The sequence below is a fragment of the Kitasatospora sp. NPDC041988 genome (genome assembly GCF_055588525.1).
The window spans coordinates 56,465-114,135 of sequence record NZ_JBVJCO010000005.1 but is presented as its reverse complement, the minus strand read 5'-3'; the positions used below and the strand labels follow the sequence as shown (position 1 = coordinate 114,135).

The window sequence follows — 57,671 nt, the reverse complement described above, 5'->3', positions numbered from 1 at the left end:
GTGGTCGGCGGGCGGCAGGCCCGGCGGACGCCACACGGGAGCATTCGCCGAGGTCAGCGGGCACATGGGCGGCCGCCGTGGCGAACCCTTCGATTCCACGGCGGAGCCCCGCGCTACGACGGTGCGTCGTAACCGAGGGGTCTTGGCGACGGCCGATGCGGTCTGGCAACAATGGCTCAGTCGTCAGCCGCCCCCGGCACCTGTCCCGTCGGGAAGCGGCTAGCTGCCGAGTCACGCCCCGCGACCGTTTCGGCCCCTGTCCGGCCATCGGTCGAGGCGGGGCGTGACACCGGCCCAACCTGATTGAGGTCCTGTTCTTCATGCCCGCTTTCAAGCTCCGTATGCGCACTTCCGCTGCTCTTCTTGCCGGCGCCGCCGGTCTGACCGCCCTGGGTGCCGGTCTGATGCCCGCCACCGCCTCGGCCGCGACCGCCTCCCCGCAGGCCATCGCCGCCCAGATCGTGCCGGCCAACCAGCTCTCCTCGTTCAGCCAGATCATCGCCCACGAGTCGAGCTGGAACGTGACCGCGACCAACCCGAGCTCGGGCGCGTACGGCCTGGCGCAGGCGCTGCCGGGCTCCAAGATGGCCTCGGCCGGCGCGGACTGGAAGACCAACCCGAAGACCCAGATCAAGTGGGCGCTGGACTACATGAACACCCGCTACGGCAGCCCGAACGCCGCCTGGTCGTTCTGGCAGAACCACCACTGGTACTAAGCCGCTCCACTCCGGCACACCCGCCGGACCACCGAGCCGCCGAACCACCGAGTCTCCGAGCCGCCGACCAGCTGAACCGCTGAGTCGCTGAGGCTCCGACGCCCGTCGTCAGACCACTGTCCCCCCTCACCCCGGGGATCGGACAGGGAGAACCGGGGTGACCGAGAGGGCCCGTGCACGCGTGATCCGCGTGCACGGGCCCTCTCGCCCGTTCCCGGGCCGGACACCCCTGCCTGCCGGTCACCGCGCCGGCGCCGGCGAACCGTTCGCCCGGCCCGTCCGCCCTCTCCCGCGGCGGCCGACCGCGGGAGCCGGCGACCCGTCAGCCGTTCGTCAGCTCTCGTCCAGGCCGAGCAGCGCGCGCGTGCGGCGGTACTTGGCCGCCAGCCGCTCGGCCGTCGCGGGGTCCAGGCTCGCCAGCCGGGCCGGGTTCGCGTTGTGCGCGAGGTCGGCCTGTTTGACCAACAGGGCGCCGGGGGTGGCCAGGATGCGGGCGGCGTACTCCTCCAGCGGCTCGCCCGGGCGCTTGGTGAGGGCGTCGACGATCGCCTTGGTGGTGTCGGGGAGCGCGGCCGCGGCCAGCCAGTCACGGGTCAGCACGTCGTCCTCGATCGCGTCGTGCAGCCAGCCCGCCGCGATCTGTTCGACGCTGCCGCCGCGGTCCGCCACACCGTGGGCGACCGCGGCGAGATGCTCGGCATAGGGGTGGCCGTTCTTGTCGACCTGCCCCTCGTGCGCGCGCCGTGCGATCGTCTCCACCTCGGCCAGGCTCAGATAGTCCACCACGTCATCGTAGGCCTGCGGGCATCTGGTTGACTGCGGCGGTGCCGGGCGACCCCCGGCCGCGCCCACGCACCGCCCACGGGCAGCCGACACGCCTGTCGCCACCGCGCCGGGTCGCCGGGCAGCCATGTCGCCAAGTCGCCATCCCGACACGGCGACCCGAGCCCTCCGAGGAACCATGCCCAGCCTGCATCCGCTGCTCTCCGGCTTCGCCCCGATCTGGGCCCTCACCGGGGTCGGCTACCTGGTCGGCCGCAGCGGCCTGCTCGGGCCGCACGCGGACACGGTGCTGAACCGGTTCGTCTTCCATGTGGCCATGCCTGCCGCGCTCTTCCTGATGATCGCGCGCGAGCCGCTGGACCGGTTCGCCAACCCGTCGATGCTCGCCTTCGCCGCCGGGACGGCGGTCGCGACCGGGCTCGGCCTGCTGGCCGCGCACCGGCTGTTCGGCCGGGAACTCCCCGAGCGGGCGATCGGCGGCATGGCGGCCGGCTACGTCAACTCGGCCAACCTCGGCATCCCGGTCGCCATGCAGGTGCTCGGCGACGCGTCCTTCGTCGCGCCGGTGGTGCTGTTCCAGATCCTGCTGGTCACGCCCGCCGTGCTGACCGTGCTGGACAACGGGCGCGCGGGCCGTCGCGCGCTGCGTACCCTCCCGCTGCGCAACCCCATCCTGCTGGCGGTCGCCGCCGGCGCCCTGGTCTCCGCCGTGACCTCCGCGACGGGGTGGCACCTGCCGGACGAACTGAACCGTTCCTGCACGCTGCTCGGCGGCGCCGGCGTGCCGACCGCGCTGGTGGCGCTCGGCATGTCGCTGCACCACCGCCCGGCGGCCTCCGGCACGGCCCGGTACGCGGAGGTCGGGGTGGCCGTCGCGGTCAAGACGCTGATACAGCCGCTGGCCGCGTTCGCCGTCGGCGCGTTCCTCCTCCACCTGCCGCCTCACCAACTGCTCACCGTGGTGCTGTTCTCCGCCCTTCCGACGGCACAGAACGTCTTCACCTACGCCCGCGAGTACGGGAAGGGCACCGCGCTGGCCCGGGACTCGGTGCTCTGGTCCACCCTGGTCTCGATGGCGACGCTCTCGGCCGTCAGCTGGGCACTCGGGCCGGCCTGAGGTTCACGGCCTCCCCCGTCGCGGCGCCCGGTCACTCCTCCCCGCGGGCCGCGGTGACCACCTCCGTCATGGCCAGCAGGAAGCGCCGGGCCGTCGCCAGCTCCGCCTCGTCGAACCGGCCCATCGCCGCCACCAGATCGGCGATCAGGCCGCCGAAGAACGCCTGCCCCAGCTCCATCGCCCGCTCCTCCACCCGCAGTCGGACCTTGCGGCGGTCCCCCGGGTCGCGCTCGCGGCGGATCAGGCCGAGCCGCTCCAGGCGGTCGATCAGGCCGGTGGTACCGGCCGAGTTGAGCCGCATCGCCTCGCCGAGCCGCCCGGGGGTCACCACCGCGCCGGCCCGGGCGGCGTCCAGCAGGTGGATCAGCGCCCGCAGGTCGGTCGGGTGCAGGCCGTTGCGTCCGGCGAACTCGGCTCCGAACAGGTCGAGTTCGACGGTCAGCCCGCGCAGCAGATGGACCAGCTGCATCGGTTCCTCGGTTCTGTCCACCCTGTCGTCCTTCCCCGGGCACGTCCGTGCGACTATTCTCTCGCTCAGCGAGATTATTGCTCAGCGAGTAAGTTCGCCGTCTACCGGAGGGCATGATGTCAGCACGCTCCACCACGAAGTCCGACGCCACCGGCACCGCCACTGCCCCCGGGGCCGGACTCGACGCCTTCTTCGCCGCCTACGACGCCGCCCTGGCCCGTTGGCCCGTCCCCGTCGAGGCCCTCACCGTCCGCACCCCGCACGGCATGACCCGGGTCAACGCCTGCGGCCCCCGCGACGGCCGCCCGCTGGTGCTGCTCCACGGCGGCGGCGCCACCTCCACCGGCTGGCTCGCCAACGTCGGACCGCTCGCCGCCGCCGGCCACCGTGTCCTCGCCGTCGACCTCATCGGCGACCCCGGCCGCAGCACCCTCGACGGCCCGCCACTCGACGGCGTGCCCGGCCTGCTGGGCTGGCTGGACGCCGTCCTCGACGGGCTCGACGTTCCCGAGGCCGACCTCTGCGGCCACTCGTACGGCGGCTGGATCGCGCTGGAGTACGCGCTGCACGCCCCGGCGCGCATCCGCCGGCTCGCGCTGCTCGACCCCACCCAGTGCTTCACCGGCTTCCGCCCCGGCTACCTGCTCCGCGCCCTCCCCCTCTTCCTGCCGCCCCGCACCGCAGGCAAGGCCCGCCGCTACCTCGACTGGGAGACCCGCGGCACCGGCCTCGACCCCGCGTGGCGCGAGGTGTACGCCCTCGGCCACGCCGACTACCCCGCCGCCCGCCCGATCACCGGCCCCCGCCCGACCCCCGCCCGCCTGCGCACCCTCGGCGCCCCGGCCCTGGTCCTGCTCGCCGAGCACAGCCGCCCGCACGACGCCCGCCGCGCCGCCGCCCTCGCCCGGCGGGCCCTCCCCGAAGCCACGGTGACCGTCCTCCCCGGCACCTCCCACCACAACCTCCCGACCGCCCGGCCGGCCGAACTCAACCACCACCTCACCGAGTTCCTCGCCCCACACCCCGAACACACCTGACGGACGCCGCCCCGGTCCGGGCGGACTCCACCCGCCGGTGACGGTGCGACAGGCGGCCGGCGGCTCCTATGATCGGGAGGTCCCACGCGCACCGCGATCGTTCCGGACAGGCGAGGTCGAGATGACGACAGCAGCACTGGCGATGTTGCGGGCGGCCGGCGCCGAGGGGGTGGAACACCCCGGTGGCACACTGCTCGCGCACCTCCAGCGGGTCGCCGCCCTTCTCGGCTCCTGGGGCGCCCGCCCGGCGCTGGTCTCGGCCGGCCTCTGCCACGCGTTCTACGGCACCGACGGCTTCCCGGTCGCGCTGCTGGATCTCGGGCGACGCGCGGAGCTGGCCGAGGCGATCGGCACCGAGGCCGAGGCGCTCGTCCACTTCTACGCCTCCTGCGACCGCGCCTCCTCCTACCGCGGACTGGCCGATGAGACAGGCCCGTTCGTCGACCGCTTCACCGGCGCACAGCTCTGCCCCGGCCTGCAGGCGCGCCGGGACTTCGCCGAACTCACCGCGGCCAACGAGCTGGACCTCGCCGCCATCAGCCCGGAGGTCCGCGCCCTGCACGGCGCGGGCCTGCTCGACCTGTTCACCCGGTGGCGGCCACTGCTGTCCGAACCGGCCCGGGCGCACTGCCGCAGCGTCCTGGACCCGAGCGGCCACTGACCGGTGCCGACGAGGGCGATCGTCAGTAGATCAGGTAGCCGGGCCGGTGCCCCTCGTCCTCGATCTCACCGGTGGCCTGCGCCCGCAGCTTGCGGGACAGCTCCTCCAGCGCGCGGGAGGCCGCCACCTCCTCGCCGATCCGGGCGAGCGGGCGGTCCTCCGCGCTCTTGACCGCCTCTCCGTGGGCGCTGAGGCCCGGCGCCCTCGCGCCGGTCAGCCTCGCGTTGCACCCCGTGTGCACACCGTCTTCCTCGAAGCTCAGCTCCACGTCCCATTGGTTGTGCATGCCACACCTCCTGGCGCCGACCCCCGACGTGCCTGTTCAGACCGGCACGGATGCGGACACCGTGGCGGCTGCTCACACCAGCGTGCGCCCGCCGCGCCCACGGCGGCAAGCGCGGCGGGCGCGGCGGGCACGGCGGAGACGGCGGTCCGGCCCGGCTGCGGTGTCCCGGGGGTCGGTGCCCCTCCCCGGCGGTAGGCTGGCGACAGCGCGCCACAACCGCGGTCGAACCACGGACCGCCGGTCCGGCGCCGGCAGCGACGTTCGGGTGGTCCCTCCGTGGCGGTCTTCCTTCTCGCACTCAGCGCCGCCTGCTGCTTGGGCCTCGGCTTCGTCCTCCAGCAGCACGCGGCACAGCGGGCGCCGCGCTCCGACCTGCTGCACTGGCGACTGCTGCTCGACCTGATCCGGATGCCCGAGTGGCTGCTCGGCACCGGTTTCATGGTCAGCGGTCTGATCCTCTCCGCGCTCGCCCTCAACAAGGGCGAGGTCTCGCTGGTCGAACCACTGCTCGCCACCAACCTGCTGTTCGCGATGGCGCTCTCCCGGGTGCTCACCCGCCAGAGCCTCGGCCGCTCCGGCTGGGCCGGGGTGCTGCTGCTCGGCCTCGGCGTGACCGCCTTCATCGTGGCCGGCCGCCCCACCGGAGGCGGTCCACCGGCCGGGGAGCTGCGACATTGGCTGGTCATCGGCACCGTCACCGGGCTGACCCTGCTGCTGGTCTCCCTCGCCCGGCGGCTGCCGCTGTTCGAGGAGGCCACCCTGCTCGCCCTGGCCGCCGGCCTGCTCTACGGCCTCCAGGACGCGCTCACCCGGACCACCACCCAGCGCCTCGACCACGACGGACTCGACGCCGTCCTGCGCAGCTGGCAGCCGTACGCGGTGGTGGCGGCCGGCGTGATCGGACTGCTGCTGGTCCAGAGCGCGTTCGAGGCCGCGCCGTTGCGGATGTCGCTGCCCGCGCTGACCGCCGCCCAGCCGATCTCCGGGATCGTGTGCGCGGTCGGCTTCCTCGGCGACCGCCTGCGGGTGACCCCCGGCGCACTGGCCTGGGAGGCGGCCGGACTGGTGGCCATCGTCATCGGCGTGATCGTGATCGGCCGCCACCCCGCCATGCCCGGAACCACCCGCGACCTCCTGGAGACCGTCGGCGAACTTCCCGAGGACGTGGAGGGGGAGGCGGTGGAGGACGAGGCGGGAGCGACGAGCGGGCCCGCGGGCCGGCCGGCGGCCGGTGGCCGCGGCGACCCCGACCCGCCGCGCCCCGACTCCGGCGGACGCTCCGGGGCAGACGCCGACGGATCCGACGGCCTCGACGGATCCCGGTAACGGGCCGGACGGCCGCGGACATCCGGCAGCGGAGAGGCGGCGACATGTGCTGGAGCGCGCAGGCGGACCTGGTCGCGGGCGGTGTGGTCTCCGGCATCGGCGTGCTCTGCCTGGTCCGGACCCAGCGCGCCGGACGGCCGGAACGGCTGCTGCTCGCCGCGCTCCCCCTCGTCCTGGGCGTGCACCAGGTGGTCGAGGCCGCCGTCTGGTACGGCATCGACGGGGACGTCCCCGCCGGACCGGCCGGGTGGGCGCGTACGGCCTGGGCGGCGATCGCGCTGCCGCTGCTGCCCGTGCTCGTCCCGGCGGGCGTCTGGTGCGCGGCCCGGGAACCGGCCCGGCGACGCGTGGTGCTGCCCTTCGTCCTCCTCGGCCTGCTCGTCGCCGTCCCGCTCGCCGTGGCCGTCGCCTTCCACCCGGTGGCGGCCACCCAGCGCGGCCACACCCTCAGCTACGCCATCGGTCTCCCCCACCCGGCAGTCCTGCTGACCGGCTACCTGCTCGCCACCGTCGGTTCGCTCCTCCTCAGCGGCGACCACCTGCTCCGCCGCCTCGGCCTCCTCACCGGTGTGGGTGCCGTCGTCTGCGCGCTGCTGTGGCGGCTGGCCTTCGTCTCCACCTGGTGCGCGCTCGCGGCCCTGGCGAGTCTGCTCCTCCTCCACTGGACCGGCCGCCCTCCGCGCACCTGACCGGCATAGCGCCACCGGCCGCGAACGTCGCCGGAGGGCGCCGCGGGGTCGCCGCAGGGGGCCGGCAATCCTCCGGCAGGCGGGTGGCACAGGTCAGCGCGGGTCGCGGTGGAGTCGGGTCAGGCCCGGTTCGGGAAGCGGGCGGCGATCTCCTCCATGATCGTCTCCCGGCCCTCGTACGGGAACTCCTCGCGGGGCCAGTGGACCACCATGTCGGTGAAGCCGATCCCGGCGTACAGCTCGGCCGCGTGGAAGAAGGAATCGGCCGACTCCAGAGTGCCGTCGACCATCCCTCCGGTGAGCAGCACCCGGTCGATGGTCGCCGGGTCCCGGCCTGCCGCCTCACAGGCCCGGTCCAGCGCCTCCATCTGCCGACGGAACAGCGGGACCAGGTCCTGGTACGGCCGGCGCTCGAAGTTGCCCGCCTCGCCGGCGGTCACCCAGAGGTCGCCGTGCTCGGCGGCCAGCCGCATGCCGCGCGGGCCGGTCGCCGCGACGGCGAACGGCAGCCGGGGGCGCTGCACGCAGCCCGGGTGCAGGTGCACCTCGTGCGCGGTGAAGTAGGCGCCCTGGTACGAGGTCTCGGGGGAGCGGAGCAGGCGGTCGGTGAGCTCCACGAACTCGGCGAACCGCTCCCCGCGCTCTCGGGCGCTCGGCGACTTCCCGCCGGTCGCCTCGTCGTCGTAGACACCGGCGCCCGCGCCGAGGCCGCAGATGATCCGGCCCTGGGAGATGTCGTCCAGCGCCATGAGTTCCTTGGCGAAGGTGACCGGGTGGCGGAAGGTCGGGCTGGCCACCATGGTGCCCAGCCGGATCCGCGACGTGGCCGAGGCGGCGGCGGCCAGCGTCGGCACCGCCCCGAACCAGGGCTTCTCCCGCAGCCAGCGCCACATCAGGTGGTCGTAGGTCCACGCGTGGTCGAAGCCGAGTTCCTCGGCCCGTACCCATCGCCGCTGGGAGTCGGCCCAGCGCCGGTCGGGCAGAATCAGCGCACCGTATCGCATCACGTCACCCCTGTCAGACCGACTGCGGCTGCAGGTCGAGGTCGCTCGGGTCCAGCCCCGCAGCGTGCTCGGCCACCCGCACCATGGTTCCGAGGAGGTCACGTTCGACCTCCAGCACGTCCGCGTCCCTCAGCTCCAGCGGCCGTTGCTCGTCCTCGCCCCCGGAGTTCAGGCCGTGGGCGACCAGGTCCAGGGCGACCGCCTCCAGTCGGCGCAGCAGCTGCGGGACGACCTGGTCCTCGGAGCCGGGCGCGCGGGCGGTCATGAAGTAGTTGTCGTAGAGGATCCCGAGCAGGTTCGAGCCCCGGTTGCCGGCCGAGACGGCCTCCTGGAGCAGCGATCCGCCGGCCGGGACGAGCTTGGCGGCGACGCCCGAGTGGACCAGGTGACTGACGGCGACCGCACGGCGCAGCTCGGCCACCACGGACTCACCACCCAGCCAGGACAGCTGCCGGCCGCGGAACACCTGGCGCACTGCGGTGAAGTCGGAGGCCCACGTGCCGCTGAAGCCGGGGTGCGCCAGGAACATCGAGGGCCGGATCAGCGCCTCGTAGACCTCGCGCGAGCAGGATCCGGTGTAGAGCAGCATCGCGCAGTAGCCGCGGACGTACGCGGACATCGCCGCGATGGCATTCGCCTGCCGGACCCCGTCGGTGAGGGTCGCGGTACGCATCTCCTGCGCCAGCAGCCGCCAGATGACGAAGGAGACCTGGTGGCCGGTGATCCAGCGGAACCAGTGGACCCTCGGATCCGGTACGCCCGTGGCGGCGTCCGCGGCGGGCGGCGGGCCTGCGGGCAGGGGGGAGTCGCCGTGCGCGAGCAGGGCCGGGCAGAGCGCGCGCAGGTCGGGGCCCGACGCGGCGTCCAGCCGAAGTCGCCCGATCTCCTCGTCGGCGGCCGCGGGCGGCGGCAGGATGAGCGGCTCCAGGCCGTAGGGGCGGCCGGCGAACGTCCAGCCCTCGGGCGCGGACAGCTCGGCGGACAGTGCCTCAAAGCTGATGTTCATGAACCATCCGGCACGTAGGTGAACTCGAATTCGAGGCCGTTGACGTCATAGGTGTAGAAGCTCTGGATGCCGTCCGCGTCGATCACGATCTCGGTGGGCTGATCCGGCCGGGCGAAGCGGTAGCGCCCGGAGTCGTGGAGCTCCACCCAGTGGTCCCGCCACCACCGGAGCCGCTCCGGCGAGTCGGCCGCCAGGCAGGTGTGCTGGAACTGCACGGTGTTGCCGCCGGGCAGCCGGTCGTCCTGACCGGTCTGCTCGAACAGGTGGAACCGGACGTCGCCGACCAGCACCTCGGTCAGGCGGGTGATCCCGGGAAGCCGGCTGAGCGTCAGCTCCGAGAAGGTGTCCAGCGTCCAGGCCTCCCGGGCACCGAAGTAGTCGCGGTACCACGCCAGACAGTTGTCCAGGTCCGCAGTCTGTATGCCGATGTGGTGGTGGTGGACTGTCATTGATGATTCCTGTCAGCTTGCCCGATTCGTGGCGCAGTGTGCGTACCGGTGGCCAGGGCCCGTCAGAGTCCCTGGCCACCGCCTCGGCCCGTTCCGCGAGTGGAAGGTGCCCCTCTTCGCGTAGCCGCTACTTCTCGATGCGCTCGAGGTTGGTGTGGTGGTACAGGTCCGCCACCTTCTTGACGATCCGCTCGTCGCCGCTCAGCCGGGCGATCTCCGTCATGGTGCTCCAGACGAACTTCGGGCCGCCGTCCTTGCGGTAGTGCTTCCTGATGACGAGCCCGAGCACCTCCATGATGTTCTCCTCGTCGATGACCTTCGAGAGCCCGTGGATGCCGTCGCGCTCCTCGGCGGTCAGCACCGGACGGTCGCAGAGGCTGTCCTCCGGGATGCCGCCGGACAGCTCGTGGTCGAACTTGAACAGCTTCTCCACGTCGTCCACGTTGGCCACGTCGATCAGCAGGTGGACGCGGCGGGTCTCGCCGACGACACCGGCGCTGTGTGGCTTGGTGACGTCGATGAACCAGACCTCGCCCGCCTTCATCCGGTAGACCGCGTCGGACTCGTTGAACATCGCGTCCTCGGCGGTGGAGAGCACGATGTGCACGCGGTGCGCGATCCGCGCCTTCGACACGTCGTCGGACAGCTCGACGTAGTCGCGGTGCGGGACCAGCACGCTGTTGCTGAGCGCCACCAGACGGGCGAAGGTGATGTGCTCGGTCGCGAAGTGCTTCCGGATCAGCTCCTGGACATACGGCAGGCGCTCGCCGTCGGCGGTGAACTCGGCCGGCACCGACGGGTCGAACTGCGAGAGGACGGTGCCCTCGCCGCCGCCGGGCGTCATCAGCATGGCGCTCTTCCACGGGCGGCCGCAGACGAACTCGTCGTACGGTTCGCCGAAGTTGATGCCGAAGCTCGCCTCCAGGTCGTCCGACAGCTTCGTCTGGTCGAGGTCGATCTTGCCGATCAACTGCGTACGCATGGCTCACTCCTTGACTCGCTCATTGGACCCCAGAGGAATGCGATCACCGCGTGAAAGGCTGTGCAGCGCCGGCGGGGGGATTCGCCCAGGAGATCGTGCGAGGAATTGCAGTCCGGATATGCGCAACTCGTCCTCGGGGATACCCATGCTAGGCGGATCCGGTCGAACGGACGGGCGGCAATGGAGGCAGGCCGGAGGCAGCCTTCGCACCCACCGGGGCGGCGGCGGAATGCGTCGGGCCCGGCCCGTCGGGTACGACGGGCCGGGCCCTGTGGCGTCTTCGTGGCCGCGCGGTGACCGATGGTCAGCCGGCATCCGCGCGGAGAACGCGTCCGCGCGACGCCACCGGCGGCCGGGTCACCGGGCGGGCTAGCCGACGTGGAAGTCGGGGATCCGGGTGCCGATGCCGGCCTTCTCCGCGACGGCCTGGACGTGGGCCGCCACGGCGATGTCGAGAATGCCGAGTCCGAACTGCGAGTACACCACCGCGCCGTCCGCGCTCCGGCGGGCCGGCTGCCGGCCGCGCAGCACGTCGCCGAGCGTGGTGCGGATGAAGTCCCTTCGGCCGTACCGCTGTTCCAGCAGGTGCAGCGAGGTGTTGACCCGAAGGACGTGGTCGGGGTCGTCCACCACGTTGTCGTGCCGCTCGATCTCGTCGGGGGCGATGTCGCGCACCGACATGTGCAGGACGGTCGCACCGCGGGGGCACCCGGCCAGGCTGTCGATGTGCGGCGCGGGCGTGTTGGTGGCGATCGACACCAACGGAGCGGCACTCAGCACCGCGTCGGCCGAGCCGGCCACCTCGACCGCGGTGTCGGGCGCGAACTCCCGTACGCGGGCGGCGAAGGCGTGTGCCCGCTCCGCCACGATGTCGAACACCAGAAGGCGCCACCCCTCGCCGTACACGGCGCGGAGGTAGCGCACGATCGAGAGGTTGATCGGCCCGCAGCCGATGGCACCGACGGTGGTCGGCCGTTCCTCGCCGTGCAGCGTGGACGCCGCGAGGGCCGCGCTGGCGCCGGTGCGCGCGAGGTTGATCTCCGAGGCCTCCATGAGGGCGGTGACGCGGCCGTCGGCAAGGGAGTTGAGGGCGATGACGGAGGAGGCGCGGTCCTTGCCGGCCTCGGCGTTGCCGGGGAAGGACGAGCTCCACTTCATCCCGGCCCGCTCCTCGTCGGTGCGCAGGTAGGCGGGCATCCCGACGATCCGGTCCCGGGGCCGCGTGGCGACCGTGAGGAAGCTGGAGAGCGGTACGGCCGTCGCACCGTCCGCGTGCGCCTCGTAGGCCGACCGCACCGCGGCCAGCACCTCCGCCTGCCGGTCGGCCAGGCAGGAGCCGACCTGCCCGCGGGTCAGGACCAATACCCCGTCATTCATTTCCGCTCTCCCCATCCGGTTCTCCAGGTGAATGCCATCATCGAACGCCGGCGTGTGCCAGTACTACACATTCGGGGCCCAACTCGGCGGATCTGCCGCATTTCTGCCCGGGAAATTGCCGCTGTGACGGGCGCGATATCTCCTCCCCCGGCGCGGGTCCGGGTTGCTAGGATCCCTCATCCATGGCTGCTTTTCTCAAGGGTGACTACGCCAGGCTCTGGCTGGCATCCGGAATGTCCTCACTGGGAGACGGCGTCACGGTCGCCGCCGGACCGCTGCTGATGGCGACCATCAGCACGAATCCCGCGGTGGTCGCCGGTGCCGTGTTCGCCCAACAGCTGCCGTGGCTGCTCTTCTCGCTCTTCAGCGGCGTGTTCGTCGACCGCGTGGACCGGCGGCTCGTCGTCGGCGCGGTCAGCGTGCTGCGCGCCGTGGTGATGACCGTGCTCGCGGTACTGGTGTGGCGCGGGTGGGCGAGCATTCCCGCCGTCTACGCGGCGGTCTTCCTGCTGGGCGCGGGCGCCACGCTGGCGGACAACGCCGGTCAGGCGCTGCTGCCCGGTGTGGTCTCCTCGGAGGAGCTGCCGAAGGCCAACGCATGGCTGTCCGGCATCCGCATGGTCGGCAACCAGTTCGGCGGCCCGCCGCTCGGCGGCTGGATGTTCGTCTTCGCGGCGGCCCTTCCGTTCGGGACGGACGCCGCCTGCTTCGTGCTCGCCGCCGTGCTCGTCCTCTCGCTCCGCCCCCGCCCCCGTGACGCCGCGGAGCCGGATGGGAACGCCACGCCCGTGGCGCGCCGCACGGTGTGGCAGGAGATCGCCGAGGGCCTCCGCTGGCTGTGGCGGCACAAGGCCATGCGCATGCTCGCCGTGACGATGGGCCTGATGAACCTCACCTACGGCGGCATCTTCGCGGTGTACGTGCTGTGGGCGCGCGAGCGGCTCGGGTTGACCGGGGCCGGCTACGGCCTGCTGCTCGCGGTGTCCGCCGTGGGCGGGGTGATCGGCACCGTGTCCGTCTCGCGCCTGGAGGCCAGGTTCGGATCGGCCGCACTGCTCCGGGCGGGGCTGCTCATCGAGACCCTCTCCCACCTCGTCCTCGCCGTGACCAGGGCACCGTGGATCGCGGCGGTCACGCTCGTGTTCTTCGGCGCCCACGCCACGATCTGGGGCGTCGTCGGGGTGACGCTGCGCCAGCGGGTCACCCCGAGCGAGATGCTCGGCCGGATCAACAGCGTCTACATGCTGTTCAGCATGGGCGGTGCCGCGATCGGCTCGCTGCTCGGCGGCGTCATCGCCCGGTCGTTCGGCATCACCGCGCCGTTCTGGGTCGGCTTCGTGGCGATGACCCTGATGACGGCGCTGGTCTGGCGGCTGATCACGCCGGCCAAGCTCACCGCCGGGCGCGAGCCCGTCGCCACCCCCGCCTGACCCGGGCGGCGCCGTCCTTCACCCCGGCCGGCCGCCCCGGTGCGACGGCCGCCCTCGTCCCTCCGCAGAGCGGAACCTCCCAGAGTCAGGACACTGAACCGACATGACCACTGAGCACACCCCCACCACCGTGGAAGAGACTCTGCGCGAGCTGTTCGCCCAGGTGCTCGAACTCGACGTGCGGCAGATCGCCCTCGACGACGACTTCTTCAGCCTCGGCGGCCACTCGCAGCTCGCCATCCGCCTGGCTTCCCTGGCGCGCAAGCGGCTCGGTGTGAAGGTCGCCGTCGCGGACGTCTTCTCCGCCCCGACCGTCGCCGGCCTCGCGCTCTGCGCCGCCCAGGCCGCCCCGGTCACCCCGCTGACCCGCCGTACCGGCGAGGGCACCGCCGCTTGAGACCGCACCGCATGGGAAAGGCCCGGGCCATCGGCCCGGGCCTTTCCCATGGACGGCCGGCGCAAGCCGCCGGCGGCCGCTCAGACGGTGAGTGGCAGCCGCGCTCCGGCCTCCTGCCACAGGGCGCGCGGCGAGCCGGTCAGCGCCGGCAGCGAGCAGGCGGTGCGGAACAGCCGGACGATCCCGGGCTCGCTGGTTCCGGCCGCCCCGAAGGCCTGGACGACGGTGTGGGCGCTGTCCAGCGCCGCCGACACGCAGGCCGCCGCCGCGGACGGGGCCAGGTGGCCGGCGGGCACGCCCTCGTCCTCGCCGTGCGCCGCCCGCCACAGCCCGATCCGGGCGATGGTCAGGTCGACGGCGCAGCGCGCGATGCGATGGGCGGTGCCCTGGTGCTCCAGCAGGCGGCGGCCCGCGACCACGCGTTCGCCGGCCCGCTCCTGGGCGGCCTCCAGGCAGCGCCGGGCCACCCCGCACGCGTACGCGGCGAGGGCGAGCAGGTCGCGGTCGCGCGCCGCGTCCGCCGCGGAGGCGTCGAGGACCGGCTGCGGCAGGCCGGCGAGGGCCTCCGGCCGGGGGTCGGCCAGCCGCCACCGGCCGTCGGGGGTCCGCTCCACCAGGGCGTCGGCGGCGGCCGGCGCGGTGCGGTGCTCGCCGACCCAGGCCCGGTAGGCCTCGGCGGCGGCCGACGCGTGGCCGCCCTCCGCGTACACGTCGAGGTAGCTGCGCACCGAGCGCACCAGGGTGTGCGGGCGGCAGCCCGCGCCCAGCTCCTCCAGCACGAGGAGCCATTCGAGTTGCCCGAACAGCGGCCGGGCACCGGGTGCGGGGGCGAGCAGTTCGGAGAGGCCGACCGCGTCGAGGACGTCCCAGCCCGAGGCGTCGGGCGCGGCCGCCGCCTCGTGCTTGCCGACGGCGTCGGTCAGTCGGTGCTGGGTCTCATCCAGCTGGAGGTTCATCGGACCGTCCTGCCGATCATGAATTCGCCTGCGATCAGGTCGAGCTGGAGTTCCTGCGCGCCGCCGGAGATGGTCAGCTCCGGAGCCTCGGCCACCGCGGCGCGCAGCAGGGTTCGGTGGGGGGCGGTCTCGTCCGGGCCCGGCACGGAGAGCAGTTCCTCGGCGGCCCAGCGGGTGACGGCCTGGGCGGCCAGGCCGCTTGCGAGTTTCGCGTACGCGGTGACGGTCTCGTCCGTCTCCAGTCCCTCGGCGGTTCCGGCCGCGTGGTAGGCGAGCGCCCGGGCGTTCTCGACGAGGAACTCGCGGCGCGCGAAGTCCGCTGCCAGCACCCGCCGTTCGGCCTCCGGCCGGGTGGTCAGCTCGGTGCGGGCGGCGGCCAGCCAGGACTGCGCGCGGGTGAGGTAGTCGAATCCACCCCGCTCGAAGCCGATCACGGTGGGCAGCAGGGCCCAGCCCTTGTGCAGCTCGCCGACGAGCGCGTCGGCGTCGACCCGGACGTCCTGCAGCGAGATCGTGTAGTACGGCTCGCCGGAGGCGCGCGGAACCGGCTCGATCCGCACCCCCGGGTCGCTCAGGTCGACCAGGAAGAGGGAGATCCCGTCGTACCGGCTGTCGCCCCGCCGGGTGCGCACCGAGCACAGCGCGATCTGCGACCACTCGGTGAGCAGACTCCACGTCTTCTCGCCGGTGATCCGCCAGCCGTCGCCGTCGGGCACGGCGCCGGTGGTGACGCGGGTCAGGTCGCTGCCGGCTCCCCGCTCGGAGAGCAGCAGGCTGGCGAGCAGCCGGCCGGAGGTGATCGGGGGCAGCCAGCGGCGGCGCTGCTCCTCGGTGCCGAAGGTCAGCAGCGGACAGCCCACCCCCTGGACGGTGATCAGGTGGGCGACGTCCGGCAGGCCGCGCAGGCCGATGCGTTCCGACACCGCCGAGTGGGCGGCCAGGCTCAGGCCCCGGCCGCCGTACTCGACGGGGTAGTGCACGGCCAGCAGCCGTGCGGCGCCGAGCGCCTCGAAGGACTCCCGGACGCCGGCGTCCGGCCGGAGGCCGTCGAGCACCTCGTCGACCTCGTTGACCAGGGCCGCCTGGACCGGATCGAAGTCACGACGCACCGGCGGCACTCCCCTCGGTGGTGCGGGCGGCGCTCAGGGCCGCGGCGAGGGGCACGGCCGGTGCCGCGGCGGCGGCCGTGGCGGCGGCGCGCAGCTGCCCGACCTCGGCGGCGAAGTCGCCCAGCGCCGGGTTGGCGAAGAGCAGCGAGACCCTCAGCTTGAGCCCGGTCCTGCGGGCCAGCTGGCCCACCAGGTGCATCGCCAGGATGCTGTCGCCGCCGGCCGAGAAGAAGTCCTCGTCGGCACGGACGTCGGTCCGCTCCAGCAGTTCCCGCGCGAACGCGAGCACGAGCGCGGACAGGTCGCCGCCCGTGGCGCCGGCCTGTGTGCCGTCCGACCGGACGGCGTTCTGTTCGTCGGCATGGCCGTTCATGGGTGCCGGGACCTCCGCTTCCTCTGTTCGTTGCCTCGTGGCGGGCGCCGGTGCGGCCGCCCGGGTTGGTCGGGTCGCTCTGCGGGTCACGCGGGCAGCGCGGAGCCCACGCCGATGGCGTCCGCCTGCAGCCCCTGCCGGTCGACCTTGCCGCTCACCGCGACCGGCAGGCTGTCGACCCGGCGCCAGACGGTGGGCACCATGTACGCGGGCAGCCGGCCGGCGGCGAACGCGGACAGCGCCCCGGCAGCAGGCTCCGAGCCGGGGGCGGGCACGGTCACCGCGACCAGCCGGACGCCGGTGACGCCCGTGTGCGGGACCACGGCCACGTCCAGGACGTCGGGGTGCTCCAGCAGCCGCGCCTCGACCTCGCTCAGCTCGACCCGGAAGCCCCGGACCTTCACCTGGTGGTCCGAGCGGCCGTGGTAGACGATCTCGCCGGCCTCGTCGAGGTGCCCGAGGTCCCCGGTGCGGTACATCCGCTCGCCGGGGAAGCGCGGGTCGGGGTGCGCGACGAAGCGCTCCGCCGTCTGTCGCGCCCTGGCCAGGTAGCCGCGTGCGAGGTGTGGGCCGGAGAGCCAGATCTCGCCGACCTCGCCGGGCGCGGCGGGCGTCAGCGCATCGGTCAGCACCTCCGCGCGGATGCCCGGGACGCCGGTGCCGATCGGTACGTGCGGCCCGGCGTCGGTGTCGGTGCAGCGGTGGGTGGTGGCCCAGACGGTGGACTCGGTCGGGCCGTACTCGTTGTGCAGCTCCGCCCCCGGGACCTCGGCCAGGTGCTCCCGGGCCAGCGGGTACGGCAGGGCCTCGCCGCCGAGGATGACGCAGCGCAGCCCTGCCGCGGCCTCCGGGTGGAAGCGCAGCAGCGCCGCGTACTGCGAGGGGAGTCCGTCCAGATGGCTGACCTCGTGGGTCTCCAGCAGGTCCGCGAGGAGCTGGGGGTCGCGGATCTCCTCCTCTCCCGGGAGCAGCACCCGGCCGCCGGCGGCGAGCGTGTGGTAGAGGCCCGCGACGGCGGCGTCGATGGTGAGCGGCGCGAGTACCGCGTAGACGGACGGCTCGGGGTAGATGCCGAACCGGGCCAGGGTCGAGCCCACCACCGACCGGTGGGAGATCACCACGCCCTTGGGGAGGCCGGTCGAGCCTGAGGTGAAGACCGCGTACGCCGCCTGGTCGGGGTGGACGACGGGCAGCTCTGCCTCGTCGCCGTCGTCCGCCGGGCCGTCCACGGGCCGGAACTCCGCGCCGGCCGCCGCGGCGACGACGGCATCCACGCCGGTCACCAGCCGCAGCCGTGCCTCGGAGGCGATCAGGCGGATCCGGTCCTCCGGCAGGTCGGTGGCGATCGGGATGTAGCCGGCGCCGGAGAAGAGCGTGCCCACCACGGCGACCACGGCCGCGATCGACCGGTCGACGGCCACTCCGACGAAGCCGTCGGGCTCGGCGCCCGCCCGCACGAGCGAACGGGCGAGCCGGCGGGCGCGGGCGACGAGCTCCCCGTACGTGATCGACTCGCCGGCGGCGATGACCGCGACCGCGTCGGGGACGCGCGCGGCGCGCGCTTCGATCAGGGCGTGCAGGGTGCCGGTTCCGGTGACTTGCTCCATCAACTCAACTGTTCCCTTGTGCGGCTACGGCGGTCGGCGCGTACCGGTGGATGGCGGCTGTGAGCCGGGCCCGGACCTCCGGGGAGTCGAGCAGCCCGGCGGGCACGTCGACGCGGTGCAGTTCGACGGCGGCCGGGTCGGCGACCAAGAGGTCCAGCCGCGGATCCCGGCGGGCCGTCACCCCGACGACCGGCGCACTCGGTGCCACCGGCCGGGCGACCCTGCTCGCCTGCAGGAAGCGCAGCCACGCGCGGTAGCGGTCGAGCAGGTCGTCGACCATCTCGTACGCCTCCTCGTCGCCGCCGTGCACCTCGGCCATGGCGTCCCGCGCGGCCCACAGCGCCTTCTCCCACTCGGCCACGTCCGGCCCGGTGGCAGGGTCCGCCGAAGCGTCCGGGTCGATTCCGGTCGCCGCGCACAGCCCGCGGAAGTCCTGGAACATGTCCTCGACGGTCACCGGATAGGGGTCCACCAGCATCGCCGGCGTACCGGTGAGTGCCGAGACGTGCAGCGCGAGGGCGGCCGTACCGCAGTAGGCGAGCACCAGGGCGGGCCGGGCCGGAAGCCGGGCGGCGACGAGGGCGGCCTGCTCGGAGAGGGTCAGCGGCCGCTCGACGTGGTGCACCAGCGGGTCGACGCGGATCAGCCCGGCCACTCCCTCGCGGGCGAGGAAACCGAAGTCGGCCGTGTCGCCGTTCCCGCGGAACTCCAGCGCGAGGACCGTCTGCGCGGCGGTCACGACGGGCTACCGCCCGGGGCGGTCGCCCGTGCGGTGCCCTCCACGGCGGCGACCAGGGACGCCGGGCGCATGTCGGTCCAGTGCCGGTCGATGTAGTCGAGGCAGTTCTGCCGGCTGTCCCCGCCGTGCACGCTCTCCCAGCCCCCCGGGACGTCCAGGGCAGCGGGCCACAGCGAGTGCTGCCTCTCCCCGTTCACCAGGACGAGGAACTCGCCGTCCACATCATCGAATAGAGCGCTCACTGACCCACCTCGGGTTTGCCGTTCTGCCGAAAATCGCCGCGTACGACGAATCACGACCGTAGGAGATCCGGAAGCCCGGGATCGGCAGCGCCGGAGGCGGCCGGGCGGCAGATTCCCCCGGTGGTCCCGCGGGCCGGCTCAGGTGCCTGGGTTCTGCCGGTCGGGGTGCCGGTGCGGGTGCGGCCCGGCGTCTAGCGTTCGGATGTTGACCATTACGGCGTGTGGTGGCGGCCTTCGATGTCCCTGGAGGAGATTTCGTGATCCCTGTGTCGTTCGGCCAGCACCGGCTGTGGCTGCTCGACCGGTTCGAGCGGACCGGCTGGACGTACAACATCGTCGTCCAGGCCGCGATCTCGGGCCCGCTCGACGTCGCCGCGCTGGACGCGGCCGTCGCGGACGTGCTGGCCCGGCACGAGGTGCTGCGCACGAGCTTCCCGGACGTGGACGGCACGCCCGTCCAGCAGATCGCCGCGGCCCCGGCCGGCGGCGTCCTGCACGTCGTCGACGCGGCGGGGGGCGACCTGCCGGCCCTGCTCGAATCCGGCGGCCGGCACGTGTTCGACCTCACCCGCCAGGCACCCGTACTCCCCCGGCTGCTGCGCACCGCGCCCGACGAGTTCGTCCTCCAACTGGTCTTCCACCACATCGTGGTGGACGGCTGGTCGGTCCGGCCGCTGATGCGCGACCTCGCCCACGCCTACTCCGCCCGGCTCACCGGCACCCCGCCCACCGCCCCGCCACTGCCGGTACAGTTCGCGGACTTCGCCGCCTGGCAGCGCGAGGTCCTCGGCGCCGTCGACGACCCCACCTCCCTGCTTGCCGAGCAGCTCGACTTCTGGCGCGCCGCCCTCGCGGGGATGCCGGATGAGATCGCCCTGCCCACCGACCGCCACCGCCCGGCCCGGGCCACCCACCGGGGCGGGGCCGCCGCGCTCTCCACGGGCGGTGAACTCCACGCCCGACTGCGGCGGATCGCCCAGGAGAGCGGCGCAAGCCTCTTCATGGTCCTGCACGCCGCCCTCGCCGCCCTCCTGCACCGCCTCGGCGCCGGCGACGACATCCCGATCGGCACCGGTACCGCCGGCCGCTCCGACGAGGCCCTCACCGACCTCGTCGGTTTCTTCGTCAACACCGTCGCACTGCGCACCGATCTCTCCGGCGATCCCACCTGGCTCCAACTCATCGACCGCGTCCGGGACTTCGACCTGAATGCCTTCGACCACCAGGACGCGCCGTTCGAAGCCGTCGTCCATGCCGCCGCGCCACAGCGCCACCCCGGCCGGCACCCGCTGTTCCAGACCATGCTGGAACTCCAGAACCACGACACCGCCCTGCCCGACTTCCCCGGTCTGAACGTCCGCATGCAGACCGCCGAATCCGTCGAGCGCCACTCCGCCAAGTTCGACCTCTACCTCGACCTGGCGGAGACCTTCGACCCCGACGGCACCCCCACCGGAGTCCGCGGCCACCTCAACTACGCCACCGACCTCTTCGACGACGACTCCGCCGCACTTCTCGCCCGACGCTTCACCCTCATCCTCGACGCCCTCGCCACCACGCCCGACGCGCCCGTCTCCCACGCCGACATCCTCGTGCCGGGCGAAGCCGACCTCCTCGGCCACACCCCCGCCACACCGCCCGAGGCCCCCACCGTCGACACCGGCGAGCTCGCCGCCCTGCTCGCCACCGACCCTGCCCTCACCCGGCTCCACCTCACCGGGGACCTACCCGCCCCCGAAACCCTCGCCGCCCTCCACCGGCACCACCCCCACCTGCGCCCCACCGTCGCGACCCACCTCGCCGTCCTCGACCGCACCGGCCGCCCCGCCCCCCTCGGCGTCACCGGCACCCTCCCCACCGGCCACCGCGCCCGCCGCCGGCCCGACGGCCACCTCGAACTCCCGCCGCCCGTCACCGTCACCGACCGGGCCACCCCCGGCGGCGACACCACCGCAGGCACCGCAGGCACCGCCGAGGCCGGCAGGCCCCGAACCCCCGCCCAGGAGATCCTCTGCGGCATCTTCGCCGACCTCCTCGGCCGCGAAACCGTCAACATCCACGACGACTTCTTCGACCTCGGCGGTCAGTCCCTCCTCGCCGTCCGCGTCGCCAGCCGCGTCCGCACCGTCTTCGACACCGAACTCGACCTCGCCACCGTCTTCCGGGCCTCCACCGTCGCCAAGCTCGACGCCCACATCCGGCACTCCGCCGCCCGCACCCGCGTCACCCCCCGACGGGTCGACCCCCGCCCCTCCCCGCTACCGCTCTCCCCGGCCCAACTCCGCCTCTGGATGACCGACCAGATCCTCGGGTCCAGCGCCTCCTACAACGTCCCCATCGCGCTACGCCTCCACGGCGACCTCGACACCACCGCGCTCCACCACGCGCTCAACGACCTGATCACCCGCCACGAGGCCCTCCGCACCGAGTTCCGCGAGACCGACGGCGAACCCCACCAGCACGTCCTCTCACCCGCCGAGGCGCACCTCCACCTCCACCGGGCCGACTACACCACCGAGGCCGACCTCGCCGGCCTCGTCGCCGCGCACTTCTCCCACGTCTTCGATCTCGCCCGGGGGCCGCTGGTCCGCGCCCACCTCTTCACGCGCACCCCCGGCGAGCACGTACTCCTGCTCGTCATCCACCACACCGTCTGCGACGGCTGGTCGACCAGTCCCCTGCTCACCGACCTCGCGACCGCCTACACGGCGCGGCTGCGCAACGCCGGGCCGCAGTGGCCCGAACTCGCCCTGCAGTACCCGGACTACACCCTCTGGCAGCACGAGCTGCTCGGCGACGAGGCGGACGAGCAGTCCGAGACGTACCGTCAGCTGGCCTTCTGGCGGGAGACGCTGGCCGGCCTGCCCGCGGAGGCGACGCTCGCGCCGGACCGTCCGAGGTCCGCGACGGCCGGCCTGTCGAGCGACACCGTCGCGGTCTCGGTCGATCCGGATCTGCACGCCGCGCTGCTGGGGCTCTCCCGGGAGAGCGGCACGACCCTGTTCATGGCACTGCACGCGAGCTTCGCGGTGCTGCTCGCACGGCTCGGCGTCGGCAACGACATCCCGATCGGCACCTCGGTGGCCGGACGGACCCATGCGGAGTTCGACGAGCTGGTCGGCTTCCTCATCAACACGGTGGTCCTGCGGGCCGACCTCTCGGTGGACCTGACCTTCCGTGAGTTCCTCGCGCGGGTGGCAGCCGCGGACCTGGCCGCGCTAGCCCACCAGGACGTGCCGTTCGACAAGGTGGTGCAGGCGGTCAACCCGCCCCGTGCCACCGCCCGCAACCCCCTGTTCCAGGTGGGCTTCACCATGGAGCACCACGCCTCGCTCGCCTTCGAACCGGAGGGGCTGGCCGTCGAGGCCTTCCCGATGCGCGGTGTCTCCGCCAAGCTCGATCTCGATCTCACCCTGACGGAGACCCTCGACGAGGACGGCTCGCCGGCCGGCGTCCTCGGCACCGTGGAGTACCCGACGGCGCTCTACGACCGGGCGACCGTCACGCGGGCGGTCGGCGAGTTCGGCCGCCTGCTGGAGGCGGTTGCCGCGACCCCCGACATCCGGCTCTCCGCGCTCGGCGTGACCTGCAAGGAGGCGTGAGCCCCGCACACGACGGCGGCCGGATCCCGAACACCCGGGATCCGGCCGCCGCGGCGTCTGCGCGCCGCCGTCAGCTCAGGTTGGGCCGCAGCCAGCGCTCGGCCTCGGCCAGCTCGCAGCCGCGCCGGACCGCGTAGTCCTCCAGCTGGTCGCGGCCGATCCGGCCGACGCTGAAGTAGCGCGAGCCCGGGTGCGCGAAGATCAGGCCGCTGACGCTGGCGGCCGGAGTCATCGCGAACGACTCGGTCAGGCCGATCCCCTGGGAGCCGGCGTCGAGCAGATCGAACAGCTCGCGCTTCTCGGAGTGGTCCGGGCTGGCCGGGTAGCCGAGCGCGGGGCGGATGCCCCGGAACCGCTCGGCGTGCAGGTCCTCGATCAGCGGGTCGGCGTCCGGCTCGAACCACTCCCGGCGCGCCTGCAGGTGGACGTACTCGGCGAACGCCTCGGCCAGCCGGTCGGCGAGCGCCTTGACCATGATCGCCCGGTAGTCGTCACGCTCGGCCTCGTACCGGGCGGCCAGCACCTCGGCGCCGTGGATGGCGACCGCGAAGCCGCCGAGGTGGTCACCGGACGGGGCCACGTAGTCGGACAGACAGCGGTTGGCCCGGCCGGCGGGCTTGGCGGTCTGCTGGCGCAGCATCGGGAGCCGGACGCCGTCGACCACGATGTCGTCGCCCTCGGAGTGGGCGGGCCAGAAGCCGTAGACGCCGCGCGCCTGGAACGACCCCTCGGCGATGATCTTGTCGAGCATCGCGGTGGCGTCGTCGTACAGCTCACGCGCGACCGGCTGGTCGAGGATCGCCGGGAACTTGCCCTTGAGCTCCCAGGCGAGGAACAGGAACTGCCAGTCGATCAGCTTGCGGAGCTCGCCGATCTCCGGCGTCACGGTGCGCACGCCGGTGAACGCGGGCGTCGGCAGGTCGGTGAAGTCCACCTGCTCGCTGTTGGCGCGGGCCTGCGCGAGGGTGAGCTGGGCGACGCGGTGCCGGGTCTCGTGCTGCTCGCGCAGGCGCTCCTGCTCGGCGCGGTTGGCGGTGTCCAGCTCGGCCGCCCGCTCGGGATCGAGCAGGTCGGAGACCACGCCGACGACCCGGGAGGCGTCGAGGACGTGCACGGACGTGCCCTCGTACGCCGGCGCGATCCGCACCGCCGTGTGCTGCCTGGAGGTGGTCGCGCCGCCGATCAGCAGCGGGAGCTCGATGCCCCGCCGGCTCATCTCCTCGGCGACCGAGACCATCTCGTCCAGCGAAGGCGTGATCAGGCCGGACAGGCCGATCGCGTCGGCCCCCTCGGCGATCGCGGTGTCCAGGATCTTCGCGGCGGGCACCATCACGCCGAGGTCGATGACCTCGTAGTTGTTGCAGCCGAGCACGACGCCGACGATGTTCTTGCCGATGTCGTGGACGTCGCCCTTGACGGTCGCGAGCACCACCTTGCCCTGGCCGCGCCCGGAGGTCTTCTCGTCCTCCATGTAGGGCTCCAGGTAGGCGACCGAGCGCTTCATCACGCGGGCGCTCTTCACCACCTGCGGCAGGAACATCTTCCCCGAGCCGAACAGGTCTCCGACGATCTTCATGCCGTCCATCAGCGGCCCCTCGATCACCTCGATCGGGCGGCCGAGGACCTGCCGGGCCTCCTCGGTGTCCTTCTCGACGAAGTCGACGACGCCGTGGACCAGTGCGTACGAGAGGCGTTCCTGGACGGTGCCCTCGCGCCAGGTGAGGTCGACGGTCCGCTTGGTGCCGCTGCCGGTCACGGTGGAGGCGAAGGTGACCAGCCGGTCGGTCGCGTCGGGGTGGCGGTCGAACAGCACGTCCTCGACGAGTTCCAGCAGCTCGGCGGGGATGTCCTGGTAGACCGCGAGCTGTCCGGCGTTGACGATGCCCATGTCCAGGCCGGCGCGCACCGCGTGGAACAGGAAGGCCGAGTGCATGGCCTCGCGCACCACGTCGTTGCCGCGGAAGGAGAAGGACAGGTTCGAGATTCCGCCGCTGGTGCGCGCACCCGGGCAACGCCGCTTGATCAGCGGCAGGGCGTCGATGAACGCCTTGGCGTAGCCGTTGTGCTCGGCGATGCCGGTGGCGACGGCGAGGACGTTCGGATCGAAGATGATGTCCTCGGGCGCGAAGCCCGCCTTGTCGACCAGCAGGTCGTACGCCCGGGCGCAGATGTCCACCTTGCGCTCGGTGGTGTCGGCCTGGCCCTGCTCGTCGAAGGCCATCACGACGACGCCGAGCCCGAAGTCGCGGATCCGTCGGGCCTGGGCGAGGAAGGGTTCCTCGCCCTCCTTGAGGCTGATCGAGTTGACCACCCCCTTGCCCTGCACACAGGCCAGACCCGCCTCGATCACGCTCCACCTGGAGCTGTCGATCATGATCGGGATCCGGGCCACCTCCGGCTCGGTCGCCACCAGATTGAGGAAGGTGGTCATCGCCTGCTCGCTGTCGAGCAGGTCGGCGTCCATGTTGACGTCGAGGAGGTTGGCGCCACCGCGGACCTGTTCGAGAGCGACGTCGACCGCGGCCTGGAAGTTGTCCGCCTCGATCAGCCGCCGGAACTTCGCCGAGCCGGTGACGTTGGTGCGCTCACCGATCATGACGAAGCCGGTGTCCGGGCCGATCTCGAACGGCTCCAGCCCGCTGAACCGGGTCGCGGCGGGCGGCACGGCGACGACACGCGGCGCCACGCCGGCCACGGCGGCCGCGATCCGCTCGATGTGTTCGGGCGAGGTGCCGCAGCAGCCGCCGACGATGTTGACCAGACCCGCCTGCGCGAACTCGCCGATCAGCTGACCGGTCTCCTCCGGTGTCTGGTCGTAGCCACCGAAGGCGTTGGGCAGGCCGGCGTTCGGGTGGGAGGCCACGTGGGCGCCGGACAGCCGGGCCAGCTCGGCGACGTACGGGCGCACCTCGGCGGCGCCGAGCGCGCAGTTCACGCCGACGATCAGCGGCTCGGCCCGCTCGACCGACCGCCAGAACGCCTCCACCGTCTGCCCCGACAGGGTGCGGCCGCTGAGGTCGACGATGGTGACCGAGAGCCACAGCGGCAGCTCGGGCGCGACCTCGCGGGCGGCGGCGATCGCCGCCTTGGCGTTGAGCGTGTCGAAGATCGTCTCGATCTGCAGCAGGTCGACCCCGCCCTCGGCCAGCGCCGCCATCTGCTCCGCGTACGCCGCCTTGACCTGCTCGAAGGTGACCGCCCGGTACGCCGGGTCGTCGACCTTCGGGGAGAGCGAGAGCGTGACGTTCAGCGGGCCGACCGAACCCGCCACGAACTTGCCCCCGGCCTCGTCGGCCGCCTGCCGGGCGAGCCGCGCCCCGCTCAGGTTCATCTCCCGGACCAGGTGCTCCAGGCCGTAGTCGGCCTGGCCGAGGCTGGTCGCGGTGAAGGTGTTGGTGGTGATGATGTCCGCGCCGGCCGCGAGGTAGCGCCGGTGCACGTCCAGGACCAGATCGGGCCGGGTCAGGTTGAGCAGGTCCGGGTCACCCGTCACGTCGTACGGGTGCGCCCCGTCGATCACCTCGCCCCGGTAGTCGGCCGGACCCAGCTGGAAGCCCTGCAGCAGGGTGCCCCAGGCGCCGTCGAGAACCAGGATCCGTTCACTCATCAGCCGCCTCAGCGCCGCGGTCGCGTCGCGCCGGGTACGAGAATCACTCATTTCGACAACCTCCGTACGAAATCACCGGAGGCGCCCTTGGTCGAGTGATTTCAAGTCGAGCGTGGCGGGAGGATTTCCCGTTGCAGCGCCTCTCGACTCCGGCCCCAACTATATCGGATCCACTCGGCGGAACGGAATGAAATGCTTCCCGCCGACTCACACCTGACGCTCCATCAGCCCAGGCCGGCGGGGGCGCCCGGCTACCGTGAACGGGCCCTCAGGGCGGGCCGCGCCGCCCGCCCGCCGTCGAGCAGCGCCGCTATTCCCTCCGGCGTGGGGCTGGCGAACAGGGACTTCAGCGACACCTCGACGCCGAACTCGTCCCTGATCCGATTGGCCAGCCGGGTGGCGAGCAGGGAATGGCCGCCCAGCACGAAGAAGTCGTCCTCGCCGGAAACCGGGCCGCATTCCAGCAGCTCCGAGAATATCTCCCCGAGGACGGCTGTCCGCATTTCGGGACGGGGCAGGCCGGGGCGCCTTTGGGCCGGCCTGCCCGGCGCGCCGTCCGATGCGGCCGGCGCGGGACCGGCCGCAGCCCGGGCGGCCTGCCCTCGATCGGCCGTCCCCCGATCGGTCTGCCCCCGATCGGCCGGGTGCCGATCGGCCGGCTCGGTGGCTCCCGGGGCGAGGTGCTCGGCGAGACCCGCCGGGGTCGGCCGTTCGAACAGCACCCGCAGCGGCGGCTCGGCCCCCAGCTCGGCCCGGATCAGGGCGGTCAGTTCGCGGGCTCGCAGCGAGGTCCCGCCCAGGTCGAAGTAACTGTCGTCGATACCGACCGCGGGCACCGCCAGCACCCGGGCGAAGATCTCGCAGAGCGTCCGCTCCACCGCGGTGCGGGGCGCCCGGCCGGTGGCCGCGCGGCCGGGCTTCGGCAGGGCCGCGCGGTCCAGCTTCCGGTTGGGGTTGAGCGGCATCCGGTCGAGCTGGACGAAGGCCCACGGCACCATGTAGTCGGGCAGCGCCCCGGCCACGTGCGCGCGCAGCGCGCCCTGATCCACCGTGCCGGACTCCGACACGACGTACGCGACCAGACGCTTGGCGCCCGGGCGGTCCTCGACCGCCAGTACGGCCGCCTGCGCGACGGCCGGATGGCTTCGCAGCACGGCCTCGATCTCGCCGAGTTCGATCCGGAAACCCCGGATCTTCACCTGGTGGTCGACCCGCCCGAGGAACACCAGGTGGCCGTCCCCGGTCCAGCGCACCAGGTCGCCGGTGCGGTACATCCGGCTGCCCGGCCCGTCGAACGGGTTGGCGACGAAGCGCGCGGCGGTCGCGGACGGGCGGTTCAGGTATCCGCGGGACAACTGCTCGCCCGCTAGGTACAGCTCGCCGACCACGCCGGCGGGCACCGGCTGCAGCCGGCCGTCCAGCACGTATCCCCGCATGTTGCCGATCGGCCGGCCGAGCAGCGCCTCCGCCGGCCAGTCCGCGCCCCTGGCCGGGAACGAGTGGGCGATCGCCAGATGCGTCTCGGTCGGACCGTAGTAGTTGTCGAGCCGGCGCCGCTCGGGCTCGAAGAAGGCCTTGAGCCGGGGCGAGAGGGTCAACGCCTCGCCGCCCTGGGCGATCATGCGCAGTTCGGGCAGTTCGACGCCGGTCCGCTCGGCGGACTCGCACAGCGCGTCCAGCACCAGGTTCGGCAGATTCATGTCGTGGACGTCGTGGTCGGCGAGCCACCGCGCGAAGAGGTCGACATCGCGCCGGACCTCCTCCGGCGGCACCACCAGGGCGCCGCCGCTGGTGGTGGCGAACAGCACCTCGAAGGCGGAGGTGTCGAAGCTGAGCGAGGAGAACTGGGCCATCCGCCCGGGCGTGAGCGTGGTCTCGTACCAGGTCAGCAGGCTCACCAGGGAGGCGCCCGGCATGACCACCGCCTTCGGCCGGCCGGTGGAGCCGGACGTGTAGATGACGTAGACGGGGTGCTCGGGCCGCAGCGGCGCCAGCCGGTCGGCGTCGGTGATGTCGCCTGCCGGGAGGTCGCTGGCGTCGACCGGTTCGGTGAGTGTGAGAACCGGGGCGGCGTCGCCCTGCATGAACGCGATGCGGTCGGCGGGGTAGCTCGGATCGATCGGCAGGTAGGCGCCGCCCGCCTTGAGCGTCGCCCACAGGGCCACGATCACGTCGACCGAGCGCTCCATCATCAGCGCCACCACCGACTCGGGCCCGACGCCGTGGCCGATCAGGTACCTGGCGAGCTGATTGGCCCGGGCGTTGAGCTGGGCGTAGGTGAGCACCGTGTCGCCCATCTGCACGGCCGGCAGGTCGGGAGTCCGCGCGGCCTGGGCCTCCAGCAGGTCCGGCAGGGTCTTGCGCGGCACCTCGAACGGCGGGCTGTTGCGGTTCCATTCCACCAGCAGCCGGTGACGCTCGGCGGGGTCGAGGACGTCGATCCCGCCGAGCTTTCGGGCGGGGTCGGCGGCCACGGCGGTGAGCACGCGCAGCAGCCGTTCGCCGATGGTCCGGGCGGTCGCCCGGTCGAAGAGGTCCGCCCGGTAGGCGAGGGTCAGCTCGATGCCGCCGGGTGCGCCGTCCTCGGCGAAGCGCTCGGCGAAGTCGAAGCCGAGGTCGTGGCGGGCGGCGTGCGGGCCCGTCCCGTGGGGCTGCGCCTCGACGCCGGCCAGAGACGCGGGGGCCCGGTCGGTCCGCGTGGTGACCAGCACCTGGAAGAGCGGGTGTCGGGAGAGGGAGCGGGCCGGGTTGACCGCGCCCACCAGCAGTTCGAAGGGGATGTCCAGGTCGGCGTGGGCGTCCAGGTTCGTCTCGCGCACCCGGCCGAGCAGCTCGGCGAAGGTCGGGTCCCCGGAGACGTCGGTCCGCAGCACCAGCAGGTTGGCGAAGGGCCCGACCACGTCGTGCAGGTCGGCGTCTCCGCGGCCCGGGGCGCGCGTGCCGAGGGGGATGTCCTCACCCGCGCCGAGCCGGTTCAGCAGGGCGGCGACGGCGGCCTGGACCACCATGAACAGACTGCCCCGGGCGGCGCGGGCCACGTCGGCCAGGCGCTGGTGCGTCTGCGCGTCGAGCCGGAGTCCGACCTCCTCTCCGCGGTGCGTTGCGACAGCCGGGCGCGGCCGGTCGTACGGCAGGGCCAGCTCGTCGGGCATGCCTGCCAGCAGCTCCGCGCGGGCCTTCAGCCGCGCCGCCACGGCCTGGTCGGCGCCGCCGGCCGCGGCCGCGAACTCACTCTGGCGGTGCACGAAGTCCCTGAATCGGGCGGGCAGTTCGGCCCAGTCCGGCGAGCCGGCCCGGGAGCGGGCGGTGTAGGCCGTGTCGAGGTCGCGGACGAGCAGTCCGAGCGAGGTCTCGTCGACGGCGATCCGGTGGGTCAACAGGAGCAACAGGTGGTCGTCCGGGCCGAGTTCGAGCAGCCAGACCCGCAGCGGGATCTCCGCGGCGAGGTCGAAGCCGTACGCCGTCAGGCCGGCCAGCCGGGCTTCGAGCTCCTCCTCGGCGACCCGCTCGACCTGGAACGCCACACCGGCGTCGACCACCCGCTGCCCGGTGACACCGTCGGGCTCCGGGTGGACCGTGCGCAACGCCTCGTGCCGCGCGACCACGTCGTCCACCGCGGCGTGCAGTGCTTCCCGGTCGAGCGGACCGCGCAGGCGCAGCGCCAGCGGCAGGTTGAAGCCCGCACCGGGCCCCTCCAACCGCTCCAGGAAGCGCAGGCCCTGCTGGGCGAAGGCCAGCGGAAGGCGGGCGCCGTCCGGCGCGGCTCCCCGCGGGGTCGCGGTGGGCGACGGCACCGCCAGGGCGGACAGCGCGGCGACGTCCGGGGCGTCGAAGAGGTCTCGGACGCTCAGCATCACCCCGAGCTCGGCCCGGGCCCGGCCGGCCAGCCGAACGGCCTTCGGCAAGTCACCGCCGAGGCCGGGGAAGGAGTCCTCCCCACGCACCCGGGCCACACCCAGAACCTCCGCCAAAAGCTCGCGGAGCGCTCGCTGAGCAATGTCGCTCACGCCGACCCCCACCTCGTGTAGATAAGCCCGTTCACCGCCGGCGAGCTGCGAGAACACGCCCGCTGACGGCCAGAATAGATCGCCTTGGAACGCTGCCATCGGCACCATCGGCGGCAGAGCGGAGGCAATATCCGCTCCGCCGCCGCGGCCCGGTCCACCCGAGATTCGGCGCGGGTCCTAGGGCACGGTGCACGTGAGCTGCCGCTGTACGGCGACGACGACCCTGGCCGGGAGGGCGTGCCGCACCAGATTGAGCACGGAGAAGCGGGGCGGTTCACCGGCCGCCCCGGCGATCCGGCGCACCAGGCCGAGCGTGCGCAGCAGGTGGATGGCGCGGAGCGCTCCGGCGGCGGGGCCCCCGAGCAGGCCGACGGCCTGTTCCACCGTCCACGGGTCGGCGTCGGCCAGACGCCGCAGCGCCTCGGTGTCGTCCAGCGGCAGCGCGGCCACCGTGTGACCGAGCCAGGCGGTCAGCGAGTCATCGGCGTTGACCAGGGCGGTGGTGAGCATCTCCGGCAGGCCGGCCGCCGGGTCCAGGAGCTGCGCGGGCTCGTAGAGCAGCAGCCAGGAGGCCGCGGCCTCCAGAACGGCGGGCACGCCGTCCAGGTGCCAGCAGATGCGTGCGATCGCGGCGGTCACCTCCGCGTCCGCGTCGGTCTCCAGGTAGAGCTGCGCACAGCGCGATCGCATGAACTCCACCGCCGGGTACGCGGCGAGGTCGGCGTCGCGGGGCTCGCCGCGGGCCCATTCCGGCACGGCGAGCGGGAAGACCGGGAAGACCGGGTCGCCGGCGGTCGGCGAGGTCTCGCAGGTCTCGTACAGCACCCGCAGTCCGGGGCACCGGCGCAGCATCAGCCGCAGCGTCAGTTCGTCGTCCTGGTCGAGGTCCCGGCCGTCGACGGTGAGCAGGATGTCGTTCTTGGCCAGGACGGCGGCCAGGTCGTCGAGGGCGGGCTCGCACCCGAGCAGCTCGGCGATCCGGCCGAGCAGGGTGTCCGCGGGATCGCGCGGATCCTCGCCGACCGGTCCGGGTCCGTCCGGTTCGATACAGATGGCCGGCATCCGGCCGCTCTGGTGCAGCACGCTGGCGACCTCGTGGATCAGGCGGGTCTTGCCGACGCCCGGCATGCCCACGACCTTGATCAGCCGGTGTCCGGAGGACTCCAGCATGGCGGTCAGCGTGGCCGTCTCCCGCCCGCGGCCGATGATCGGGCCCAGGGGGGCGGGCGGTGCGATCAGCTCGTCGATGAGCGGCTCGCCGACGAGGGGGCCGGCCGCCGCCTCGAGTTCGGCCCGGCGGGCCTTGCTCAGCCGCAGGGCGTCGGCAAGCAGCCGGATGGTCTGGATCCTCGGGGTCCTGGTGCGTTCGAGCTCGAGGTCGCGGATGGCCCGAACGCTGATCGTGGAGATTTCGGCAAGCTGCCGCTGGGTCATTCCCACACGCTTTCGCGCGTTTCTCAGCAGGACACTGAACTGTGCATTCGGCACATGGCTGGCAGTGATTTTGAACACGCTCCAGAGATTGCCGTCCGATTCGCTGGGATCGGCCGGACGGATGGGTCCAGATCGTCACCGCACTCCCCGGGGCGGCCCATGCCACTGGCCGGCCCCGACGGAATGCGCCGATCTCACCGATTTCATGGAAATCACAGGGACTTCTGCATCGGCCATTCGGCTCGCAGCCGCCGTCCGCCAGAAATGACACTCAGCGGGAGTTCGGTCATCGCAACGGCCTGCTGCGGAGATATTTGAATCGACCCCGAGCTCTCGGGGAACCTTTGACTACCGGAGGTGGCTCATGCGCGGCGCATGGCCACCGAAAGACAGAACGCCGCACCCAGAACGATTTTTCCGGTCTTCTGCCTGACAGACCAAATGTCGGTTTCGCCCGGCATGACACTTCCCCCGTTCCGGCAACCTGACGGCGCTCACCGCAGTTCGTGCGGCATCAGATGACAACACATGACGGGTACACAAGGAAAGCTCCTGGCTCGATCGGAGCCGTCCCGGGCAGCCCACCAAACACGCTTGATCGCCCCCAGAAGTGCACATCCCCGGCATATCTCCGGCCGCACGATACGCCCGCTTTATGCCGTCTCGTCGGGCCCCGGCGGACCGGGTTGTGCGTGCTACGTGCCGCCCCACGGCCGGGATCCTCACGTTCCGCTCCACCCGGAAGGACTTCTTCCGGCCAGCCGGGAGACATCTCCACGCCTTCCGGGAGGCCGTCTCGCCGTTGCGTCCACATGATGGACAACCATTTGCGGTCATCGGCCGCCGCGTGATTGTCTGAAGCGGGCAGGAGGACACGCCCGATTTCTTCGGCATGCCATCGCGCATTTCTCGATCGTGCACGTAGAACGGCGGTGCTGATCATTTCAGCACCGCCGTTCGGGGATTGCGTGGCCATCGGGCCGGCCCGGATCAGGCGCTCTCGCCGGCACCCCCGGCGACGGCGGTGAACGTGTGGACGTCGCCGAAGGAGCAGTACGGGTCGGGCGTGCGGCCCGCCAGGACATCGGCCGAGATCCTCCGGATCCCCGCGTCACCGGGGAAGGCCGGCGAAGGCCAGGCCAGGACGACCTCGTTGAGGCCGTCGCACACGACCTCGCCGGACAGCGAGATCCCATGGCGCTCCCACCCGGCGCCGCCGGTCATGGTGCCGACGGGCCGGCCGTTCACCTCGACCGACACCGTCCCCTCGGCGCCGCCCGGGTGCGGTATCCGCCAGGTGGCGTCCAGTTCGACCGGCTCGCCGGCCTCACCCACGAAGAAGAACACCGATCGTGCCGAAAAGGCCTTGTAGTAGTTCCGCGCATACGCCGGAGTACCGGGCGTCGACCACTGGAGCTCCAGCGCCTGGCGGCCGGCCGAGTTGTACGACGGGTCGAGCAGGTCGGCCTTCCGGAGTCTCACCGAATGCTCTTCGACCCATACCTTCTCGACCTGTCGGCGAACGTCCTGCCCATCCTTGTCCAGTACGTTTACGATCGATCCCGTGACGAGCGGATCGAGATACTGGCGGACATTCACGAACAGGTAGCGCTGAATCTGCGGAGAACCGGCCTTCAGCAGGCTCTCGGCGGACTGGCACATCATCATCGGGGTGCGCCGGGCCTGCAGTTCCAGATAGGCCGACATGAGCGGGGCGAGACCGGCGGAAAGGCCGATCGCGCGCTCGATCGAGTACTCGACCAGCTCCCCGTCCTGCCACCAGTGCGCATTGTGGACGGCGGCCAGGAAGAGCGTCTCCGCCTCGGACCCGGCCGCCGGCCCGGGGGCCTCGGCGAGCAGCTCCCGCCAGCTCACCGTGGACTCCTTGAACGCGCCCAGCAGCGCGGCGGCCGCGGCCGCCATGGTCACCCGGATGCCCTCCGCGTTGAGGTGGCAGTAGTCGATGAAGAGCCGCCGGTCCGGAATGCCGCCGTCGAGGTGCTCGCGGAACAGCTTCGGCGAGTCGACCAGCAGGTCGCCGTGGCGCTCGGCGCCCTCGCGCAGGGCCGCGAGGACCGGCGCGGTGCTCCTCGGCGCGTAGACGACGGTGGTGTCCCAGATCTGGGCGTCCCGGGCGGCCTCCAGCGCGGCCCGGGCCGTCTCCTGGTCGCCGGCGGCCCGGGCGCAGTCCGCCAGGACGTAGTGGCCGGCCGCGTTGGTGCCCTGATCGAGGTCGACCATCCGGCGGGCCGCCTCGGCCGCCTCCTCGAAGCGACCCTCGGCCAGCGCCGCCCGGGCCGTCTCGTACAGGGCCGCCCACCGCTGGTTGCCGTCGCCCGGCAGGTGAGCGGCGTTCGCCACCGGGTCACGCCAGTCGGCCAGGTTGAACTCCGGGGCTATCCACAGCACCGGCACACCGCGCTCCGCGTAGAACGCGGAGACCTCGTCGACGATCTCCTCGGAGGTGCGCCGGACGAACTCCTCCGCGTGCTCCCGGTACCCGGCCGGGCCCCGCTCGCGCACCGCCGCCGCCAGCGCTCCGCGCTCCAGCGGCTCGGTCGGCAGCTCGTAGCGCCAGTTGTTGCCGCCGAAGAGCACCACCGCGTCGGGCTCCAGCACGGCGGCGGCCAGGGCGAGGTCCTTGATCTCCCGCCCCAGCGAGGTGCGGGCCAGGTCGACGACCTCGACCTCGCCGGGCCCCAGACGGGACTCCAGCAGCGCCGTCAGCACCCCGGCGGGGTTGTAGGCCGGGTCGTACAGGAAGCCACGGGCCACCGACTCGCCGAGGAGCAGCACCCGCCGGCCGCGCGCCTTGGCCGGGATCTCACCCGCGTTGGCCCACATGGGCCATTCCAGTCGCCGCTCCTGGTCGCGGACGAACGGCCCTTCGTCGCCGGTGCGCTGCCATATCCCGACCCGCCGCCCGTCCGGTGGCACGGCCACCGCGTCCGGCGCCGGTGCGGGGGAGTCGGGAGATTCGGTGGACAGCAGCCGCAGCAGGTGCGCGAGCTGCGCGCCGTCGTCGGTCGAGAGCTGCCGCGCCAGTTGATCGGCGAAGAACTTCAGGGAATCCGAAGGTCGGTCCATGGGCCCGTTCCTGTTCAGAGGAGCGTGTAGACGAGGTGGTCGACCGCTTCGCCGGCCAGAGGCGCGGGTATCGCGGTCTCCAGCTCCCACAGCAGCGGAATCGACGAACGATCCAGAACGAAGTCCTCGATCACCAGAAGGTCGATCTGGCTCCTCACGAAACACCTGATCGCGTCGAGCGGAGTGCACACGATCGGTTCACCGCGCACATTGAAGGAGGTGTTGAGCAGAATCGGGCACCCGGTCTGCCGGTGGAATTCGCCCAGCAGCTTCGCGAACCTCGGATTGCTCTCGTCGTTGACGGTCTGGATCCGCGCCGAGCCGTCCACGTGCGTGATGGAGGGCAGGTCGATCGGGGAGGTCACCTGGTGGGTCTCCAGCATGAACGGAGAGGGGTGGTCCAGGTCGAAGTGGTTCTGCGCCTCGGACTCCAGCACGGCCGGCGCGAACGGGCGGAACGCCTCCCGCAGCTTCACCAGTTCGTTGATCCGGTCACGCGTCCCGGCGCCCCGGGGATCGGCCAGGATCGAACGCGCGCCGAGCGAGCGCGGGCCGAACTCCATCCTCCCCTGGAGCCAGCCGACCACCTTGCCCCGGGCCAGCTTCCGGGCCACGTGGGTGATCAACTGGTCCTCCTTGCCCCGGAAGTCCCGGTAGCGCGCGGAGGTGTTCCTCAGCAGCCGGTGCACCTCGTCGCCGGAGCTCGCGGGCCCCAGGTAGACGTGCTCCTGGCGTTTGTGTTCCGGCCGCTCACCGGTCAGCCGTACGTGCGCCACCGCGGCGGCCCCGATCGAGCCGCCCGCGTCGCCGGCGGCCGGCTGCACGAACAGCCGCTTGAACGGGCCCTCCTTCAGGCAGCGGCTGTTCGCCACCACGTTCAGCGCCACACCGCCGGCCATGCAGAGGTTCTCGCTCGGCACCTTCTCGTGCAGGTACCGCACCTTCTCCAGCAGGATGTCCTCCAGCACCACCTGGACGCTGCGTGCCACGTCCAGGTGGAAGGGCTGGAGTTCGGACTCGGGCACCCGGGCCGGCCGCCCGAGCAGCTCGGCCAGCGCCGGCGAGTACATGGACTCCTCCGAGAGGAAGGAGAAGTACTTCATGTTGAGCCGGTACTGCCCGCCCTCGCCCGGTTCGACCAGGTCGCGGATCCGGTCGGCGTAGCGGGGCTCCCCGTAGGGGGCCAGGCCCATGACCTTGTACTCGCCCTCGTTGACCTCGAAGCCCAGGTAGCCGGTGACGGCGCTGTAGAAGAAGCCCAGCGAGTCCGGGAAGTCCACCTGCTCGAAGCGCTCCACGAGGTGCCCGTTGCCCGAGCCGTAGGTGGTCGTCGGCCAGTCGCCGACGCCGTCCACGGTGAGGATGGCCGCCTCGTCGAAGCCGGAGAAGTAGTAGCTGCTCGCCGCGTGCGAGAGGTGGTGGTCGACGATCTCGACCGGTCCCTCGTACCCGGTCACCGTGCGGAGCACGTCGATCGGCGGGGTCCTGGTCATCCGGTCCTGGATGTCGCGGCGGCGCTTGGCCGGCACGCCGGGCATCAGGCCCATCCAGATCTGGCGGCCCAGCTTGCGCACCGGGTCCTCGTAGTAACCGATGGCGTCGACGTCGGCGAGGCTCAGCCCGGCCTCGTCGAGGCAGTAGCGGAGCGCGTTCCGGGGGAACGACTTGTCGTTCTTGACCCGGGTGAACCGCTCCTCCTGGACCGCGGCGACCAGCTTGCCGTTGCGGATCAGGCAGGCAGCCGAGTCGTGGTATCCGGCCGAGACGCCCAGGATGTTGACGTCCGAGGCGGGCTTGCGCCGGTGGGTGACACTGGTGGACATTCGGTTTCCTCCTGCCTTCACCACTGCGCCAGGTGGTCATCGATCAACTGACCGATCTCACGCAGGGGCTCGCGGTCGGTGATCTCCAGGTGCCCGCAGTCGAGGTCGTACTGCAGGATTTTGCCGTCGACCAGCGCTCCCCACGTCTGCGCGCCCGAACGGTCGCTGGTGCGGGTGGCGTTGAAGAACAGCACGTCGCCGGAGAACCGCTCCTCGGCGTGGTAGTGCAGGAACGCCTCGCAGTTGCCGACGGTGGTGGCCGCGACGTTGGAGGCCTGCTTCCACTCCAGCATGCCGAGCACCGGGTCGTGCGCGCGGAGCAGGTCGACCAGCTCCTCGTGGCTCGCCGGGTCGGCCAGGTCGTCGGCGCGGTGGCCCAGCAGGACCTCCATCACCCAGCGGCTGTCCGCCTCGGCCGGCCGGAACTCCTCCGGCAGCGGACGGGCGTCCAGCAGGGCGAGGGTCGCGACCTCCTCCCCCGCCGCCTCCAGCCGGACGGCGACCAGGTGGGCCAGCACTCCGCCGAACGAGCAGCCCATCAGGTGGTAGGGCCCGTGCGGCTGGAGTTCGCGGATCGCCGCGACGTGGGCGTCGGCCATCTCGGCCATGGAGGCCGGCTTCACCCCGTCCCCGAGCTGGGTGGACTGCAGTCCGATCACCGGGCGGTCGTCGTCGATGTGCGGCAGGATCGGCGTGTAGGTCCAGCTCAGACCGGAAGCCACCGGCAGGATGAACAGCGGTTCGCCTACGCCCTCGCGCATGGTGAGGACCGGCTCCATGGGGTTGCCCCGGGTGCGGTTGGTCAGCTGCTGGACCAGCTGGGCCACGGTCGGCCAGCGGTACAGGTCGCGGATGGTCAGCGGGACGCCGCCGATGTCGGCGATGTCCTTGACCCGGTCGAGGAACATCACGGCGAGCAGCGAGTGGCCGCCGAGGTTGAAGAAGTTGTCGCCGACGCCGACGTCCGGGACGCCGAGGATCTCGGCCATCAGTGCGCACAGCGCCTTCTCGACCGGCGTGCCGGCGGCCTGCACTCCGCCGCCGGTGGCGGTCCAGGCCGGCAGCGCGCGGCGGTCCAGCTTGCCGTTCGGGGTGAGCGGCAGCTCACTGACCATGATCACACTGGGGACCATGTAGTCGGGCAGCTGCTCGCGCAGGTTCTCGTGCAGCTCGCCGGCCGTCACACCGTCGTCCGCCGGCACCGCGTAGGCCACCAGGCGCTTGTCGCCGGGTACGTCCTCGCGCACGATGACGGCGCCCTGGCGGACCCGGGGGTTGCGGGTGAACACCGCCTGGACCTCGCCCAGTTCGATGCGGAAGCCGCGGACCTTCACCTGGTCGTCGGCCCGGCCGATGTAGTCCAGCCCGCCGTCCGGGCTCCAGCGGACCAGGTCGCCGCTGCGGTACATCCGCTCGCCCGCGCCCTCGAACGGGCAGGCCACGAAGCGCTCCGCCGTCAGGCCCGGACGGTTCAGGTAGCCGCGCGCCAACTGTGGCCCTGCCACGTACAGTTCGCCGACCACACCGACCGGCACCGGGCTCAGCCGATCGTCCAGCACGAACATCCGCAGGCCCGCCAACGGCAGGCCCACCAGGCTCCGGCCGACCGAGCCGGCCACCGTGGACGCGTCCAGTGCCAGGTAGGTGGCGTGGATGGTGGTCTCGGTGATGCCGTACATGTTGACCAGCGTCACCCGGTCGTCCGGATGCCGGTCGTACCAGGGAGAGAGCTGGGCGAAGTCGAGCGCCTCCCCCGCGAAGATCACGGCGCGCAACGCCAGTTCGGGGGTGCTCCTGGCGTCCTCCGGGATCAGCGGGTAGAAGGCCGAGGGGGTCTGGCACAGCACGGTGACCCGCTCCCTCGCCACCAGGGCCAGGAAGTCCTTCGGCAGGCGCGACACCTCGTACGGGACGCTGACCAGGGTGCCGCCGTGCGCGAAGGCGCCCCACATCTCCCACACCGACACGTCGAAGGCGTAGGAGTGGAACCAGGTCCACACGTCGTCGCCGCCGAAGGCGAACTGCTCGCGGGTGGCTTCCAGGATCGCGACCACACTGCCGTGCGCGATGGTGACGCCCTTGGGGCGACCTGTGGAGCCGGAGGTGTAGATCACGTATGCCGGGTGCCCGGCGAGCAGCGGCGTGGTGCGCTCGGCGTCGGTCAGGTCGGCCGCGTCCCTGGCGGCGAGGTCCGCTTCGACGGCGCCGCCGCCGAGCAGGACCGGGGCGTCGTCGAACCGCGGCGGCAGGGACGCCGAGGCCGTCCCGGACGTGACCACCAGGGCGGGCCGTGCCTCCTCGAAGAGGGTCGCGATGCGCTCGGCCGGGTACGCCGGGTCCACCGGCAGGTAGGCCGCGCCGGTCTTGAGGACCGCCAGCAGCGCGACGGCCAGATCGGCGGAGCGGTCGAGCAGCACCGCGACCCGCTCCTCGGGGCCGGCGCCCCGGGTGCGCAACAGCCTGGCCAGCCGGTTGGCCCGGGCGTTCAGCTCCCGGTAGGTGACCCGGGTCTCGCCGTCCACCACGGCGATCGCGTCGGGCCGGCCGGCGGCCTGCGCCTCGAACAGCGCGACCAGGGTGGTGGTGGGCTCGGCCCCGACAGTGCCGCTCCACTCCGTGAGGAGCTGCTCGCGCTCGCCGGCGTCCAGCAGCCCGATCTCCCGGATCGGCGTGTCGGGGTCGGCCGCCACCGCCTCCAGGACCCGGGCCAGGCGCTCGGCGGCGGCACGGACCGTCGCCTCCTCGTAGAGGTCGGTACTGCCCTCGACCGTGACGGCGAGCTCGTCCGGGAGGCCGTGTTCGGTCCGCTGCCGGCCGAAGCCGATGGAGAGGTCGAACTTGGCCGTCCCGATGTGGACTTGCTCGGCGCTGACGGTGAGTCCGGGCAGTTCGAGCGGCCGGGTGTCGGCGTCCTCCAGGGTCAGCAGCACCTGGAAGAGCGGGTTGCGGCTGCTGGAGCGCTCCGGGTTGAGCTCCTCGACGACCCAGTCGAGCGGGACGTCCTGGTTGGCCCAGGCGGCGATGTCGGTCTCGCGGACCCGCTGGAGCAGGGCGCGGAAGGACGGGTTGCCCGCGGTGCTGGTGCGCAGCACGACGGTGTTGACGAAGAAGCCGACCAAGTCCTCCAGCGCCTCGTCGGAGCGGCCCTCGACCGGCACGCCGATCGGAACGTCCTCGCCGGCCCCGGTCCGCGACAGCAGGACGGCGGTCGCCGCCTGGACCACCATGAACAACGTCGTCCCGGTCTCCCGGGCGATCTCCAGCAGCCGGGAGTGGACCTGCCGGGAGCAGCTGACGGTGTGCGCCACCCCCTGGTACGAGGCGGTGACGGGCCGCGGGCGGTCCGGCCGGATCAGCGCCTCCTCCGGCAGACCGGCCAGGGCCTCCCGCCAGTGGGCCAGCTGTCTGGCGGCCTCGCTCGCCGGGTCCGAGGGGGTGCCGAGGAAGTCGCGCTGCCACGCGGCGTAGTCGCTGTACTGCACCGGCAGCGGCTCCCAGTCCGGGGCCCGGCCCTCGGTCCGTGCCCGGTAGGCCGCGGCCAGGTCGCGGAAGAGCGGCCCTTCCGAGGCGCCGTCGGTGGCGATGTGGTGGACCACCAGCAGCAGCACGTGCGTCCGCTCGCCCAGGGCCAGGAGGTGCGCCCGGAACGGCAGGTCCTTGGCGAGGTCGAACGGCACCCGGCCGAGCCGGACGAGGGTTTCGGCGGCGCCCGCCTCGACGGCCTCGGTCACCGGGAGCTCCACCCCGCCGTCCTCGACGTCGCGGACCCGTTGGTAGAGGGTGCCGTCGACGACCTCGAAGACCGTTCGCAGGGTCTCGTGGCGGGCGACCACGTCGCTCAGCGCGAGCCGGAGGGCCTCCCGGTCCAGTTCCCCCACCAGCCGCACCGCGCTCGGCACGTTGTAGGTCGGGGACAAGCCTTCCTGCCGGCTCAGAAACCACAGGCCTTGCTGCCTGACGGAGGGCGAGAACAAAGTTGAGCTCCAATTCCTCACGCCGGGCGACTGGCGTATCCGCCTCCTATTGCCCGGTTCCATTCGAGACGTCAGATTGACAACGCTAGGGCCCTCGACCGGTGGATTGCGGCACCTTCGGGGGCAGAAAGCAGGTGCCTGCGAACAGGTGACGGCCAGGACCGCAAGAGGCCGGGGAAATCCCGTTTCCCGGCCTTCCCCGGCACGAAATGGCCCGTCAGATCAGCACGGGGCCACGACCGTTGCGGTGGGCGGCGCTGCGCCTGCTGTCGAGGTGCACGTACACCCGGTGCAGCCAGCGGTCGCGGCCGTCGTAGCGCGGGGTGAAGTCGGTACGGCCGTGCACCACCAGGCGGTTGTCGATGAAGACCAGCTCGCCGGGTGCCAGGGTCAGTGAGGAGGAGACCTTGGTCAGCACCGTGCCCAGCCGCTCCATGGCCTCGGCGGCCTCGTCGTCCAGCGCGGTGGTGGCGTTGAAGTCGACCCGGATGTCCGGGTCCCGCACGTTGCCGCCGAGCACCGGGTGCGGTGCCGTGGCGTCGCCCGAGCCGAAGGACGGCGGTGCCTCGGTGACGAAGCGGGGGCTGTTGAGGACGGCGAGGTCCGCCTCGTCGAGCAGCGGCAACGCCTGGCGGATCGAGGAGACCAGGGTGCCGGCACGGCCGTCCCGGTCGGCCCGCAGGCACAGCAGGCCGACCAGGTCGGGGCGGTAGGGGTGGAAGGCGTTCTCGTTGTGCAGTTCCAGCGAGACCGAGCCGGCGTTGCTCTGCGACCCGGCGAGCGAGCGGACCGGGACCACGTCCTGGACCAGGGCGCCGTGCTTCTCGTCACGGTAGGCGATCACCTCGCCGAGCTGCTGGGCCAGCAGCATCGCCGCCGCGGAGGGGACCGCCGGGATCCGCTGGACCGAGTCCTTCACCGTCGGGGTGTCGGGCAGCGCGCTCTCGTCCACCGGCAGCCCGGCGATCGAGAGGATGCCGGCCGCCCCGGCGTCCTGTCGCAGGCCGCGCAGCGCCTCGATCAGCCGGACCGGCAGCCGGCAGCTGAGCCGGCGGGCCTCGACCAGCCAGTCGGGGTCGTCGAGCAGGCCCGGCGGGGTCCGGACGAGCTCCTCGGCCAGGCGGCGCAGGACGGCCCGTTCCTCGGCGGTGAGTGCCAGGCGAATCGCGTCCACGGACACGGGTTCGGGTGCAATGGCGGTCACACTGGTGCCTCTCGTCTGGAGGTGCGGGAGCGTCACGGCTCAAGTCGGCTTCGCAGCTGCCGGACGTCGACCTTGCCGTTGGCGGTCAACGGGAAGCGGTCGACCGTCACGAAGCTGGTGGGGATCATGTACTCGGGCAGGCGTCCGCCGAGGTGCTCGCGCAGGCTCGCGGCCTCGGGCTCGGCCCCCGTCTCGGGCAGCACGAAGGCCGCCAGGCTCTGGGTGCGGGCGTCCGGGTCGGCGGCGATCACCACGACCTCGGCGACGCCGGGGTGGTGGCGCAGCTGCTCCTGGATCTCCCCCGGCTCGACCCGGTAGCCGCGGATCTTGATCTGGTGGTCGACCCGGCCGAGGAACTCCAGCGAGCCGTCCGGCAGCCAGCGGGCCCGGTCGCCGGTCTTGTAGAGGCGCGCGCCGGGCGGGCCGTACGGGTCGGGCAGGAAGCGCTCCTCGGTCAGCTCGGGCCGGTGCAGATAGCCGCGTGCCACGCCCGCGCCGCCGATGTGGACCTCGCCCGCGACACCGACCGGGAGCGGCTCCAGCCGGTCGGTGAGGACGTACATGGTGGTGTTCGGGATCGGGTTGCCGAGCGGCACCAGGACGTTGCCCGGCGGCTCGGTGACGACGTACCCGGAGTTCCCGATGGTGATCTCGGTGGGGCCGTACTCGGTCGCGACGGCGGTGCCGTCGGGGCCGGCCGCCGCGATCCAGCGGCCGGCCAGGTCGGCGGTGAAGGCGTCGCCGGCCGCGATCGCGATGCCGGCCAGGTCCCGGGTCTCCTCCGGGGTGAGGTCGAGGCTGAGCAGGTCCAGCTGGCCGGGGGTCATCTTCAGGAAGCTGTACGGCCCGCCGGCGACCAGGTGCTCGCCCAGGTCAGCGATCGGCAGCGGGTCCGGGAGGAGGTGGACCGGCTGACCGGCGAGCAGCGGGCTGAACAGGTTCGGGATGCCGAGGTCGAAGGAGATCGAGGAGAAGGCGGCGGAGCCGCCGGTGCCCCGGCCGGCGTACGCGGTCGCCGCCCACAGCAGGTAGTTGGCCAGGCCCCGGTGTTCGACCATCACGCCCTTGGGTGCGCCGGTGGAGCCGGAGGTGTAGATGACGTAGGCGAGCCGGTGCGGGTCGGCCGGGGTGTCCGGGAGATTCGACGGCTGGGCCTCGATCGCGGCCCGGTCCTCGTCCACGAGCACGCTCCGGACGCCGTCCACCGGTTCGAGCAGCGGCAGCTGCGCGGTCTCGGTGACCACCATCGCGCAGCCGGCGGTCTCGACCATCAGCCGGAGCCGCTCGGGCGGCAGGTCCGGGTCGAGCGGCAGGTAGCCGGCGCCGGAGCGCCACACCCCGATGAAGGCCGGCAGCAGGTCCGGGCCGCGGCGCAGGCAGACCCCGACCAGGGTGTCGGGCTCGGCGCCGAGGTCCATCAGGTGGTGGGCGATCCGGTTGGCCCGCTCGTCCAGCTCGCGGAAGGTCAGTGCGCCCCGGTCCGAGCGGACGGCCACCGCGTCCGGGGTGCGGCGGGCCTGGGCGTGGATCAGCGCGTCGACCGTGTCCGTTCCGTGGTCGACCGTGTCACCGGACGCCCAGGTGTGCAGCACCAGCTGCCGCTCCCCGGCCGGAAGCCGGGCGGCCAGGGCGTCGCCGTCGGGGTCCGCGGCCATGGCCTCCAGCACCAGCCGGTACATCGCCGCCAGGACCGCGAACCGGGCGGGCGCGACGGCCCCGGCGCGGGCCGTCAGCCGCAACCGTTCGTCCTCGGGGGCGACCAGCAGTCCGTACGCCGTTCCGGGCTCGGCGGCCGCGGCGAACAGGACCTGGTCGGGGCGGGTGGCGCCCCGACCGGCGGAGGCTGCGGCGCTCTCCTCGCCGGAGCGCAGGTCCTTGACGACGTGCTGGAGCAACAGTCGCCAGGTCTCGGCGTCCCGGTGCACCTCGACGGCGACGGCCCGGCCGTGCCCGGGAAGGGCGACGTCGGTGCTCAGCCCCCGGTCCTCGGTCAGCATGCCGAGCACCTTGACGTGTGCGGCGAGCAACACCTCGCCGACGGTCGCCCCGCAGGTCTCGGCCAGTGCGGCCAGGCCGTCGGCGAGATCGGTGAACTCGACGGCGGTCTCGGCGGGTTCGCCGCCGGTGTGCTCGGGCTGCCAGGCGGTGGGCAGGGTCAGTGTGACGCTCAATGCGGTCTCTCCTCGTGGTCGCACCGCGGCACGCGCGCGACGTGCTGTCTACTGGAAGGCCGGAGTCGCCCGCGCGGGCGGCTCCTCGCCCGGCCGGACGCCGGACAGCGCGTGGGCCGCGATCGCGTCGGCGTCCCGGACGTAGTCGCCCCACGGGCCAGGGCGGCCGAAGCCGACCTGGGTGAACCAGCGCGTGTTCTCGGTGGGCACCCCGAGGACGTACAGGCCGGTGTCGGGCAGGCCCGCGCCGTCCACCGGGTGGAACGGGGCCGTGGTGACCGCCACCCCGCCGGTGCGGAAGGCGTGCTTCGCGTCCCGGTTGACGAACTCGGTCCACAGGCCGCGCCCCCGGAGGTTCCGGGTCAGCTCCGCCGGGTCGCGGCCGAGGTCCGGCACCGGGACGCGGGCGTCGACCACGTGGTCGACCGGCGTTCCCGAGCCCGCCACCCGGGGCGAGGAGACGGTGAACCGGCCGAGGCCCGGATCGGCGGCGATCCGCACCTCGGGGCCGACCACGCGGAGCACGCCGGCCGCCATCAGCGCCAGCGCCTGCCGCAGCCGGACCGGCGGTGGCCCGGCCACCAGCACCGAGCTGACCGGCACGAACGAGCCGAGGAACGCCTCCCGGTGTGAAGCCGGGTCGAGCCCGCCGAAGTCGACGCACTCGCGCATCACCCAGCGGGTGTCGCGGACGACGTCGAGCGCGGCCATCAGCGGCGACCCGGTGTTGCCGCGCTCGGCCTCCCGGACGCTCTCGCGCAGCAGCGCGGCCAGCGTGCGGTCGAACTCCTCGGGCCCGCGGAAGGTCCGCCCGGCGAACGGACGGGCCTGCGCCTCCAGGTCGAGCGGGGGCAACCCGGCGGCGCCGTGACGGGCGGCGATCGCCCGGACGTCCGGCGGCCCGGCGGCGCCGGCGAGGGCCACCTCCTCGGTGAACTCCTCGGCGGCGCCCGGCCCGTGCGAGTGGCGCAGCGCCGTCGCGTAGTAGACCAGGTCGACCTCGGCGGTCAGCCAGGGCAGCACGTCGGCCGTGAAGTCCAGCACCGGCCCGGCCGCCCGGCGGCGGACCCGGTCCGGGGTGAAGAGGACCGGCTTGAAGGAGTACCCGGGCGGCCGGTTGTTGTCGCCCTTGGCCAGCAGCGGCAGCCCGCTGCGCGAACCGGCCAGCAGGACGGGCTCCGCACCGCTGGGCCGGTACTCCAGCTCGCCGTCCGCCTCCTCGGTGAACCGGCCGCCCCGGCCGACCGTGAGGGCGGCCATGACGTCGTAGAAGGACAGCCCGAGCCCCAGCACGCCCACGGCCGCGCCGGCCGGGATGGCGTCGAGGGACATCTCGGCGGGCGAGTCGCCCCGGATCCAGCCGAGACCGGGGCGGTCCGCGGCGAAGTCGAGGAGTTCCCGCTCGGTCCGCTCCGCCGGCGCCGGCCCGGCGTGGCCGGTGACCAGGACCACCCGGTCCGCGTCCAGGCGGCCCCCGCCGGCCATGGTCAGGCGGTAGCCGCCGCCGCGCGGTTCGAGGTCGGTCACGGCGGCGCGCACGCGGGTCAGCCGGACGTGTGCCGGCAGGCCCGCCTCGATCGCGTCCAGGGCGAAGCTCAGGTAGCGGCCGTACACCGCCCGGGGTGCGTAGCCCTCCGGCCCCGGGTAGCCGGGGACGCCGGCGGACCACCACTGCGCGAAGGTCGGCCCCGCCCCGGCCCGGGCCGGCCCGTCGTCCGCTGCTCCGGAGAACGCGGAGATCAGGCCGACCGGAGTGTTCATCAGGAACCACTCCGGCTGGTCGGTGCGGTAGATCCGCCCGCAGCCCACCTCCACCGCGTCGATCAGGTGCAGTTCCACCGGCCGGTCTCCGGGCTGCTCGCCGAGCCGGGCCACCAGGCGCTCGGTCACGGTCAGCCCGCGCGGGCCGCTGCCGACGACGGCTATCCGCCAGGGTCGCGTCAAGGGAATCCCCCTCCCGAGGGCAGAGAAAGTCGGATCCGGGTGATGCCGGCTCAGGCGTGGCAGGTGAGCGGCTTGCCGCCGTTGTAGACGACCATGTCCCGGTAGGCGGCAGCGGTGTCGATCCTGGCGCCGGGCGGGGTACCGTCCAGCTCCGCGTACGCGCGGTGCAGGTTGCCGACGATCCGCTCGACGTCCAGCCATTCGTAGTACTCGCCGAGGTCGCTCTCGAAGGCGGCCTCCAGCGGGCTCAACCCGGCGTCCTTGGCCTCGCGGGCGATCGTCTGCACGGTGCGCAGGTAGCCGAGCGCCTCGTCGATCACCTCGGGCCCGCAGACCGGGCCGTGGCCGGGCACGATGGTCTGCGCGTCCAGCGGGCGAACCACCTTGTCCAGCACCTCGATCGCCCCGCTGACCGAGCCCATCAGCACGAACGGCGCGCCGCCCTTGAAGAGCAGGTCACCCGCGAACAGAACGGACCGGTCCGGCAGGTGGACGACCGAGTCGTTGGTGGTGTGCGCCGGGCCCCCCACGTGCCGCACGTCGCAGCGCAGTTCGTCCGACCAGAGCGTCACCCCGTCGGTGTAGGTGAGGAACGGCGGTGCCAGCTCGAACTCGCCGAAATCGATCTCGTTCCACACGCCCCGGTTGTACGGCCGCCCGAAGGCCATCACCTCGGCCCTCGCCTGCTCGTGCCCGATGATCGTGGCACCGGGGAGCAGGTAGTTGCCGAAGGTGTGGTCGGCGTGGTGATGGGTGTTCACCAGGGTGCGGATCGGCCCCCTGGTCACCCCGGCGACCGCGTCGAGGTAGGCGCGCGTACGGCTCTCGGTGGCACACGTGTCGATGCTGATGACGCCCTGACGGCCGACCAGGAAGGCGGTGTTGTTGAGGAACCAGCTGCCGTCCGGCTGGACGTACGCGAACACGCCCTCGCTGACCTCGACCGTCTGCGGCACGCCGCTGAGCGTCACTTCCGACCGCCTGCCACGACCGGGACGCTGCCCTTGGTGGACGGGAAGCCCGCCAGCTCGGTGCCCAGGCCCTGCGCCTTGGCGCTGCGGTAGGCGTACGCGGCCACCGCGACGTCCTGCAGCGGCGAGCCCACGGACTTGAACAGCGTGCGGGCCGGCCTGGGGGCGTCGGCGGGACGGCTGCACAGCTCGGCGAGCGTGATCACCCGCCCGGTGTCCAGGGTGCCGGCCTTGACGGCGGCGATGGCGTCGCCGGACTCCTCCAGTGCCTGCAAGCGGTCCACCACGATGAGTCCGGGCGCGCGCCACACCTCGGCGTCCAGCTCCCGCTCCTCGGGCAGGGTCGAGCCGGTGGAGCTGATGTGGACGGTCTCGGGGATCCAGTCCGCGTGGAAGGCCGGACCGTTGCCACCGGTGTTGGTCGCCACCAGGATCAGGTCGGCGTCCTGCACGGCGGTGGCGCCGTCCGCGACCGGTTCGATCTCCACGCCGAGGCGCTCGGAGAGGTCAGCGGCGAATCCGTCGCGCCGCTCCTTGCGCGGGCTGTGTACGGAGATCCGCTCCAGGTCCAGCAACTGGCTGATGACGGTGGCCTGCATGCGTGCCTCGGCGCCGGAGCCGATGATGCCGACCTTCCTGGCGTTCGGCGCCAGCTTGGCGGCGGCCAGGCAGGCGGTGGAGGCGGTGCGCAGGACGGTGAGGTGGTTGCCGTCCACGGCGGCCAGGAACTCACCGGTACCGATGTCGAAGAGGTTGACCTGGAACCGGACGGTGCTGCCGACCAGGTGGAACTCCTTGTAACCGACCACGCCGAGGCCCGGCAGCGCGGCGGCCATGAGCCGCAGCCAGCCCCCTTCGAAGCGGAGGTTGACCCGCTCGGTGATCGCCGTGTTGCCGGCGTGGTCCTCCCGGTAGGCCTCGTCCAGCGCGTTCAGTACACCCTTGACGTCGGTCGCCCGGCGGACGTCCTGGTCGGTGAGAATGATTGCCATCTTTTCGTCTCTCTCTGGAGCTTGTGCACGCGTCAGCGGCGTCGGTCAGCCGGTCGGTCCCGCGCCCGCCGTCGGCGCGCCGCGCAGCAGGGCGGAGACCAGTTCCGACGCCTCGTCCAGCACGAAGTGGCTGGTCGGGTACATGTGCAGCGAGAACGGCCGGGTGGTCTCCCATCGCCAGGCCGCCATGGACTCGTAGGTCACGAAGTGGTCGTGCATGCCGCCGGCGACGACGATCGGGACGTCGAGCGGCGGCTCGGGGGCGTACGGCGCCCGTTCGATCAGCCGGTAGTCGGCCCGCAGCACGGGTTCGAACATCTCCATCAGGTCGGGGTCGCCGAGGACCTCCGGCGCCACGCCGCCGTACGACGCCACCTGTTCGAAGAGCTCCTCGCGGGGCAGTAGATGGAGCGGCGACTCGACCGAGCGCACGGCCGGCGCCTCGATCGACGAGACGACCAGCAGCTCCGGCTGCGGCCGGCCCCGCGCGCGCAGCCAGCGCGCGAACTCGAAGGCCACCAGGCTGCCGGAACAGTGCCCGAACAGCACGAACCGCCCCTGCGTCACCGGTGCCAGGACGCTGCCCAGCGTCTCCAGAAGGTCCGGCATCTCCTCGATCGGCGGCTCGTCCAGCCGGTTCTCCCTCCCGGGGAACCGGACGGCGCACAACTCGGCGCCGGCCGGGAGCCGGCCCGCCCATTCGTTGTAGATCGAGGCCCCGGCACCGATGTGCGGGAAGCAGATCACCCGTACGTCCGGCTCGGCCACCGGGCGCGGCCTCACGACCCACTTCCGGTTGACCAGTGTGCCCATCATGAGTTCCTCCGCGCGAACAACGTGAAGACATCGGTGCCGCGGTACTCCTCGGGCTGCTCCACCGTGGTCGTCATGCCGTGGGCGGTGAACAGTTCGACGGCCGCGGCCAACCGGCCTTCGCCCTCGACCTCGACGGCAGCCAGATGGACCTTCGGCCACAGCTCGTCGCCGATGCCGCCCAGCACCTCCAGCTCGAAGCCCTCGACATCGATCTTCAGGAAGTCGATGCGGTCGATGCCGAGGCTCGTCGCCGTCTCATCGAGCCGCACCACCTCGCACGAGACCTTCCGGACCTCCTCGAAGCGGCCGGCGAGGATCTCCTCGGTCTCCTCGACCAACACCGCGCGGCGCTCCTCGTCGTCGAGGCCGGCCGCGACGTTCCTGATGTAGGAGCGGACCAGTTCCTTGTCCTCGGCAGGATCCGCGTCGAATCCGGACATCATCGTGTACTGCGGGTAGAAGGTCAGCTCACGCCGCTCCGGAACGGAGCCGACGGCCTGGTTGAGAGCCGTGACGTTGGAAAGCCCCGCGACATTTCCGGAGAGCAACCGGAAGACCTCCGGAGCGGGCTCGAAGGAGAATATCCGGGCGGTCGGCCACTGCTGCGAGGCGAACAGCGTGAACATCCCCAGATTGGCCCCGACATCGACGATGACCGGGTTCTCCGGGAGCGGTTTGCCGTCCGGCGGCAGGTAGACCTCGTCCTCGAAGATCTCCTTGTACAGATACTCGGCCTCGTTGCGGTTGAGGCACCGCACCACCAGCCCGTTCGGAAGGCGCTGCTCGTACGTCATGTGAGCAACTCCGCCTTCATCACGTCGGCCACCCCGGGATCGGCGAGCAACGGCCCGAACCATTCGAGGCCGTAGTCGAACCGGTGCGTCCGGCATTCCGCGGCCACCGGGCCCCAGATCCGCTCGGCGGCGTCGGCCTCCTTCTCGTCCTGGAGCAGGACGACGGGGACGTCGCAGGCCTGCGGCCGGTAGCGGCTCAGCGCCCACGCGATCCCGGCCGCCACCCGCTGGAGCCGCGCCAGGTCGGCCGCCCCGGTGTCCGCCCCGTACCAGCCCTCCCGGCTCAGCACGGCGAGCACCTGCGCCGCGTCCTCCTCGCCGCCGAGGCCGAACCGCTTTGCCACCAGGGCCAGGCGGCGGCGCAGCGCGAGGTCGAAGTCGACCGGCGAAGCCGGCAGCGCGGCCGGCTTGATCAGCACCACCCGGGCCACCTGCCGCGCGTGCGCGCGCAGTTGCCGCGCCAGCTCGAAGGCGACCACGGCGCCGCTGCCGACGCCGACCAGGTGGTACGGGCCCGCCGGCTGGACGGCCAGCAGCTCGCCGACGAACCGCTCGGCCAGCTCGGGCACGGTCGCCGTCCACGGCTCGGCACCCGGGTCGTGCTCCAGCGACAGCGCGTACACCGGGCGGCCGGTCTCCCAGCCGCGCGCGGCCTCGCGCTCGATGTCGGAGAACTGCTCGGAGAGGACGAGGAACAGCGGCTCCCCGGCGCCGTCCGCGACGAGCGTGGTCAGGGCCGGCCCGCCGTGCTCCGGCGCGGGGCCGGACTCCGCCAGCACGGCCGGCACCGGAATCCCGGTCGACGGATCCACGGCCCCGACACCGCCCACCGTCAGGCTTTCGGCCAGCCGGGCCGGTGTGGGATTCCGAAACACCGCCGAGCTTCGCACGGATATTCCGCGCTGCCGTGCGGCAATGACGACGTCGACCACCTTGAGCGAATTCCCGCCCAGATCGAAGAAATCGTCGTGCGGCTGGGCCGTGACGCCGAGGACGCCCGCCCAGATGTCACAGAGTTCTTGCTCGATCACCCGACACGATTTATTTTCTCCGGTCACTTGACGGACAGTAGGAGATCGCCGCAGCCGTCATCGGCAAGTCAACGGGCAACTGACCGGCAATCGGTGTCCGCCCGTTCACCGGGCGAAACACCCTCGGCCGGCGCCCACGGGAGCCTCCGTGCCGAGTGTCCGATCGGCCTCCGTGGTGGGCGGGCCCGACGTCGGGGGGACGGCGTCAGGCCGACACCGCCGACCGCGTGGGCTCCGACACCTCGCCCGCCGAACCGTGACCGCGCAGGCGGTCCATCTCCCGCCACTCCGGGCGGAGGCCGGCGAGCGTGGTGGTGGCGAAGTACAGACCGCCACAGGCGAGCAGCACGGGTATCAGGCCGGTGAGGGCGACGGCGGCACCGGCGAGGAGGCCACCGAGGGGGATGCCGGCCCAGGCCAGGGAGTCGCCGAGGGCGCCGACGCGGCCGAGCAGGTGGCGCGGCACCCGTTCGAACAGCATCGCTCCGAGGATCGGGTTGAGGAAGCCGGAGCCGAACCCGCCCACCGCGAAGACGGCGAGCACGACGCCCATCGGTGCGTCCATGGCAAGGACCAGGAACCTCGGGGCCCCGCAGAGCAGGAAGCCGGTGAAGAAGACGATCCGGCGTGGGAGCCGGTGGGCGAACGCCGCCGCTATCAGGCTGCCGCCGACCGCGGCGATCCCCCAGGCACTGCCGGTCAGGCCGATGGCCGCCGGGCCGCCGCCGGACTCCTGCGCCCAGACCGGCACCAGGACCGTCATGAACGCGGCGTCCAGCAGGTTGGTCACACCGATCATCACGATCACGGTGAGCATCAGCGGCTCGCCGCGCACGAAGGTGAAGCCCTCTCGGAACATCCGCCAGTAGCCGGCCCGCTGCTCCGGCTCGCCCTCCCCCGCCGGCTGCGGGGCGGCGGCCGCCCGGCCCATGCCGCGCGGCAGTACGAGCGCGATGACGAGCGAGCCCAGGGCGAACGCGACCGCGTTGACCGTCAGACCGGCCATCGGGCCGAGCAGCGCGATCAGCCCGCCGCCGATCGCCGGGCCGACCGTGGAGGCCAGCCGCTCGGTGACCCCGGAGAGCCCGGTGGCCCGCTCCAGCGGTACGCGCGCACGGTCGGCCGCCTCGGGGACCATCACCTCCTTGGCCAAGTCCCCCGGGCCGCGGACCGCTCCGACCAGCCCGACCATGACCAGCAGCAGCCAGAACGGCAGCGCCCCCAGGCCGTGCAGCAACGGGATCAGGCCGGCCGCAACAGCGCTCACCGCATCCGTCGTCCAGGAGATGACCCGCGGGCCCAGCCGGTCGATGACCGGCCCGGCAAGCGCCTTGACCAGGACGTACGGCGTCATCTCCACGAAGGCGACGACGCCCGTCATGGTGGCGCTGCCGGTGGTCGCGAGGACGAACCAGGGCAGGGCGATCGCCGAGACCCGCGTCCCCGTCAGGGAGATCGCCATCGCCCCGAGCACCCCGGCCAGCGGCCGAACCGTGCGCGGAGCGGCGGACCGGGAAGCCGCAGCCGGGACGGTGCTCACTTCGGCCCCTCCGATGCGTCCGCCTCCGGCTCGCCCGCGGGGTCGGGCAGCACCTGGAGCACCACCGAGACCCGCTCGGCCCCCGCCGGCACCGCCTCGGGCTCGGCCGTGGACTCGGACTCGGAGTCCGACTCGGGCCCCGCGGCCCGGCGGTAGCGCGCGACCACCTCCGCCACCTCCTCGGCGAGGCGGCGCGCCTCCTCCGGCGTCAGCCGCAGCGACCAGTCGCTGAAGTCGAAGGAGTGCCGCCACTCCCGCGGCATGGTCTCGAAGGAGTTCAGCGCGCGCTGGGTGGTCAGCGCGTTGGCGGCGACGACCGACCGCAGGTAGGCGAACGCGGCCTCGGGCTCCTCGTCGGCCAAGTCCCGATCCGCGAACCAGGTCACCTGGTGGAGCGGCTTCCACCACCGCTCACGGGCGTTTCCGCGCTCCGTGTCCTCCGCGACGAAGCCGGCAGCCGCCAGCTGGCGCAGGTGGTAGCTGGTCGCGCCCGACGTCAGCCCCATCCGCTCGGCGAGCATCGTCGCCGTGGACGGCCCGTGCCGGCGCAGCAGCCCGACCAGTTGCACGCGCACGGGGTGGGCGAGGGCCCGCAGGCCCTTGGCGTCGAGGACGACGACATCGGTCTGCGGCTCCGGGCTGTGCGGCCACTTCTGCTCTTCGGTCATGGCAGCAGCGTAGAACCGCAAACACTTCTTCGCAAAGGGTTATTTGCAAACAAGTCTTGGCGATCTTCCGAGTGCCGGGCCGGGCCGATCGGTACCGGATGGTGCTGGCGGTGACGGTCAGTCGCGGGCCACCGCCAGGATCAGGACCACGGTGATGCCGCCGCCCGGGGTCGGCTCCACCGCCAGCCGACCGCCTGCCGCGCGGATCAGCCCGTAGCCGGCCGGCCCCACCGGACCGTCCGGGCGCATCCCGGCGAGCAACCACTCACGGGCCTCCGGGAGTTCACACGGCCCGCGGTCCACCACCCTCAGCTCCACCCGGGCCCGGTCCGTCACCGCACCCGCCGGCCCCGCCACACCGTCCGGCCCCGGCGCCCGACCACGAACGGCCCGCACGGCCCCCGACCCACCCGGGCCGCCCGCACCGCCGACGCCGCCCCAGCCGCCCGAACCCCTCCGGCCGGACACCGCGTCGACCCGGACCAGCACCCGGTCCCCCGCCGGGCTGCGCCGGATCGCATGGTCGACCAGCCCGGCCAGCGCGGACTCCAGCCGCCGGGCGTCCACGGCCACCACCGGCAGGCCGGCCGGTATCCGCGTCGAGACCGACGCCGCCCGGCCGCCGCCCCGCAGCACCCGCTGCACCACCTCGGCCACCTGGACGTGCTGAGCCTGCGGATTGCAGCCCTCCGTGCGCTCCGTCCACCGCACCCGCTCCAGTTCGGGCCTGCTGAGTGCCCGCGGTGCGGCCATCTCCCCAGGCGGCCGGCCCGGACCGCCCGCACCGCCGGACCCGGCGCCACCGAACCCGCCCGCGCCGCCGGCGCCGTCCGCACCGCCCCCGGAGCCGCCGTCCCGGCCACCGCCGAATCCGCCACCCCGGCCGCTGCCGCCGCGCCCGGCCGCCCCGGAGCCACCCGGGCCGCCGAGTCCGCCGAACGCACCCAGCCCGCCGAGCACCCGGGCACCCGACGCGACATAGCCCCAGAGCTTCCCGCGTGCCATCGCCCTGCCCCTCGTGCGTCGCCGGCCGCCGCCGCCGAACGCGCGGCAGGCCGGACAGGGCCGCGTTCCGGGCCCCTCCGCCAAGCCTGCGCCTCCGCCACCCGGGTGACAATCCGGCTCATGGACGCAAATCGGCCACCACACCCCGCCGGTCGGCGGGTACCGCCCCGGCCGACCGACGGGGCCGGGCCACCGGACACCCGCCCGACGGAACGCCCCGGGACACGTCCACCCCGGACACCACCCCGCCCGGTACTGCCTGCCCGGAACGCCGCCTGCCTGGAACGCGCCGCCCTCCGCCCACCCGGCCCGATCAGACCGCCGAACCTAGACTGACCCCATGACCCGGCTCAACGACCAGGTCCAGGAGCTGCTCCAGGAGTACGCCGACCTGATCTCGATCACCGGCGGGGACGCCTTCCGGGCCCGCGCCTACGAGAAGGCCGCCCGCGCCGTGGGCGGTTACCCGGAGGACGTCGCCGGGCTGGACGCCAAGGGCCTCCAGCAGATCCCCGGCGTCGGAAAGTCCACCGCCGAGAAGGTCGCCCAGTACCTCGCCACCGGCCGGATGGAGGCGCTGGAGACGCTGCGCGCCGCGATCCCACCCGGCGTCCGCGAGATGATGGCCGTCCCCAGCGTGGGCCCCAAACGCGCCCTCGCCCTCTACCGTGATCTGGACATCGCCTCGGTCGACCAACTCGCCGAGGCGATCCGCGCGGACCGGCTGAGCGGGGTGGCCGGATTCGGCGAGCGCAGCGGCGAGAAGATCCTGCACGGCATCGAGCTGATGCGGCAGTCCGGCGGGCGGACGCTGCTCGACGCGGCCACCGAGCAGGCCGAGCAGATCGTCGCGGCGATCGCGGCCGTGCCGGGCTGCACCCGCTGCGCGTACGCGGGTTCGCTGCGCCGGATGCGCGAGACCGTCGGCGACATCGACGTGCTCGCCACCGCGGAGGACTCGGCGCCGCTGATGGCCGCGCTCACCGAACTCCCGTACGTGGCCGAGGTGATCGTGCGCGGCCCGACCAAGACCTCGGTCCGCACGGCCAAGGGCCTCCAGGTGGATCTGCGGGTGGTGCCGGAGGGGGACTGGGGTGCGGCGCTGGCCTACTTCACCGGCTCCAAGGCCCACAACATCAAGCTCCGGACCATGGCCGTCCGGGCCGGCCTGAAGCTCTCCGAGTACGGGCTGTTCGAAGCCGAGAACGCCAAGGACGCCGAGCAGGCCGAGGATGCCGACAGCAGGGCCAACGACACCAGCACCGGCGGCGACAGTAGCGCGGACGGCACGAAGGTGGCCTCGGCCACCGAGGAGGAGGTCTACGCGGCGCTCGGGCTGCCGTGGATCGCGCCGCCGCTGCGCGAGGACCGGGGCGAGGTCGAGGCGGCGCTGCGCGGCGAACTGCCGGAGCTGGTCACGGAGGCGGACCTCCGCGGCGACCTGCACACCCACACCAACCTCACCGACGGGCTGGCCACCCTGGAGGAGATGATCGACACGGCGGCCGCGCGCGGCTACACGTACTACGCCGTGACCGACCATGCGCCCGACCTGGTCATGCAGCGGATGACCGACGAGAAGATGCTCGCCCAACGCGAGCAGCTGCGCGAACTCGCCGGCCGGCACAGGCGGATGCGCCTGCTGCACGGCACCGAGCTGAACATCGGCCCGGACGGCGGAGTGGACTGGCCCGCCGAGTTCCTCGCCGGCTTCGACGTCTGCGTGGCCTCCGTCCACTCGCACTTCGGCGCCGACCGGGCCACCCAGACCCGTCGGCTGGTCCGAGCCTGCGAAAATCCGTACGTACACATCATCGGCCACCTCACCACCCGCCGGATCGGCCGGCGCGGGCCGATCGACGTCGACCTGGACGCGGTCTTCGAAGCCGCCGCCCGCACCGGCACCGCGATCGAGATCAACAGCTCCCCGCAACGGCTCGACCTTCGCGACGAGGACGTGCTGCGGGCGAAGCGGTACGGCGTGAGGTTCGCGATCGACAGCGACGCCCACGCCACCGGCCACCTCGCCTACCCGCAGTACGGGATCGGCACCGCCCAGCGGGCCTGGCTGACCGCCGAGGACGTGATCAACACCTGGCCGTGGCAACGGCTGAAGCGGTTCCTGCGCAAGGACGCGCTGCGATAGCGGGCGTCCTTCTTGAACAGCCCGAGCAGCCCCGGGCAGTCCTGGGCAGTCCCGGGCAGTCCCCGAACAGCCGCCGAACAGCCCCGCCGGCCGATCTCCCGACCCCGTACCCGACCTGCACACTTTGCCCGATTTCGCACCGGAAAACTCTGGTGCAACCGGTACGGGAGGAGCATCATGGAGGTGGACCTGCGAGGTAGATGAGGGAGTTCGACCGCAGGAGGCAGTGGCGACAGATCGAGACGGATCAGGGTCTGCCGCTGGTACCTCGGTCGACGATCGAACTGTGAGGCCGGAGGACGCGACGTCCGGAGGCCACCCCCGCCTCGCAGGTTCCCCGTGCCCGCACTCCCCGCCCTTCCCGCCTTCCCCGCCCGAACCGGCAGGCAATCCGCGAGATGCAGGCACCACTACACGGTCGGGACCGCGTACCCCATCTCCCAGGCGTGCACGGCAATGCCGACCCGGTTCTGCACGCCCAGCTTCCGCTGGATGCTGGCGACATGCGTCTTCACCGTGCCCGGCGAGATGAACAGCTCGGCGGCGATGTCCGCGTTGGTCCGGCCCGCGGCGACGTGACCGGCGATCTCCACCTCCCGGTCGGTGAGCGGCACAACAGGACCACGACGGCTCTCCGGGCGCCGGGGCGCCGTCACGTGCTTCAGCAGCCGGACGGTGACGGACGGGCTGATCAGGCTCTCCCCGCTCGCCGCCGCCCGCACCGCCTCGGCCAGCAGAGCCGGCCCGGACCGCTTCAACAGGAAGCCCGACGCCCCGTGCTGAAGAGCCGGGTAGACGTACTCGTCGAGATCGAAGGTGGTCAGCACCACGACCCGCACCGGTGTGACGGCACCCGGCCCGGCCAGCCGCCGGGTCAGCTCCAGGCCGTCCATCCGGGGCATCCGGATGTCGACCAGCGCGACGTCCGGGCGCAGCTGCCCGGCGAGTTCGAGCGCGGCGGCGCCGTCGGCGGCCTCGCCGACCACGGTGATGTCGGGCTGCGCCTCCAGGATCCGCCGCACGCTCCGGCGGACCGCCTCCTGGTCGTCCGCGATCAGCGTGCGGATCGGAGCCTGCGCGGCCACCGACGGCTCGGCGCCGGCCACGACCGCGGGCGCGGCACCCGGCGACGCCGCAACGGGCAGCGCGGCATGCACCGCAGCAGACACCGAATCCTTCGGGCTGCGCTCCGGATGGGGACTCGTCACGGGGAGCAGTCTCGCACGGTGACGGCAACCAGTGCGGCGAGGGCGACCAACGCGACTACGGCGGCAAGCACCCGCCGGACGGGCCCCGCCAGCCCCGATACCGCCGGTCACCCCTGCCGAACGGCCTACTCACCAACTACCCCGCCGGCCACCCCACCGGCTCCCGCAGCAGCTACCGCACCGGCAGCTCGCAGCTGATCCGCCAGCCCGACGGCCGGTGCGGACCCGCGTCGAGCGTCCCGCCGTGGGCGGCCACCCGCTCGGCCAGGCCGGCCAGTCCGGTACCGCCGCTGCCCGGGAGCCGGCGCAGCAGCCCCTTCGGGCCTCCCCCGCGCCCACCGTCGTCCGTCACCGACACCTCCACCGACCGGGCCGCCACCCCGGCAGCCCCGCCCCCACCACGCGAACCACCCAAGCCGTAGGACCCACCCGTACCCGCCGTCCCCGCCGCACCGCCCACAATCGCCACCCGCACGATCACCTCCGCCGCATCCGGTGCATATCGCCGCACATTGGTCAGCCCCTCCAGCACGGCGGCGTACGCGGTGGCCTCGGCCTCGCGCGACAGCAGCCCGGCGGCCTCCGGCACCAGCTCGACGACGGCCCGGGTCGAACCGCCCCCCGAGAAGCGGCCGACCAACTCCGGCAGGTCGGCCAGCCCGTGCACCCGGGTCGCCCCGACCGCCCGGCCCTCCGCCACCTCGTCCGCCTGCGGGTCGCGCAGCGCGCCCACCATCGCGTCCATCGAGTCCAGCGCCCGCAGACCGGCCTCCTCCAGCCGGCGGAGCAGGGCCGCCGTCTCCGTCGCGTCCAGGCCGGGCAGCTGGCCGGCCTGCGCCTCCAGCACGATGCCGGTGATCTCGTGGGCGACGAAGTCGTGCAGCCCGCGGGC

At 72.7% G+C, this 57,671-nt stretch carries 42 protein-coding genes and 2 pseudogenes (1 of these 44 cut by a window edge); 10 read left to right on the top strand and 34 right to left on the bottom strand.

All coding sequences use genetic code 11. The annotated features are described in order from the left end of the window. Nucleotides 1-341 precede the first annotated feature (341 nt). Nucleotides 342-716: an aggregation-promoting factor C-terminal-like domain-containing protein gene (locus ACZ6NC_RS07645; protein ID WP_465729988.1), complete on the top strand. Its 375-nt coding sequence runs from the start codon at nucleotides 342-344 to the stop codon at nucleotides 714-716. Nucleotides 717-1,049: 333 nt separating this feature from the next. On the opposite strand, the gene ACZ6NC_RS07640 is transcribed toward ACZ6NC_RS07645, so the two are convergent. Then, nucleotides 1,050-1,499 carry an HD domain-containing protein gene (locus tag ACZ6NC_RS07640; RefSeq protein WP_465729986.1) on the bottom strand — a complete coding sequence of 150 codons (450 nt, stop codon included), beginning with the start codon at nucleotides 1,497-1,499 and terminating at the stop codon, nucleotides 1,050-1,052. Nucleotides 1,500-1,677: 178 nt separating this feature from the next. Between ACZ6NC_RS07640 and ACZ6NC_RS07635 the strand changes: the two genes are divergently transcribed. Then, nucleotides 1,678-2,616 (top strand): AEC family transporter, encoded by a 939-nt coding sequence (locus ACZ6NC_RS07635; RefSeq protein WP_465729984.1) that lies wholly within the window; start codon nucleotides 1,678-1,680, stop codon nucleotides 2,614-2,616. A 31-nt stretch (nucleotides 2,617-2,647) separates the two neighbouring features. Here ACZ6NC_RS07635 and ACZ6NC_RS07630 read toward each other — a convergent pair whose 3' ends face one another. Further along, nucleotides 2,648-3,085: a MarR family winged helix-turn-helix transcriptional regulator gene (locus ACZ6NC_RS07630; protein ID WP_465730230.1), complete on the bottom strand. Its 438-nt coding sequence runs from the start codon at nucleotides 3,083-3,085 to the stop codon at nucleotides 2,648-2,650. Nucleotides 3,086-3,198: 113 nt separating this feature from the next. Here ACZ6NC_RS07630 and ACZ6NC_RS07625 point away from each other — a divergent pair, with 113 nt between their 5' ends. Then, nucleotides 3,199-4,122: an alpha/beta fold hydrolase gene (locus ACZ6NC_RS07625; protein ID WP_465729982.1), complete on the top strand. Its 924-nt coding sequence runs from the start codon at nucleotides 3,199-3,201 to the stop codon at nucleotides 4,120-4,122. A 121-nt stretch (nucleotides 4,123-4,243) separates the two neighbouring features. Next, on the top strand, nucleotides 4,244-4,783 hold the full coding sequence (locus tag ACZ6NC_RS07620; RefSeq protein WP_465729980.1) for a DUF6817 domain-containing protein: 540 nt from the start codon (nucleotides 4,244-4,246) through the stop codon (nucleotides 4,781-4,783). Nucleotides 4,784-4,805: 22 nt separating this feature from the next. On the opposite strand, the gene ACZ6NC_RS07615 is transcribed toward ACZ6NC_RS07620, so the two are convergent. Further along, complete coding sequence (locus tag ACZ6NC_RS07615; protein WP_148641447.1) at nucleotides 4,806-5,069, bottom strand: dsRBD fold-containing protein; 264 nt, start codon at nucleotides 5,067-5,069, stop codon at nucleotides 4,806-4,808. Nucleotides 5,070-5,345: 276 nt separating this feature from the next. On the opposite strand from ACZ6NC_RS07615, the pseudogene ACZ6NC_RS07610 reads away from it, so the two are divergent. Further along, nucleotides 5,346-6,188, top strand: a pseudogene (locus ACZ6NC_RS07610) (DMT family transporter); the annotation flags it as partial. A gap of 251 nt (nucleotides 6,189-6,439) precedes the next feature. After that, on the top strand, nucleotides 6,440-7,084 hold the full coding sequence (locus ACZ6NC_RS07605) for a DUF6629 family protein (protein WP_465729978.1): 645 nt from the start codon (nucleotides 6,440-6,442) through the stop codon (nucleotides 7,082-7,084). Nucleotides 7,085-7,203: 119 nt separating this feature from the next. Here the strand turns inward: ACZ6NC_RS07605 and ACZ6NC_RS07600 are convergent, their stop codons facing one another. From ACZ6NC_RS07600 to sbnB, 5 genes are all read right to left on the bottom strand, one after another. Further along, nucleotides 7,204-8,088: an LLM class flavin-dependent oxidoreductase gene (locus ACZ6NC_RS07600; protein WP_465729976.1), complete on the bottom strand. Its 885-nt coding sequence runs from the start codon at nucleotides 8,086-8,088 to the stop codon at nucleotides 7,204-7,206. Between the two features lie 13 nt (nucleotides 8,089-8,101). Further along, nucleotides 8,102-9,094: a hypothetical protein gene (locus tag ACZ6NC_RS07595; protein WP_465729974.1), complete on the bottom strand. Its 993-nt coding sequence runs from the start codon at nucleotides 9,092-9,094 to the stop codon at nucleotides 8,102-8,104. Next, nucleotides 9,091-9,543: a VOC family protein gene (locus tag ACZ6NC_RS07590; protein ID WP_465729972.1), complete on the bottom strand. Its 453-nt coding sequence runs from the start codon at nucleotides 9,541-9,543 to the stop codon at nucleotides 9,091-9,093. Before ACZ6NC_RS07590 ends, ACZ6NC_RS07595 begins: the two co-directional genes overlap by 4 nt. Nucleotides 9,544-9,670: 127 nt before the next feature. Then, complete coding sequence (locus ACZ6NC_RS07585; RefSeq protein WP_465729970.1) at nucleotides 9,671-10,525, bottom strand: aspartyl/asparaginyl beta-hydroxylase domain-containing protein; 855 nt, start codon at nucleotides 10,523-10,525, stop codon at nucleotides 9,671-9,673. A gap of 369 nt (nucleotides 10,526-10,894) precedes the next feature. Beyond that, the gene (gene sbnB, locus ACZ6NC_RS07580; protein ID WP_465729968.1) at nucleotides 10,895-11,902 is read right to left on the bottom strand and encodes a 2,3-diaminopropionate biosynthesis protein SbnB; all 1,008 of its coding nucleotides are present in this window, start codon (nucleotides 11,900-11,902) and stop codon (nucleotides 10,895-10,897) included. Nucleotides 11,903-12,084: 182 nt separating this feature from the next. Between sbnB and ACZ6NC_RS07575 the strand changes: the two genes are divergently transcribed. Both ACZ6NC_RS07575 and ACZ6NC_RS07570 read left to right on the top strand, forming a co-directional pair. After that, nucleotides 12,085-13,332 carry an MFS transporter gene (locus ACZ6NC_RS07575; RefSeq protein ID WP_465729967.1) on the top strand — a complete coding sequence of 416 codons (1,248 nt, stop codon included), beginning with the start codon at nucleotides 12,085-12,087 and terminating at the stop codon, nucleotides 13,330-13,332. Between the two features lie 103 nt (nucleotides 13,333-13,435). Beyond that, nucleotides 13,436-13,729 (top strand): phosphopantetheine-binding protein, encoded by a 294-nt coding sequence (locus ACZ6NC_RS07570; protein ID WP_465729965.1) that lies wholly within the window; start codon nucleotides 13,436-13,438, stop codon nucleotides 13,727-13,729. 80 nt (nucleotides 13,730-13,809) lie between these two features. Here ACZ6NC_RS07570 and ACZ6NC_RS07565 read toward each other — a convergent pair whose 3' ends face one another. The 6 genes from ACZ6NC_RS07565 to ACZ6NC_RS07540 all read right to left on the bottom strand — a co-directional run bounded on the left by ACZ6NC_RS07565 (nucleotide 13,810) and on the right by ACZ6NC_RS07540 (nucleotide 18,755). Then, on the bottom strand, nucleotides 13,810-14,685 hold the full coding sequence (locus ACZ6NC_RS07565) for an acyl-CoA dehydrogenase family protein (protein WP_465729963.1): 876 nt from the start codon (nucleotides 14,683-14,685) through the stop codon (nucleotides 13,810-13,812). Next, nucleotides 14,682-15,794 (bottom strand): acyl-CoA dehydrogenase family protein, encoded by a 1,113-nt coding sequence (locus ACZ6NC_RS07560; protein WP_465729961.1) that lies wholly within the window; start codon nucleotides 15,792-15,794, stop codon nucleotides 14,682-14,684. Before ACZ6NC_RS07560 ends, ACZ6NC_RS07565 begins: the two co-directional genes overlap by 4 nt. Further along, nucleotides 15,784-16,167 carry a phosphopantetheine-binding protein gene (locus ACZ6NC_RS07555; protein ID WP_465729959.1) on the bottom strand — a complete coding sequence of 128 codons (384 nt, stop codon included), beginning with the start codon at nucleotides 16,165-16,167 and terminating at the stop codon, nucleotides 15,784-15,786. The genes ACZ6NC_RS07560 and ACZ6NC_RS07555 overlap by 11 nt, the downstream gene beginning before the upstream one ends. An 86-nt stretch (nucleotides 16,168-16,253) precedes the next feature. Further along, nucleotides 16,254-17,774 carry an amino acid adenylation domain-containing protein gene (locus ACZ6NC_RS07550; RefSeq protein WP_465729957.1) on the bottom strand — a complete coding sequence of 507 codons (1,521 nt, stop codon included), beginning with the start codon at nucleotides 17,772-17,774 and terminating at the stop codon, nucleotides 16,254-16,256. A gap of 4 nt (nucleotides 17,775-17,778) precedes the next feature. Next, entirely contained in the window at nucleotides 17,779-18,513 is a 735-nt protein-coding gene (locus ACZ6NC_RS07545; RefSeq protein WP_465729955.1) for a hypothetical protein, read from the bottom strand. Beyond that, nucleotides 18,510-18,755, bottom strand: coding sequence for an MbtH family protein (locus ACZ6NC_RS07540; RefSeq protein ID WP_465570866.1), 246 nt, complete (start codon nucleotides 18,753-18,755; stop codon nucleotides 18,510-18,512). The genes ACZ6NC_RS07545 and ACZ6NC_RS07540 overlap by 4 nt, the downstream gene beginning before the upstream one ends. A 257-nt stretch (nucleotides 18,756-19,012) precedes the next feature. On the opposite strand from ACZ6NC_RS07540, the gene ACZ6NC_RS07535 reads away from it, so the two are divergent. Beyond that, complete coding sequence (locus ACZ6NC_RS07535) at nucleotides 19,013-22,357, top strand: condensation domain-containing protein (RefSeq protein WP_465729953.1); 3,345 nt, start codon at nucleotides 19,013-19,015, stop codon at nucleotides 22,355-22,357. Nucleotides 22,358-22,427: 70 nt separating this feature from the next. Here the strand turns inward: ACZ6NC_RS07535 and metH are convergent, their stop codons facing one another. The 18 genes and pseudogenes from metH to ACZ6NC_RS07445 all read right to left on the bottom strand — a co-directional run bounded on the left by metH (nucleotide 22,428) and on the right by ACZ6NC_RS07445 (nucleotide 53,425). Continuing rightward, entirely contained in the window at nucleotides 22,428-26,015 is a 3,588-nt protein-coding gene (metH, locus tag ACZ6NC_RS07530; protein ID WP_465729951.1) for a methionine synthase, read from the bottom strand. A gap of 200 nt (nucleotides 26,016-26,215) precedes the next feature. Then, nucleotides 26,216-29,971 (bottom strand): amino acid adenylation domain-containing protein, encoded by a 3,756-nt coding sequence (locus tag ACZ6NC_RS07525; protein WP_465729949.1) that lies wholly within the window; start codon nucleotides 29,969-29,971, stop codon nucleotides 26,216-26,218. 177 nt (nucleotides 29,972-30,148) lie between these two features. Continuing rightward, nucleotides 30,149-31,459, bottom strand: a complete 1,311-nt coding sequence (locus tag ACZ6NC_RS07520; protein WP_465729947.1) for a helix-turn-helix domain-containing protein — start codon at nucleotides 31,457-31,459, stop codon at nucleotides 30,149-30,151. 936 nt (nucleotides 31,460-32,395) lie between these two features. Next, nucleotides 32,396-34,492, bottom strand: a complete 2,097-nt coding sequence (locus ACZ6NC_RS07515; RefSeq protein WP_465729945.1) for a hypothetical protein — start codon at nucleotides 34,490-34,492, stop codon at nucleotides 32,396-32,398. Between the two features lie 14 nt (nucleotides 34,493-34,506). Then, nucleotides 34,507-36,315: a carbamoyltransferase family protein gene (locus tag ACZ6NC_RS07510; protein ID WP_465729943.1), complete on the bottom strand. Its 1,809-nt coding sequence runs from the start codon at nucleotides 36,313-36,315 to the stop codon at nucleotides 34,507-34,509. A 17-nt stretch (nucleotides 36,316-36,332) separates the two neighbouring features. Beyond that, complete coding sequence (locus ACZ6NC_RS07505; protein WP_465729941.1) at nucleotides 36,333-40,232, bottom strand: non-ribosomal peptide synthetase; 3,900 nt, start codon at nucleotides 40,230-40,232, stop codon at nucleotides 36,333-36,335. A gap of 274 nt (nucleotides 40,233-40,506) precedes the next feature. Then, nucleotides 40,507-41,463 (bottom strand): TauD/TfdA family dioxygenase, encoded by a 957-nt coding sequence (locus ACZ6NC_RS07500; protein ID WP_465729939.1) that lies wholly within the window; start codon nucleotides 41,461-41,463, stop codon nucleotides 40,507-40,509. Between the two features lie 62 nt (nucleotides 41,464-41,525). Further along, nucleotides 41,526-41,789 carry an AMP-binding enzyme gene (locus ACZ6NC_RS07495; RefSeq protein ID WP_465730228.1) on the bottom strand — a complete coding sequence of 88 codons (264 nt, stop codon included), beginning with the start codon at nucleotides 41,787-41,789 and terminating at the stop codon, nucleotides 41,526-41,528. A 12-nt stretch (nucleotides 41,790-41,801) separates the two neighbouring features. Then, nucleotides 41,802-43,148, bottom strand: a pseudogene (locus tag ACZ6NC_RS07490) (amino acid adenylation domain-containing protein); the annotation flags it as partial. Nucleotides 43,149-43,712: 564 nt separating this feature from the next. Next, nucleotides 43,713-45,608: an FAD/NAD(P)-binding protein gene (locus tag ACZ6NC_RS07485; protein WP_465729937.1), complete on the bottom strand. Its 1,896-nt coding sequence runs from the start codon at nucleotides 45,606-45,608 to the stop codon at nucleotides 43,713-43,715. A 50-nt stretch (nucleotides 45,609-45,658) separates the two neighbouring features. Beyond that, nucleotides 45,659-46,564 (bottom strand): MBL fold metallo-hydrolase, encoded by a 906-nt coding sequence (locus tag ACZ6NC_RS07480; RefSeq protein ID WP_465729935.1) that lies wholly within the window; start codon nucleotides 46,562-46,564, stop codon nucleotides 45,659-45,661. An 11-nt stretch (nucleotides 46,565-46,575) separates the two neighbouring features. After that, nucleotides 46,576-47,571, bottom strand: coding sequence for an ornithine cyclodeaminase family protein (locus ACZ6NC_RS07475; RefSeq protein ID WP_465729933.1), 996 nt, complete (start codon nucleotides 47,569-47,571; stop codon nucleotides 46,576-46,578). Nucleotides 47,572-47,616: 45 nt separating this feature from the next. After that, on the bottom strand, nucleotides 47,617-48,387 hold the full coding sequence (locus ACZ6NC_RS07470; protein WP_465729931.1) for a thioesterase II family protein: 771 nt from the start codon (nucleotides 48,385-48,387) through the stop codon (nucleotides 47,617-47,619). Further along, nucleotides 48,384-49,181 (bottom strand): FkbM family methyltransferase, encoded by a 798-nt coding sequence (locus ACZ6NC_RS07465; RefSeq protein WP_465729929.1) that lies wholly within the window; start codon nucleotides 49,179-49,181, stop codon nucleotides 48,384-48,386. Before ACZ6NC_RS07465 ends, ACZ6NC_RS07470 begins: the two co-directional genes overlap by 4 nt. Then, on the bottom strand, nucleotides 49,178-50,212 hold the full coding sequence (locus ACZ6NC_RS07460) for a phosphopantetheine-binding protein (RefSeq protein WP_465729927.1): 1,035 nt from the start codon (nucleotides 50,210-50,212) through the stop codon (nucleotides 49,178-49,180). The genes ACZ6NC_RS07465 and ACZ6NC_RS07460 overlap by 4 nt, the downstream gene beginning before the upstream one ends. A 205-nt stretch (nucleotides 50,213-50,417) precedes the next feature. Beyond that, nucleotides 50,418-51,752, bottom strand: a complete 1,335-nt coding sequence (locus tag ACZ6NC_RS07455; RefSeq protein WP_465729925.1) for an MFS transporter — start codon at nucleotides 51,750-51,752, stop codon at nucleotides 50,418-50,420. Then, nucleotides 51,749-52,420, bottom strand: a complete 672-nt coding sequence (locus tag ACZ6NC_RS07450; protein ID WP_465729923.1) for an ArsR/SmtB family transcription factor — start codon at nucleotides 52,418-52,420, stop codon at nucleotides 51,749-51,751. The genes ACZ6NC_RS07455 and ACZ6NC_RS07450 overlap by 4 nt, the downstream gene beginning before the upstream one ends. 117 nt (nucleotides 52,421-52,537) lie before the next feature. Next, the gene (locus tag ACZ6NC_RS07445) at nucleotides 52,538-53,425 is read right to left on the bottom strand and encodes a histidine kinase (RefSeq protein WP_465729921.1); all 888 of its coding nucleotides are present in this window, start codon (nucleotides 53,423-53,425) and stop codon (nucleotides 52,538-52,540) included. A gap of 340 nt (nucleotides 53,426-53,765) precedes the next feature. On the opposite strand from ACZ6NC_RS07445, the gene ACZ6NC_RS07440 reads away from it, so the two are divergent. Then, entirely contained in the window at nucleotides 53,766-55,571 is a 1,806-nt protein-coding gene (locus tag ACZ6NC_RS07440) for a helix-hairpin-helix domain-containing protein (RefSeq protein WP_465729919.1), read from the top strand. Nucleotides 55,572-55,981: 410 nt separating this feature from the next. Here ACZ6NC_RS07440 and ACZ6NC_RS07435 read toward each other — a convergent pair whose 3' ends face one another. After that, the gene (locus ACZ6NC_RS07435) at nucleotides 55,982-56,656 is read right to left on the bottom strand and encodes a response regulator (RefSeq protein WP_465730226.1); all 675 of its coding nucleotides are present in this window, start codon (nucleotides 56,654-56,656) and stop codon (nucleotides 55,982-55,984) included. A gap of 295 nt (nucleotides 56,657-56,951) precedes the next feature. Continuing rightward, nucleotides 56,952-57,671: the 3' portion of a sensor histidine kinase gene (locus ACZ6NC_RS07430; RefSeq protein ID WP_465729918.1), read on the bottom strand. The gene runs 645 nt beyond the window's last position; the window shows 720 of its 1,365 coding nt (coding positions 646-1,365); its start codon lies beyond the right edge, outside the window — the gene reads right to left on this strand; its stop codon occupies nucleotides 56,952-56,954.

What these genes read in the sequence shown, in the direction of transcription:
- ACZ6NC_RS07440 (WP_465729919.1), top strand. Translation starts at nt 53,766, where the DNA reads ATGACCCGGCTCAACGACCAGGTCCAGGAGCTGCTCCAGGAGTACGCC.
- ACZ6NC_RS07600 (WP_465729976.1), bottom strand. Translation starts at nt 8,088, where the DNA reads ATGCGATACGGTGCGCTGATTCTGCCCGACCGGCGCTGGGCCGACTCC.
- ACZ6NC_RS07555 (WP_465729959.1), bottom strand. Translation starts at nt 16,167, where the DNA reads ATGAACGGCCATGCCGACGAACAGAACGCCGTCCGGTCGGACGGCACA.
- ACZ6NC_RS07450 (WP_465729923.1), bottom strand. Translation starts at nt 52,420, where the DNA reads ATGACCGAAGAGCAGAAGTGGCCGCACAGCCCGGAGCCGCAGACCGAT.
- ACZ6NC_RS07615 (WP_148641447.1), bottom strand. Translation starts at nt 5,069, where the DNA reads ATGCACAACCAATGGGACGTGGAGCTGAGCTTCGAGGAAGACGGTGTG.
- ACZ6NC_RS07625 (WP_465729982.1), top strand. Translation starts at nt 3,199, where the DNA reads ATGATGTCAGCACGCTCCACCACGAAGTCCGACGCCACCGGCACCGCC.
- ACZ6NC_RS07550 (WP_465729957.1), bottom strand. Translation starts at nt 17,774, where the DNA reads ATGGAGCAAGTCACCGGAACCGGCACCCTGCACGCCCTGATCGAAGCG.
- ACZ6NC_RS07635 (WP_465729984.1), top strand. Translation starts at nt 1,678, where the DNA reads ATGCCCAGCCTGCATCCGCTGCTCTCCGGCTTCGCCCCGATCTGGGCC.
- ACZ6NC_RS07605 (WP_465729978.1), top strand. Translation starts at nt 6,440, where the DNA reads ATGTGCTGGAGCGCGCAGGCGGACCTGGTCGCGGGCGGTGTGGTCTCC.
- ACZ6NC_RS07565 (WP_465729963.1), bottom strand. Translation starts at nt 14,685, where the DNA reads ATGAACCTCCAGCTGGATGAGACCCAGCACCGACTGACCGACGCCGTC.
- ACZ6NC_RS07575 (WP_465729967.1), top strand. Translation starts at nt 12,085, where the DNA reads ATGGCTGCTTTTCTCAAGGGTGACTACGCCAGGCTCTGGCTGGCATCC.
- sbnB (WP_465729968.1), bottom strand. Translation starts at nt 11,902, where the DNA reads ATGAATGACGGGGTATTGGTCCTGACCCGCGGGCAGGTCGGCTCCTGC.
- ACZ6NC_RS07585 (WP_465729970.1), bottom strand. Translation starts at nt 10,525, where the DNA reads ATGCGTACGCAGTTGATCGGCAAGATCGACCTCGACCAGACGAAGCTG.
- ACZ6NC_RS07570 (WP_465729965.1), top strand. Translation starts at nt 13,436, where the DNA reads ATGACCACTGAGCACACCCCCACCACCGTGGAAGAGACTCTGCGCGAG.
- ACZ6NC_RS07510 (WP_465729943.1), bottom strand. Translation starts at nt 36,315, where the DNA reads ATGTCCACCAGTGTCACCCACCGGCGCAAGCCCGCCTCGGACGTCAAC.
- ACZ6NC_RS07620 (WP_465729980.1), top strand. Translation starts at nt 4,244, where the DNA reads ATGACGACAGCAGCACTGGCGATGTTGCGGGCGGCCGGCGCCGAGGGG.
- ACZ6NC_RS07590 (WP_465729972.1), bottom strand. Translation starts at nt 9,543, where the DNA reads ATGACAGTCCACCACCACCACATCGGCATACAGACTGCGGACCTGGAC.
- metH (WP_465729951.1), bottom strand. Translation starts at nt 26,015, where the DNA reads ATGAGTGATTCTCGTACCCGGCGCGACGCGACCGCGGCGCTGAGGCGG.
- ACZ6NC_RS07470 (WP_465729931.1), bottom strand. Translation starts at nt 48,387, where the DNA reads ATGATGGGCACACTGGTCAACCGGAAGTGGGTCGTGAGGCCGCGCCCG.
- ACZ6NC_RS07515 (WP_465729945.1), bottom strand. Translation starts at nt 34,492, where the DNA reads ATGGACCGACCTTCGGATTCCCTGAAGTTCTTCGCCGATCAACTGGCG.
- ACZ6NC_RS07595 (WP_465729974.1), bottom strand. Translation starts at nt 9,094, where the DNA reads ATGAACATCAGCTTTGAGGCACTGTCCGCCGAGCTGTCCGCGCCCGAG.
- ACZ6NC_RS07645 (WP_465729988.1), top strand. Translation starts at nt 342, where the DNA reads ATGCGCACTTCCGCTGCTCTTCTTGCCGGCGCCGCCGGTCTGACCGCC.
- ACZ6NC_RS07630 (WP_465730230.1), bottom strand. Translation starts at nt 3,085, where the DNA reads ATGCAGCTGGTCCATCTGCTGCGCGGGCTGACCGTCGAACTCGACCTG.
- ACZ6NC_RS07475 (WP_465729933.1), bottom strand. Translation starts at nt 47,571, where the DNA reads ATGGCAATCATTCTCACCGACCAGGACGTCCGCCGGGCGACCGACGTC.
- ACZ6NC_RS07445 (WP_465729921.1), bottom strand. Translation starts at nt 53,425, where the DNA reads ATGGCACGCGGGAAGCTCTGGGGCTATGTCGCGTCGGGTGCCCGGGTG.
- ACZ6NC_RS07465 (WP_465729929.1), bottom strand. Translation starts at nt 49,181, where the DNA reads ATGACGTACGAGCAGCGCCTTCCGAACGGGCTGGTGGTGCGGTGCCTC.